Below are 51,010 nucleotides of genomic sequence, written 5' to 3'. Positions count from 1 at the left end.
TTTTAGTGGCATTATGTGATAACCAATATCAAAGAATAGTTCCTGTTCCAGCTAAAATAGGCAATGGCGATGATCTATTAAATAATTTATATTGGGGTGCGGCTTATGGAATAAAAAATTATTTTTCTAAATCTAAGCAATGGCAGTTAATAGCATCAATAAAAGATCCTAAAGCAGGAATAATTCTTGAAAGAGTTGTTTTTAAGAATATAAATAGCAATACATATTTAGTAGCAGATGCGTATAGAGGTAAAGAGATAGAAAAATGTACAGTTAATTTATTAGAATTTGCTTCAGGTAGAAGCAAAGATACACTAGAGATATTTGATAAAGATAAGAAAATACAGTTAAATATTGGAGGTCAAGCAAATTTAATTGCTTATATTGGACACAATGGATTAATGGATTTCCAAATAAAAGAATATCCAAAACAAGTAAGCCAAAATAAAAGAGATATAGTTATTTTAGCTTGTGCAAGTAAGAATTATTTTCAAAACGCTATACTAACATCAGGCGCAAATCCAATACTCTGGACAACTAATTTTATGGCACCAGAAGCTTATGTTTTAGAAGCAGCAATAAATAGTTGGTTAAATGATGAAGCTTTAGAAACACTTAGATTAAAAGCAGCCCAAGCCTATAATAAATATCAAAAATGTGGGATTAAAGGAGCTTTGCGGCTTTTTTTCTAGTAACTGAAGAGATAAAACAATACATAAAATAATCAAATAATTTTTCAAAATTTAATGTTTTTGTAGAGAAATTTGATATTTACTAAGCTCTATTGCCACTTTGACCAAGTATAAAACCAGCCCCAATTATATGAGCAACTCTTAGAGGTTCGGGTAAATGGCTATGAGTAGAAGAAAGTTTTAAGATTATAGTTGTTTCTTCAAAAGATAGACCTTTGAATTGACAAAAAAGATGACCAACTTGATGAACTTGACCAGCTTTTCTATTAATTTTAATCTTTGTTGGCTGTTTTCAAGATTAGTAAGAGCTTTTTCAATAGCAAGAAAGTCTGGCTGCTTTCTCATAACGGCAATAACTGGTAAATTAGTTTCTTGGTAAAGAACTTCAATATCAACCAAATTAAAGCCACCAAAAGTAATCCCATTAAGCAAAATACAATGAAGTTGAGGATAAAATTTTGACTGGCAAATCATAGAAATAAGCTTTTCTGTAGCATCAAAACCATCTTTATCAATATAAGTAGAAATAAGCCCTTCTAAAAAGTCGCCACCTCTAAAAACTGTGCCAAGCACCTTAACAGCCCCAAAATGATTTTTAGGAAAAGGAGCATCATCAATACCTAGAAGTTTTGGCTGGAAACGCGGATTTTTAGAAAAAAGTTTTTGAATTTGCAAGATACTTAGTGCCTTTTTATTAAGCTTTATTCTATAAATAAACTATTTAAGACGTTGAAAAATTGATGGTAATGAGCTATGAAACTCTTGTAACTCCGCTGTTATTGGATGATGAATAGCAAGATAATGGGCATGTAGTGCTAGTCGGTTTATTGGGTTATGCTGGCTGCCTGCTGCTAAATCACCTATAATCGGATGACCAATAGCCGCAAGTTGGGTGCGTATCTGACCATGCCTTCCCGTCTCAAGTGTAATCTCTAATTCTGTGTAGCGTCCTAAGCGACGGCGCGTTATGTAATGAAGAATTGCTTCCTTACGTTCACCAGGACGTTGAGCAACATAGACTTTATGTTGGCTATTTTCTGCTAGAAAATGCTTAAGTGTGTCACTCTCAAGGCGTGGTTTTCCTTCAATAATTGCAATATAACGTCGTACTGCACTACGGTTTTGGAACTGCTCTTGAAGTTTCTCTTTGGCAGCTAAATTACGGGCAAAGACCAGTAGGAAGTTTCACGATCCAGACGATGAACAATAAAAATAGACTTTTGTTTGGTCTGTTGCTCAAGCATATTGCCAAGCAATCGGTATGCAGTTTGTTCACGCTCGTTTTCTGTAGCAATAGTAAGCAATTTTGTTGGTTTATCAATTACAACCATAGCTTCATCAATATAAATAATAGGCAAAGGAGAAACAGAAGGTTGGGCTGATAAGTTACCTTGTTTGTGCCGCTCTACACGATCATTAGCTTGTAATATTAATCCTCCATTGCTTGTAGTTTTGCCGTTAACACTTATCTGGCCCAAACGCAACAATTGTTTTATGTCATTATGGGAGCTATCCGGGAATTGCATCCGCAACCATTGAGTAAGTGTTAGAGGGTTTTCCATTACTTTCATAATTGGGATGAATTTTAATACAATAGTAAAAGTTGAAACTAGCCGGTTGCGATAATAACAAAACTTATTTAAATAGTAACTTGCAGTTTTATATCAGCAATTGGAAAGTAAACTATAAGTAAGAGATATAAAGGAAATATGATAAATCTAATTTATGACTTATTTAAGCATATGAGTTGGGCAGATGCTCTTATGTGGGAATCTGTACTAAAAACTCCAACAGCAATGGAAGATAGAACAATATTTGAGCAAATACATCATATTCATCTTTGTCAACATGCTTGGTTGCTAATTTGGCAAGAAAAGGCTGTTGATCCTAATGCTGGAGCAAGCTTTGACCTGCTTGCTCTCAAACAATGGGGAGAGACTTATCATAAAGACGTTATAAAATATCTGGCAAGTGTTCAAGAATCAGATCTTGAGAGGTTGATCAATGTTCCTACTGTAGATGAAATCCTTAATCTACCTTCTCTTAGAGAAACTTTTATACAAATTACAACCCATTCTACTTATCATCGTGGACAGATTATGAAATATCTTCGCTCTATAGGCGGTGTTCCTTCACAAACGGATTTTATTAAGTGGGTTTTCTTGGGTAAGCCTATTTCTAATTGGTCTTTTGGCTAATTTTGTATTGAGATCATTAAAGAGAATAATTAAACGAATGGCTGAGATATCTATGATTTCCATAACATTAGTTTTGCTCCATTATCACAAAATTTTTTCTAGCTGGCTATTTTAAACAGATGTTAATTAGCAACGCAATGCTGCGCAATAAACTCTAACAAGTTTATTTTCTTTAAAATAGAAATTAGTATAAGTAGCATCATCATTGTTAACATAGCCAAGTTGATGCTCTCCATTTTCGTCAGACTCGTTATTAAAAGGCGTTGCAAGTCGTTCTTTTATAGCATTAAGATCCATTCCAAGTTTAACTCCGCGAGATATCTTCCATTTTGCAGATGTTACTTCAATTGAAATAACGTAAAACTCCTGTTCTTCAAATTCCTTAAATAAAACGACAATTAAGCCTTTATATTTAAAGTGCTTTTCTATAGAAGGCGAAGCACAGCCAACTTCCTTATTTTCCTTAGTTGTTACTTTTATAGGTTTTCCAAGCTTTTTATAAACTTGATTAATACTACTACCAAGTTTAATAGAGTTTACTTCTAAATCTAGCTCTTCTTTTTGTTCTTGCAAAGAAGCTGCCATTGTAAAAGTGTTACTGATAGAGCTAAAAGGGCAAAAGATAGAGCAGAAAAGCAGAGCAATGATTAAAAGTTTTTTCATAATTATAGGCAACCCTTCCATAGATAAAGCTGATTGAATAAAGCTAATTATAGTAGTTAAATTGTTTTAGGCCAGTTCTTTTATATTCTTCTAAAACTTACATTATCAAAAGCTTCTAACAACCAATGTAAATATTTTAACAGCACCATAAAGTAGGCAAATATCATTTGCTTATGGTTTAATTGGGATTTATATGTATTGGAGAGCTAACATAATAAGTTGAAACAAAATATATAAAACCAAAGAATTAATATAGTAATTAAGGAAAATTAGTTATGATAAAAAAATGTTTATTTTGGTTATTGTTGATAACAATAATAGTTTCTGAAGTTTATGGGCAACAAGAAGAATTTAGATTTGTGGCTCCTAAAGATTGGAAAAGTGAAAGAATAGATTTTCCTCTAGGCTTTGCTCCTAAAATAAATTATGAAGGATTTGAAGAATTGCGATTTGCTCCAGGGATGTTTGACCCTAAATCAGAGAGTTATTTTACTTATACATTTTTTTGGTGGATAAAAGAGCAAAATATAACACCACAACAATTAGAGAAAGATTTAGTTAACTATTTCCAAGGCTTAACTTCTGCGGTTGGTAAGTCAAAGGGACAAGACTATGATCTTTCTAAGGTAAAAGCTAAAGTAACACTAGTGGAAAATAAAACAAAGCTTCCATATAAAACTAAGAATTATCAAGCAGTTGTTGACACTTATGATGCTTTTGCAAGTAAAAACTTATTAACATTAAATATGGAAATAACAATTTTTAATTGTGAAACTGCTAAACGAACAGTGAGTTTTTTTAGCGTTTCTCCAAAACCAAGAAATGAAGCTATTTGGAAGCAAATGCAAGAAATTCGGGATTCTTTTAATTGTGATAAATAAATTTATTAAAACTTAGATTTAACTAAAGGGGTAAACTGTGAAAAAAGAAACTAGTTTTGATTACATTATTGTAGGTGCAGGTTCAGCCGGATGTGTTTTAGCCAATAGGTTAACAGAAGATCCAAATGTAAAAGTTTTGCTCCTAGAAGCAGGCAAAGCAGATGAACAAATGGAAATCCATATTCCACTAGCATTTTCAAAGTTATTTTTAAGTAACTCTGATTGGGCCTATTACACACAGTCGCAATCACAACTTAATAATAGAAAACTATATTGGCCTAGAGGAAAAGTTTTAGGTGGGTCAAGTTCTCTTAATGCAATGATTTATATTCGTGGTAATAAAGAAGATTATAACAACTGGCAAAACTTAGGAAATGATGGCTGGTCATATGAAAAACTATTACCATATTTTAGAAAAAGCGAACATCAGGAACGTGGAGAGTCAGCTTTTCATGGCGTAGGTGGGCCATTAAATATTGCTGATCTGCGTTGTGCTAATCCATTATCAGAAATATTTGTAAAAGCAACAAATGAACTAAATTTCCCTCAAAATACTGATTTTAATGCAGAACATCAAGAAGGATTTGGACTTTACCAAGTTACTCAAAAGGATGGAAAACGTTGTAGCGCGGCAGTAGCCTTTTTACATCCAATACTTTCTAGGGCTAATTTAACTGTAAAAACAGGTGCAACAGTCAAGAAATTACTCATATCAAACAAAAGAGTGACAGCCGTTAGTTTTATTGAAAACGGCAAAGAAGAAACCATTCAGGCAGATAGGGAAGTAATTTTATCTGGAGGTGCAATAAATTCTCCTCAACTGCTTATGTTATCGGGAATTGGTGCAGCAGATGAGTTAAAAAACTTAAATATAGATGTAGTAGTTGATTTGCCAGGTGTAGGAAAAAATCTACAAGATCATTTATTTATGGCCGTTAGTTATTCTTGTGTTGAGCCAATATCATTAGCAGAAGCAGAAACAGAAGAAAATGTAGGAAAATTTATTCAAGCAGGCCAAGGGCCATTAACCTCAAATGTTGGAGAAGCAGGAGGATTTATTAAAACAGATTCAAAATTAACTTCGCCAAACCTACAATATCATTTCGCTCCACTTTATTATATTAATCATGGTTTTACAGCCCCTAAAGGACATGGTTTTACAATCGGGCCAACACTACTTAAACCAAAGAGTGTAGGTTATATAAAACTTAATCCTGTAGATCCTTATCAAGCACCAATAATAGAGCCAAATTATTTAACAGAAAAAGAAGACCTAGAGACTTTGGTTTATGGAGTAAAACTAGCTCAAGAAATTGCCGCAACAAAAGCATTTGAAAATTATAAAGGCGATTTTTATGGCTCCAAATTTAGCAGTGATAAAGATATTGCTGAATTTATTCTTAACACCGTAGAAACTTTATATCATCCAGTAGGTACTTGTAAGATGGGAAAAGATGAAATGGCTGTAGTAGATTCAAGCTTAAAAGTATATGGATTAGAAAATTTGCGGGTAATAGATGGCTCAATTATGCCAGAAATTGTTGCAGGTAATACCAACGCCCCAATCATTATGATTGCAGAAAAAGCCGCAGATTTAATTAAAGAAAATTCATAAAACAATTTGATAAATAATTAAAAAAGTAGAACCAAAAATTAATCATTGGTTCTACTTTTTAGCTTAGCAGTTAGTATTTATTTAGACAACAGCTTTTTTATGAAGCATTAGCTTAAAAAGACCTTTGATTGCTAAATGAAACAGCCAATAAACAATTATTGCTACAATATATGAAAGCATTAATTGAAATACACCAAGAGAAATATTTGGCATAAGTCCATTAAAAGGAGCTACTAAAGGAGCAGAAATAGTATCTAAAAACTGCTTAAATTTATTAGCGTCTCTTGCTCCAAATAGCTCTAACATTATCTCTAAACCAATAATTCCATAAAAAATATAGAAGATATAATCTACAACTTGTGAGATACGCGATAAAGTTTTAAACCAAATAATTTTTGATTCACTTTCAGTAATTTCTTTAATAGCTTTATCTTTTAATTTATCTGCTAGATTTTGTACTTCTATAATATCGCTCGCTTTTAAGTAACTAGCATTACGACTTACTTCGGCATTAATACCATTTCGCACAATATCTTTAATGTTTACCTGTTCTGTCATTTGTTCAATATCGTTATTAATAATTCTATTGCTAGTCATAATATTAATCTCCTTCAATAATTATTATTTATATATCATCTATTTAACAAAAACTGTGCCAGAAAAAGCTATAAATATAAGTATTGATTTTACAAATATTTACAGGTAACAATAAAATTTTTCTAATATAAACTATTAATTAAATGTATGGTTTTAATACACACTGGCTAGAACTAATACAAAATAGGTTTTTACTAGAAAAATTTGTTTTGGAAAAAAGCTACTTTGCATTAAATTAACTGCATTGACTGAAAAAATTTAGGAGCTAATTAATGCGATATCCTCCCTGGTAACTATTAAACTGATTATCAACAACTACCCACCTGTTATTGTGCCGATATTGGTTTGCTTTGGCACGTTCACAGATTCCTTTTTAAAAATTTTCTTTAATTTTGCCGCTCAAAAGAAAATTTTTATCAAAAAGGAATCTTTATGGAAAAAAATACAACTTTTCTTAATTACTCTACAAAGCTTTTAACGGCTTTTATCTTTACCCTTTTATCAATTGAATTTTTTGGATGAATTAGTCTTTGGCACTCGTGAAGCTGTTTGGCCTTTGGTGCGTAGTGAGCTAAATCTTTCCTATGTGCAAATAGGAATATTACTTAGCATACCTAATTTAACAGCAAGTTTTCTTGAGCCAATCATAGGAATATTGGCTGATAGTTGGAACCGACGAACCTTAGTTTTAGCTGGTGCTATAGGCTTTACTTTATCTTTACTAGCTATTGCCTTAGCTAATAATTTTTTGTTGTTGCTACTAGCTTTTATATTAATTGCTCCAAGTTCAGGTGCTTTTGTTAGTTTGTCACAAGCTACACTTATGGATCTTGAGCCTGATAAAGTAGAGCAAAATATGTCTAAATGGGCGTTTGCTGGCTCTTTGGGAATTGTTTCAGGTACACTTTTAGTTGCTACCACAACTACATTAATAAATTGGCGTTGGTTGTTTGTTGCTATGACATCAATCAGCGTACTTTTAACTATTGTAGCTTGGCGATTTAACTTTCCAACCACAGAAACAGAAAAATCTGAAAATATTTGGATAAGTTTTAAGCTAGGCATAAGTCGGGCGATTAGTTCAGCTAAAGAACCTAAAGTTTTGCGCTGGATAGTTTTATTATTTTTTTCTGATTTTATGTTAGATATTTTACATGGATTTTTAGCACTTTATTTTGTTGATGTTGCAAAAACAACAACAGAAAAGGCTGCTTTTGCCGTGTTGGTTTGGACATTAATAGGGTTGCCAGGAGATTTTTTTCTGATTTTACTGTTAAAAAGATTTTCTGGGCTAGCTTACTTAAAAGTTAGTGCCTTAGTTGTATTAATATTATTTCCAATGTTTTTACTAATTCCAAGTGTTGCAATTAAGTTAGTTATACTTGGGTTATTAGGTATTTTTAATGCTGGTTGGTATGCAATTCTAAAAGCACAACTTTATCAAAATATGCTGGGTCAAAGTGGTACTGTGATGGCTTTTGGTAGTTTGTTATCATTAATACAGTGTTTTATTCCTCTTGCTTTAGGATTTATTGCTGAAATATTTGGACTATCAATAGCAATGTGGTTTTTGCTACTTGGCCCGCTAGCTTTGATTGTAGGACTGTACAAGGTAGAGAAATAGTTTAAACACTAGCTGATTAAAATAGGCTCTTGAAAACGATTCAAGAGCCTATTTATCTACATCAAATTTCAAGAGTGCAAAATTAACTAGAAGTTAAAAGTAAATGTATTGGAAACAATTCCATTTACAGTAACAGTTACTTGATTTGCGCCTTTCTTAATATTGAGTTTCTTTTTATTTCCTTTCAAAGTAATTTGAGTGTCACTTTGTCCAGTTACTTTATCACTAACATTTTGCTGATTAACATTTATTACTGCTCCAGATGTAGTAAATCCAGTGCCAGTAATTGTTAAATTTGGTTTACTAAATACTGCATTAGTAATATTTAAAGTTGGTGGAGGTGGCGGAGGTGGTTCAGCCATTACGCTAAGCTTAACGCTTTGACTACGTACAATTTGATTTACTGTAGCACTTACTAGAATGTTGTAATCTATTGTTGGTGTAGTGCTATTTGTAATTACAGTCATTGTTGCATTACCACTAGATAAGCTACTTGGTGAAAAATTAATTTGTATTCCGCTATTAGCTTGATCAACTGTAGCACTTAGTAGCGCGGGTTGTGCTAGGGTTCCATTAGGTAGAAGTGCAACTGTAAAATTAGAAGACATTCCGGCTCTAACTGTTTGGTTATTTGGACTAACAGTTAAAGCAAAATCAGAATTTCCAGTCATATTACTAGCTTGAGCAATAGAAAGAGAAAGGTTGCGGCTACGTCTAAATGGGCCAGCCGTACCAACTAGCTTAATACTTAAATTTGTTGATTGAATTGTTGGGCTGGTTGTGATTGTTAAAGTTGCTGTAGTTCCAGGCACAATAGTAGAGGAAGAAAAACTAGTGGTTATATTGTTATTTGGAGGTGAAATGATAGTTGATAAAGCTATTGAACCATTAAAGTTGTTAATAGCATTAGCAGTAACAGTAAATGTTACAGAGTTTCCTGCCATAACAGTTTGATTTTCAGGTGTAACATCTAAAGAAAAATCTGGAGCTATTTCTACTCGGTCAAAACGTTTTACTACACGAATAGAATTATTATCTGTGTCAGAAATGACTAAATCACCTTCTAAATTTACCGCTACACCAGTAGGTTTATTAAGTCTTGCACTTAAAGCAGGTTCACCATCCCCATCAAAGCCTCGTTTAGTTCCAGTTAAGGTTCTAATATTGTTATTACGAACACTTAATCTTCGGATCCGATGATTAAAACTATCAGCAAAGATTACATCATTATTCACATCTACGGTTAAACCTGTAGGATTAGCAAGAGCCGTGTTCAGTGCTGGCCCATCACCATTAAAGCCACGTTGACCACTACCAGCAATAGTTCTAATCATCCGACTACGTAAATCTATTTGACGGATTCGGTTATTATCTCGGTCAGCAACAAATAAAGTTCCAGTTCTATCTGTAGTCAGGCTTGAAATATTATTAAAACTAGCATTAGTAGCTAGTCCACCATCACCACTAAAACCGCGTTGCCCATTTCCTGCAACTGTATTAATGATGCCAGTTCGACTAATAGAGCGAATACGATTAGCAGTAGCTACTAAAATATCTCCATCTAAAGTTGCTGCAATGGCAGTAGGTGAATCTAAGCTAGCATTTATTGCCATCGCACCATCGCCACTAAAACCGCCTTGACCATTACCAGCAACAGTTCTAATAATGCCATTTTGCTCAACCCGTCGAATACGGTTATTAAAAGTATCTGCAATTAATAAATTGCCTAAAGTATCAAAAGCAATCGCTTTAGGACTATTTAGGCTAGCCTGAGTTGCCATGCCACCATCGCCACTAAAGCCACGTTGCCCATTACCAGCAACAGTGTTAATCATTCCTGTACGGGCATCAATGCGGCGGATACGTTGATTGCTTTGATCAATAAAGAAAATATTACTTAAGCGGTCTATTATCACACCTCCATCAACTAACAAGTCAATGTTAGCTAATAAAGCTAGACGACCATCGCCGCCAAAGTTTTGTTAACCACTACCAGCTAAAGGTTCTAATCATTCCAGTACGGTTAACAATTCTAACTTGTCCATTTTCTGAATCAGCAATAAGTAAATTGCCAGCACCATCTAAAGCAATATCTTCTGGTCGTCCAATGCTAGCACGGTTAGCCGGGCCATTATCGCCTTGATTATCTGGCATTCCATTTCCAGCGATTGTAACAATAATGCCTTGTCTTATATCAATACCACGGATTCGACGATTAAGCGTGTCAGCAATAATTATATTTCCAGTTGGGCTAACTGTAATGCTATTTGGGGAATTAAGGCTAGCTTGTGTAGGTGAACCACCATCACCGCTAAAATCTGCTCTACCATTTCCAGCAATGGTTCTAATAATGCCTGTTCTAGCATCTACCATACGGATACGATGATTATTAGTGTCTGCTATTAACAAGTTACCATTTAAATCAAGTGCAATTTTATCTGGATTATTTAAGCTAGCATTTGTAGCCGGCCCGCCATCCCCACTAAAACCAGGTTGCCCATTACCTGCAAATGTAGTGATTATTCTGGTTTGTGCATCAACACGGCGGATGCGATTATTTCTTGTGTCAGAAATAAAAATATTACCTGTACTATCAACAATGGTGTTGCTAGGTGCGGTTAAACTAGCACTAGTAGCTAACCCACCATCCCCACTAAAACCAGGTTGTCCATTACCTGCAATAGTGCTAATAATGCCTGTTTGACCATCAACACGACGGACTTTTCCATTAGCTGCTTCTGTGACAAGTAAGCTACCAGAACTATCAACCGTAACACCGCTAAAGGGGAATAAATCTAAAGCTGTTGCAATAGCCGGGCCTCCATCAGGGCCCGAACCGGATGCACCCGTTCCAGCTACGCTGGTAATTCTACCTGTACGGTCAATTTTACGGACTCTGTTATGTGCAGCATCAACAATAAAAGTGTTACCTTGACCATCTGTAGCAATACTTCTAGGAAACTTTAAGTTAGCTTGAGTCGCTTTTCCACCATCGCCTAAAAATGGAATACCGCCGGAAACCGTTGTAATTTCTCCATCATTAAGAAGCCTAAAAGGTGGTGCTAAAATGGTAAATTCTTGTTGTGTTACTCCTCCGCGAGTTTGTACGGAAATAGTTCTTTTACCAGGCGCGTTTTGCGGTGGGACAATCAAACGAATTGTTGTTGCATTATCAACAATGGCATTTCTAACTAAACTATCACCAACAACAACAATAGTTTCTGGGCCAAAGTTTTTACCTCTAATTGTTATTTCTGCTCCGCCATCAATTACATCCATATCTTGGCTGAGTCCATCTATTTGAGGTTCACCAATAGTTACAACTTTTAATGCTTCTGTTTCGCTGGCTTTATTATCTAAAACAAAAGCTTGAGTTCCTCGGACAACTACACTCATTGCTTGGCTAAAACTTACGCTAGGTTGACCCAAGGATGTCATCACATTGGTTTGCTGTGCAGTTTGTGTAATTACTTTTGCACCTGCGCTATCTACTATATAAATATTTCCAAGCTCATCAACGCTAACAGAGCGAGGAGTATTAAAAACAAACTCATCACTTTCGGCTAAAGGGCTAATATTGTTGGCTAAAAAATCACCAGGATTTGCAGCAGAACTAGAGGAAATTTTTCCTATTGTTGTAACTGTTCCATCCATTGAAACGGAGCGAATCCGGTTATTACCTGTGTCAGTAACAAATAAAACTTCGCTAGTAGATGAACCAAAAAAACTAGTGCTGCTAGATTGTATGCTTAAAGCTGTAGGACTAGAAAATCTAGCGGCTCGGCCATTATCATTAACTTTTCCACTTACTCCCGGCTCACCTGCTAAAAGACGAACTTCTTGTTTAGCAAAATCTACCATATAAATGGCATGGTTATCTGTATCAGCAACAAATAAATTTCCAGCCGAATTTACTGCAATTCCTTGTGGGCTACTAAAAGCAGCTTGGGAAAACGGGGTGACATCGGCTGTATTAATTCCTGGCGCGCCAGTACCTAAAATAGTTGTTACTTTGTTATTAAAATCAACTCTACGAACACTATGATTAAGCGTATCAGCAATATAAATACCGCCTTGGCTGCGATTGTCTACGGCTACGGCAGTTGGCCCAGCAAATAAAGATTCTAGCGCGTCTCCATCTGTTTTTCCTCGACTACCCATTTTTCCTGCAAAATTTGCAGCATCAGCATCAGCAGATTCACGCTTAAAAATAATATGATTAGTAGGGTCGCTAATGTAAATTGCCCCGCTAGAATCAACCTTAGTGTCACCTGATGCTTGTTTACCTTTTGTGCTATCAACTTTGGCGACTGTAACAAAAATTGAAATACTTTCATTCCCTCTTCGTGCTGTTACGGTTGCATAGCCTTGAACTTTACCTGACACCATGCCTTGGCTATCTATACTGGCAACATCTGGACTTCCAGATTCAAAAGTCACATCCGTTAAAGTGTTTCCGCTGCTATCTGTTGCAGTAAGTTGAATTTGATTATTTTCATTAACTACAGGATTTGCATCTTGATTAGGGCCAAATAATTGTATATTAGAGCTTTGTTGCAAAGGTTTTAGATAGCGGACTGCTAAAGGTTTTTTTGTAGATTTATATAGATTCTGATAAGTTTTCTTTTTAATTATATTAGGGTTTGGACTGTAAGCATTTAAGTAAGTAGGAGCTATTAATTGTAATGCCAAAATTATTATTAAAAATTGACTAACTTTACTAGAGCGATTGGTAAACATAGGCAGCCTCCCAGTAAAAAAAGCTTGTTTGAACCTTTTTAAGTTCTAGCAATTCTATCATATTAAGTTTTTACTACTAGACTTTTAAACTTTTGAGTTAAACAACTAGGAAAAAGCTTGAATATTTTTTCTTATCTATAACGTTATTTTGAACTTGTTGACATCAGAAGTTTTTTTATTAAGCTAGCACATCTAGATAACTATGCAACGTTACTTGTCAATGAGCATCAAAAACAGGTCTGTAAAATGTAGTAGGCAATAATTTATATACTAAAAAAATAGGGATAAATTTATGAAAAAAATAATGTTGTTGTTTGTATTATTTGTCTTTTGCATAAATGCTTATGCTGGACAAGAAGATAAAATCATCGACCGTTATAAAAAAGCTACTGGAGGAGATGCTGTTAAGAAAATAAATAATCGTAATTACTGGTAGTATAACGCAAGGTAATCTTACAGGGCAATTTTTAGCTCAAAGTGGTAGACCAGACCGAATAAGACTAGATGTTGAGATAAATAACTCTAAATTAACCGAGTGTTATAATGGCAATTCTGCTTGGCAACAAGACAATCAAAACCTACAAACCTTGATTAACACAGAAGCAAAAACACTACGACTTAAAGCTTTACTTACTAATACTTATCTACGAGATTTATCAAAATACCGTGTAATGTCAAAATATCTTGGCAAAGTTCAAGTAAATGGTGTTGAAACAGAGGCTGTAGAATTTAACTTAAATGGTGTTTATATAAAAGTAATGTTTGACCCTAAAACAGGGCTAATAGTCAAAGAAGAAAGGCAGCTTAACGAAGGGATAGAAGAAACTTTTTATCAAAACTACCAAAGTGTTAACAAAGTAACAGAGCCTTTTTTAATCAAAATCAAACGCCCTAACAGAGAATTAGAAATCAAGGTAGACAAAATAGAGCATAACACTAGTTTAGCCGAAACAGCTTTTCGCTATCCTAGTGTTGATGGTAGTAAACCAATTCCAGACGTTGAAGAGGTTATAAAAGCTTTAATGGTTAACCAAGAGAAAATAAAAGATTTAAGAGAACTTTATGCTTTTCGTTCAATGGAAACTCAAAAACAATTAGATGGTGATGGTCAAGTTAAAGAAACTATAACTAAAGTTTATGAAGTTACTCCTATTGCAGGAACTTTTGTGCAACGTCTGATAAATGTAAATGGAGTAGAGCTTTCAAAGTCTGATCAAGAGAAAGAAGATAAAAAAGTAAAAAAAGAAATAGAAAATGCTAAAAAAGAGCAAAAAAAACGTGAAAGCAAAAAGAAAAATGATGATGATGATGATAGTATCAGCATACGAACTTTCTTAAAAATTTTAGCTGTAAAAGATGCTAGAAGAGATAAATTTAGAGGGCAAGAAGTGTTAATTTTTGATTTTGAACCTCGCAAAGATTTCAAACCAAAGAATTTAGCGGAAAATATTGTTAGTAAGCTAGTAGGTTCAATTTTTATTGATGAGAATGCTAAACAAATTGCTAGGCTTGAAGCTAGGCTTTCTGATTCTGTAAAAATTGGTGGAGGTTTGCTAGCTTCGCTTTCTCCTTCATCAGCCTTTGTTTTTGAACAAGAAAAAATTCGTGATGAAGTTTGGCTTCCATCCTATGAAGAAATAAATTTTGGTGGTAAAGCCTTTTTATTTGTTAAGTTTAACCAAAACCAAATAACTCAATATAGCGATTATCAAAAATATCAAACTGATGTAGAAATTAAAGCCGACCCAGAAATAAGCACAGACACAAATTAAACTTTGTAAAATTTTTGTAGGGAACGTAAGGCGGCTTATGTTCCCGCTTGCTAAATAAATAGCTATTTACTAGCATCAAGGCTTATAACCGTTTCATTTCCTATAACTTCCGCACTATGCACCAGTCCCGCAGGTACAGGTAAAATATCACCAGCCTGCAACAAAAACTCCTGACCAGCCGTCTTAATTAAAAATTTTCCTTTTAATACTCCATCCTTTTTATCATAGCCATGTGTATGGTTAGGGAAATATGTCCCAGGAGGATAATGATAAGTGTTTACACTATAACCTTCAGACTCTAGCTTTTTTCGCATTGTTTTTTCGCTAAGTTCGCCAAAACTATTGTCCCAATGTTCTATTGCAACCATAAATAACTCCAAATAAATTACTTAGCTATTAAACTAAAATATTTACCAGACAAAATGTCTGCTAAATTGCTATTAAACTGCGAACGAGGCATTGTAAAATCGCAGCCCATTTCTTGAGCTTTACGGCGAAGTTCTACTTGAACATGGCTTAAAAATCCAACTATAGGAATTTCTTTAGAATCAGGAGAAGCTTTTAACTCTTCAATAGCTTTTAGCGGGTCAAAACGTGGGTTATTAAGGTCTAAAATAATCATTTTTATTGGAAGTGCTTTAGATTGTTCAATTAATTTATCTAAAGATTTTACAAAAGTAACATTTGCATCAACTTGACTGGCTGCACCACTAATTTTAGACGCAAAAATCATATCTGAAACTGCTGCTAGTATTTCCATTAAGTCAAACTCCTTTGATCAACTTTTATTTTTTTATAATTTTTCTAATCACGATCATAGTATTTACTAGGTTCTCTGCTATTACCATCAGCTATATCGCATAGTCGGCGGAAATTAGGTAGCATTGCTAGCCACACATCTTCATTTGTAAGTTCAATTACTTTTTGCTTAACTTTTGGTCTATCTACTAAATTTTCTTGTGTAAGTAAAAAAACTATGTCGTCAAAGTCTTTTTGCCTTCCAGCATTTAGTTTAAGAATCACTAACCATTCTGGAATCACGACTCGTAAGCCATTAGGTAGCTCAATAGCATCTTTTAAAGCTGCTCTATAATACTTTTCATAACCATCATTGCGTACAATCCAATCTACTTGAACCATATACTTACCAATTTGTATTGTATAACTACTACCGCCAAAGGTTAGTTGGTGTTCTGCTACAAGTGACAAATGTTGAGAAGCAATAACGTCTACATCTTTAGTTAGGCGAGGACTTCCATAAAGGTGCATTGCTAATCCACCAGCTAAGGCCCAGTTAATTTCTTCTTGGTTAGCTAATTTTCCTACTTGTTGTGCTGCCTCCACACCAACATCTGTTGAAATTGTTGGGTTAGCAACATTTTGTAAGACACGTTCAATAAGTTGTTGATAATTTTCTTGACTCATTGGCTTTAACTCATTTGGGATCTAATTTTTTTATTTGTGATAAATCAAGCATTACTAATGTAGGCATGTTATTAATTCCTAGAGTCACGGCCAATTAATTTTGTATTATTTTCTTTTAGTTCTAATTGATCTGCCAGGTGTAGAACGTGTGTTAGGAAGATAAATTCCTTCTTTTCTAAGATACTCATCGCTAACGGCATTTGGATCGTCGGTAAGTGTTTGGTTATTATTTGGTTGATTAGTTGGACGTGTATTAGATTTTACTCCTGGTGCTAATGAATGGGCTTCAATATCGTTATTTTCTAGAACTGCGGCTTTTTTGGTTTGTTTAGTGGTTATATCTGGTAGGAGTCCTGACACAGCTTGTTTAAATTTAGCACTCTCTGGTAAAGGAAGCGGACTAGTGGCTTTAGTTAGTTCTGGGAGTTTTTGCACCTGTGCTAGTCCAGATATTGGACAAAGCAAACATAAGGCTATTAACAAACCTCTTAGTTTCATAAAATTACCCCCTTAAAATATAGTAATCCGCAGTGCGCCACGTCAATGATTCTTACACTAACATATGAAGAAATGGCTAAATATCTCGAAGAATACACGTCTTAACCCGCAACGCACCACGTCAATGATTCTTACAACTTCATGCTGGATTAGGAATTGTACGACGTGAAAACGCTAAGATTAAAACATACGATTTCTTGCTTGTCAACGAAAATAAATGACTTATTAGCTTTGCCGAGCTTTAATTAATAAGAAAAATATTACTAGTCTTCAACAGGTGGACGACGAATTAAATTAATTGCTTGATAAGCTGTTTCTGATAATTCTGGAAATGTGCCAGTCAAAGCTGTTAGCTGGCTTAATAAGTCTGATGTACGTAAAATTAAGCGTACAATATCGCCTTCATCAGCATAAACTTCTTCAAAAAGTTCTTGCCAATCAATTTTACCTTCAGCCCATCGCCAAAGAAGTCGCCCTGCATCACCATCTAGTATAATAGGGAAATATAGACCTACACGGTCTTGTAACTGGGAAATTGTTTTAGCTAATTTTACTGCATTCTTAAAAGGTAAAAAGATATCTTCTTCACCTTCTTGATATTCTACTTCTATTTGACGGTCGCCTGCGGATAAGGCCCCAACAAGTGCGGCTAATAATCTTGGGTTAGAAGTCTTAAAATAATTGGTTTTTACAAGTTCAGCTAAGAATAAAGAATTTTCTACGTGTAATTTAGCGGCCCAAATGCCGTCTTTAGTAGGTTGCCACTCTTCATTTAAATATTCAAAGGCTTGTAGCAACCTAGCACATTCTTCAAAACGTTCCCATAAACCATGCTTTAAATCATGTAGCCTATATTTTAATTCTTCTGCTCGCTGGGTTTGCTCTTGGAGTACGCTTACGCGCTCATCACAAATATTTATTTGTGGACAATTTAAGCAGGGAAGTGATTCTAATTGGGGTAGGATTTGAGAAAGCTTATTTTCTGCTTTTGCTAGTAATGCTGGGGTGTCGGTTTCTATTTCTGCTGCTAGCTCATGTTTAATATTACGTCTTAACGTTTTGATAGATTTACGTAATTTTTGTGTTTGTTCTTCTAATAAATCAAATTCTTGCCAAGTTTTAATACGGTCTGAGCAGGGACGAGACGATTTATCTTTATTTATTTTGTCTTCTACTTTTTTAAGACGTGAGTTTAAGTCTGAAACGGTTTTTAAGCGTTGATAGTGACCAAAACTTCGTTCAAGCAATTCTCTAGCTGTTTCTGGGCTATGTTGCTGTAGTAAGTTTAATACCATTGTATAGTTAGGTGAGAATTGGCTAGTAATTGGCTCAGGATCTTTTACTAGCACATCCATAATAAGGCTAATATCTTGAAATGGGCCTGGGATAAACACAGCAAAGCCGACTTTATCCTTGCCCCGACGACCTGCGCGGCCAGTCATTTGAGCTAATTCAAAGGCTTTTATATCGCGGTGTCCTTCATCATCTCGTAGACTAGAGGCGGTAATAACTACTGATCTGGCAGGCATGTCAATCCCTGCGGCTAGGGTTGTGGTAGAAAAAACGGCTCGGAGTAAGCCTTTTGACATTAGTTTTTCTACCGCATGTTTCCAAGCTGGAAGATGTCCAGCGTGATGAGGTGCAACGCCTTTATAAATAAGGGTATGGAAAAATCTATGTTCAGAAACAAATTGCTGATCTTCTGGACTAAATTGTTTGATTATATTAAGAATGGCTTCGCGCTGTGTTTCTGCTAGGTCTGCTAATGCGTTACCTCGTATAGAGTCTGTTGCTTCATCACAACCTCGACGGCTGCTAATAAAAATAATAACAGGTAGTAGGTTATAAGTTTCTAATGTACAAACTAAATCTTGGTAACGAGGAGCAGGAAGTAAGGATTTTTGCAATATGGCTCTCCAAAAATAAATTAACGATTTCTAAACTTAAAGGCTTGTCGGCTAGGTTTACGTCTAGGTCTATCTGCTGATAAGGATTTCTTAGCGTCATAAAGTGCAACAATATCTGGGTTTAGCTGATGACCTAGGGTTGTTAAAGGAAAAAGATGTCCATCCGTATCAACAAAAGCTGTTCGCAAGGGGACGGGTCTAGTAGGATGAAATACTAGTCTACATTCTGTCCCACGCGCCCAACCTACCCAATCAGCTAATTCCTCAGCATTTCCCACTGTAGCCGACAACATCAAAGCTCTTATTGTTGGTGGAGAATAAATTATTGCTTCTTCCCAAACAACGCCCCGTTCCCGATCTGCTAAATAATGAACTTCATCAAAAATTACTAGTCCAACATTCATTATTTCTAAATAATTCATCGCATCATACAAAGAATTACGGTAAATTTCTGTAGTAGCTACAATTAATGGAGCGTCAGGATTAATCTTACGATCACCTGTAAGGATACCTACTTTGTCAGATCCAAAAAGTTTAGAAAATTCTTGGAATTTATCATTAGATAGTGCTTTTAATGGCGAGGTATACCAGGCACGATTTCCTTGAGCTAAAGCTTGTTTGATGGCTTCGGTAGCAATCCAGGTTTTTCCAGATCCAGTTGGAGCAGCTACCAAAACATCATAACCCTCTTTAGCAACAAGGTTTATAGCTTCTAATTGAAAGTCATCTGGGATGAAATCTTTTGTTTCTGGTGATCCAATACCCTCAAGCAGCTTCGCTAATTGTTTTTGCCTTGCTGAGTTGTCAATTAGCGAAGCTTTTTCTTCTGTTGGTTTAAGTTTTTGTTCTTTACGTTTATGAAATTTTTCTTTTAATGATGACATAATTTTTAGCTAGAGCTTTAATTTTGGAATTGCTTGGGTTACTTAATTAAGGATTTTATTGTGGCCTTTGCTGAAACATTTCTTGACTTGTAGCATAGCTCTTAAAATCTTTTGGTAGTTCAAAAAGTGATTCATTTACTTCTAGGCGTACATCTTGAAGCTCTACTTTATCCTTAAATTGTAAAAAGTCCAAATCTTGGCGAACAATTAAACCTTGTAAGTCTTTTGCTTTCCAGATAGTGACGGTTTTAACAAAATTAGCTTCATCAAAACTAATTTTATATTTGTCGCAAGTATAACCAGAAGTTTGCTCGCTACCAAGAGATTCTATTTTGACATTTCTAGGTGCAAGTTTAGCTGCTTGTTGAAGGTAAAAAGGATCTAAGCGTAAAAATAAAGCAGAATTACCAAGGAGTTCGCTATAACCTTGTTTGCTTGGCACCATAATATATTTTTTATCCTTATCTGGTCGGGATATAACGGCCATATCTATGCCGTTTTGTTCTGTATCAACGCGCTGCCAGTCACCTTTTTGTGAATATGTTATTGTGTTTACATAACCATTCCCTTGCGTATAAACCTGTTTGGCTGTGTAAATTACTGGCTGACTGGCTAATAATTCAGCTAATGGAGTTTTAGCTTTTGCTGTTTCTTCTTTTTTTGCATCAGTATTTTTTGCATTGTTTGTTGTTTCTTGTTGAGCAAATATTGAAATACTTAAAGTTGCTAATAGTAAAATAGAAAAAACAAGGGTTTTAGCTATTTTGTTTTTATGGCTAAACATTATAAATCGATCTCCTAAAAATTTAATGGGTTTGCTATAAATAGACTCTGCAAAAGCCAAAAGGTTGCATTTATTTTAGATTGCTTACCCATTGATTAAAAACTTGTTTTTGCACATCCGTCTTATTATCTAAGTTTTTAAGCTTATAAGTGATATTTCCTTCTCCTGTTAAAGTTATCGGGAAATTATATAGTTGGCGATTGCGAAATATTGTAACAGTAATTTTATCACCAGGCTGATAATTCATTAGGATTTCTGATAAGCTACTAGAGTTTACTTGAGTATTATTAATGGCTAATAAAGTATCACCTTTGCTTAAACCTCCTAGCATAGCAGGTGAGCCAGAAGTTACATTAAGAATAGTTGCTTGTTCTTCTGTTCCAAGTCTAATACCAAGTGCTACTGTAGGTTTAGTCTTATCGCTCTCTGATAAAAGAGTTAGCCCTACAGTTTCTAAAATTTCGCTATAGGGGAGTTCTTCACATCCAGAAATGTAGTTATCAAAGAATTTATCAAAGCTTTTTTCTGTCACTGCTTCAATAGCTTTTTGTATACCGTTTTCAGGTACTCCTTTTTTAAGTAAGGCATAGTTTTTATAAAAGATACTGCATCACATCATCTAAGGATTTTTCGTTAGCGGTTTGCTTACGGATTTGTAAGTCTAGTAGTAGACCTAATATTTCCCCTTTGTTATAAAAGGAAATTCGGCTATTTTCTCTATCGTCGGGTTGGAGCCAATCGTTAAAACTAGCATCTTCTACACTAGTAATTAAGCGTCCAGGAGTATTTTGCAATTGATTAATATTTCTTTCTATAGCAGCTAAATAAGTTCGCTCATCAATAACACCTGCTCGTTTAAGGCTTAAATCTCCATAATAACTTGTTACACCTTCAAAAAACCAAAGTAGCTTGGTATAAGCTTCCTGGCTATAGTCAGGATTAAGAAATACATTTGGCATTATTCTTTTAACATTCCATGCATGAAATAATTCATGAGCAGAAATGGAATAAAAGGTTTGACGGCTAATGTCTGTAGCAAAAGCATTTGCTGGCATTGTTATAGAAGTTGAAAAAGAGTGTTCTACACCATGCCAAAATGTATTAGGTAAAATATGATATAAAAACCAATAATGTTCAAAAGGTGCATTGCCACCAAAAAGCTTTAGTTGGCTAATTACTTCAATATCATAGTCAAGCTTACCTTGAAAAGCTAAATGATATGTAGTGTTGCCGATAATAAATTGATGAAGCAATAATGTAGGGCTAGCAATAGTAGGTGAGTCAGCAAGTTCATCATAGTTTTGAGCTAAAAAGCTATTACCATCTTTTTTTAGGGCTGTAGCTACTTGCCAATTTTCTGGAACCAGAATAGTTAAGCGACAGGCTTGATCTCGTCGGTTAACTAAGTACATAAACAAGTTAGTACCGTTAAAATAGGCTTCTTTATCATCAAGAAGGCTAGCACCTGCGTCAAGAATGTTAGCAAAATACTTGTAAAACACCTTAACACGGCTAGATTTATTGGTTTTAACCTGCCAAGTAGATTTATTAGCTTTTTCCCAATCTAATGGCTCACCTTTTTCATTACTAACACTAAATTCTTGAACATTACGAGCATAATTTTGAATTAAATAGCGTCCAGGTCGCCAATTAGGTAAAGCAAAATCTAGTTTTTCTGCTCCGTTAGTGTCAACTTGGATAACTATTTCAAAAAGGTGGGAATTAGCTTGTTGCCAAGCGATAGTGTAATCAATCATTTTTTTTTCTGTTTGAGAAGCCAATGTTAAAGAAGCAAATAATAATAGTAATACTACTTGCCCAATGGCATAAGATATTGTTTTGCCTTGCAAGACAGATATTCTCCTGTACGCTTTAGGGTATGTACTACACGAAATGGTATAGAGTGTCATAGTATTTTAGCATTAGCATTAGATTAAGTTGAGTGTATTTTGGCATTTTGACAATGGCATAAGATTTGCTGAACGGGGAGGCAATCAATCCAAGTAATAATTTAATTAAAATTACTGGTACTTAAGTAAAAATCGTAAACTAGGGATAAACCAAAAACAGTTGTGTTAACAGGGAGAAGACTCCCATTAAGGAGAGAAGCCATGACTACAAGAAAATTATTTGTTTCTTTGTTGTTAATGTTAATCGCAATATTGTCTACAACTACAATAACTTTAGCCGATGAAAAAATAGATTTTAATAAAACTCGCATTGCCCGTGTTAGCTTTGTTGAAGGCGAAGTAGGTATACAACGCCAAGGCTCAGATAAATGGGATGATAGCGAAATTAATGTTCCTGTTTTTCCTGGAGATCTAATCTATTCAACAGATGATGGACGAACAGAATTAGAACTCTATGGTGGATTTATCAGATTAAGCAAAAATACTTCTTTAGAATTAGTAGAATTTAGTCCAAAACTTTATCGCTTTGATATGTCAGTTGGTTTAGCTACTTTTTCTTTTGGGGAAAATCGTCCAGCAATAGAAATTGCAACTCATCAAGCCGCAGTAAGTCTAAAACAAGCAGGTATTTATCGTGTTAGTGTTAGTCCAGATGGAAGTACAGTAGTAATAGTGCATGAAGGCCAAGCAGAAATAGCAGGCAAAACCAAAACCTTTAAGTTAAACAAAGGGAAAAGAGCTATTTTCCCTCCTACCAGTCTTTCTAATGTAGCTATTTCTAATGTTTATGGGCTAGATGCTTGGGATAATTGGAATAGTGAAAGAGAACTTTTAGTTAGTGTAAATAGTGTTAATGGTTTTCTCAAACCTCAACCTTTTCTTTATGGCAACTCTTTACTTAATCAACATGGTCTTTGGGTACAAGTGCCTACATATGGTTTTGTTTGGAGACCTAATAATTTAGCACCTAATTGGGCACCTTATCGTATAGGCAGATGGGCCCATTACAACCGCGTTGGTTGGACTTGGATTTCCCAAGAGGCTTGGGGATGGGCTCCATATCATTATGGTTATTGGGTATTTGTTGCTAAATATGGTTGGGTATGGGTTCCAGATGGAATAAACAATTTCTGGTCGCCTGCATTGGTTAGTTGGTATTATGGATCTTGGGATGGTAGAGATTATATTTGTTGGCATCCCAATAATTGGTGGAATAATTGGCCTACAACAGGTGGTGGTAATGGTTGGGTTCCCCCTCAAGAACCTGGTGGCCCAGGAAAACCCACTAGACCACACCCAGTCTTAAAGAATGAACCTTTAGTTGCTGGTGGTTCTGCAATACCTGTAGATGGTTTTACAGGAGGACAAACAAATCCTAAAAATCACCCTTTGACAGATGGGATAAAAGTAGTTAAGCAAATTGAAACTATTAATTTACCAAAACCAACTACATCTACTTCAACTAGCAATATTCCTATTAGTAAATTGCCAAGTGACATATTAATTACTCGGCCATTAGTCAGCAAATTTGGTGTAGTTACAGATGGTGTTATTACAAGTGGCCCTCGTCGTAGCTACCAAACACCAACAACAAGTAATAATTCTGAGCCTATTGTTAGAAATTCAAACGATACAATTACTACTACAGCAGCCCCTGCAACACCAGTTAAAAACCCTAGAGTTAGAAATACAGACGACACACCTATTGTTAGAACTGATAGCCCTTCAAGAAATTCTGATTCAGGCGGTTCTAAAGGAAATAATGGTAACAATGGGAATAGTGGAAATAGTGGAAATAGTAATAGACCTAGTGCTAGTGAAAGTTTTGGCAGAACTTCACAACCAACGGTTAGCAGTCCTAGCCCTAGTCCTTCAGTTAGTAGAGATTCAAGTCCATCAATAAGCAGAGATTCAAGCCCAAGTCGTGGTGGTGGCGGTGGAAGAAATCGCAATGACTAAATTATTAGTTTAATTAGTCATCCAAAAAATTAAATAACTAAAAGAAATAGAGGCAATTGCCTCTATTTCTTTTTTCTAAATTTTGGAAAATTTAATGATTGAAAAAATAAGACCAAAAAATATAGACTGCTCAAGAGTGAGAAAAGAAATACAATACTTGCAATAAAACAGTTTCGTTAACAAAATTTTATGAAAAACCTATTACAAAAAATAATTTTTAGTTTGGTTTTGAGTTTTCAACTTTTATCAAATGCTAATGGTGGTTTAAGTGATGATGCAGAACTTTGGCAATATAAAAAGTGGACAAAAGTTAATTCTAGTCCAATGAGAATTGCTGATATTACTGCTCAACTATGCGCACCTCAATTTCCAATAGATTTATCAAAAGAAAAAAATCCTCATCAAGATAAATTTATTACTGTTTATGTCAATGATTTAGGCAAAACAGCAATGTTTTCTGTAAATAGCAAATTTCCAGTTGGCTCAATTATTGCTAAAGAAAAATTGCCTACACCAACATCTAAAGCAGAACTTTTGACAGTGATGATAAAAAGAAAAGCCGGATTTAACCCTGCTAGTGGTGATTGGGAATATTTAGTTTTAGATCCAGTAAAAACAGCTATTTTGGAGCGAGGAAAGCTAGAACGTTGTAACAGTTGCCATTTAGAGAAAAAAGATAGTGATTTTGTTTTTCGCACCTATTATTTTAGAAAGTAATAAATATTTACAATAATTTAGCAAAAATAGCTTCAAGCATTATTTGCAGACTTGCCTTAAAATCTATTTTTAAGTGAACTAAATCAGGTTGTTTTAATGCTTCTGCAACAAGGGGGCAGGGAAAAGACTTAAAATAGAGTCCAACAATTGCAGCATGAATAAATAAAAAGCTAAGAGCAATTTTTTCTGTTGAAGTAACTCCATTTTTTTCACTAATTTTATTACTTAAATAAACTAACTTTATATTCATAGATCTTTTATGTTCAATAATTCGATCAAGAGAAATATTTTTTTCTAAAATTGACTCTGCATAAGGAACAAGTAGCAGTAGGGTAGATTGGGCAGAAAATGACTCAGCCAAATATTTAGCCAAGTTATTGCTATTTATTTCTGTTTGTGAGTCTACCCAATTTTCTACCTCATCAAACCAACGTAAATATGCACGATCAAGAAGTGAAAGAAAAAGCTCCTCTTTAGTCTTAAAATATAAGTATAAAGTACCTTTAGCCAGCTTAATTGTACTAGCTACAATAGCCATAGAAATATCATCAATTAAATGCTTACTTAATAGAAATTCTGTTGCATTAAGAATTGATTCTCGACGAAGATCTTTTAATTCATCACTAACAGCGCGTTTTTTTGCTAATTTAGGAGGTTTGAATTGTTTCATTTGACAAATGACTGCCATTCAGTTATAACAAATGACTACCATTCAGTTATAACTAGTTTATTTTTATTAAGATATTGGTAAAGACTCAAATAACATAATATATATAGCAGTAAAAATAGCTCTTTACCAACAAATTAATCCTGTAATTAGTTTTACTGTACAGATATTATTTTAAGTAAGCTTTAAGAGAGGGAAATTTTATGCAATCAGCAAAAACAGTTTTTATCACAGGTAGTTCAACAGGAATAGGTCGAGAAACCGCATTATATTTTCTTAAACAAGGGTGGAAGGTTGCAGCAACAATGCGAACACCTGAAAAAAACGATTTAGGGAAGGACTCACGCTTAATTGTACCTAAGCTAGATGTTACAAATGAAGATACAATTAAATCAGCTTGGGAGCAGGCAATTGAAAAATTTGGGGTTATTGATGTAGTAGTTAATAATGCTGGGTATGGACTAACTGGCCCTTTTGAAGGAGCAAGTTCTGAGCAAATAAAGCGACAATTTGACACAAATGTTTTTGGGCTAATGTCGCTTTGTAGACATGCAATTTCGTTTTGGCGTAGCAATAAGCAGAAAGGAACTTTAGTTAATATAACATCCGTAGGTGGTAGAGTAACATTTCCATACTATAGTTTGTATCATTCAACTAAATGGGCAGTAGAAGGTTTTACAGAAAGTCTTAGTTATGAGGTTGCTCCCTTAGGTATACGTGTAAAGCTTGTGGAACCTGGAGCAATTAGAACAGATTTTAATGATCGTTCAGCAGATCGAACTGATGAAAAAGCAGCTATTGAATATCAATCTATCCTAAAAATAGCAAGAGATAATATTTCTAAAGCAGTAAAAAATTCTAGTGAACCAATTGAAGTTGCTAAAGTAATTTTTGATGCTGCCTCATCGGATTCTTCTCAACTTAGGTATAGAGCAGGCACAGATGCTAAGTTACTGCTTACTTTAAGAAGGTTAATTCCAGAAAATTTGTTTTTTTCTATTGTTCGTTCTCTAATTTTTAAAGTAGCAAACATATAAGAGTTTACTTTATTTACTTTTGCAAGAAGGTTAGTAGGTTTTTTTAGATGTTTTAATTTTCATGCTTTAGGTTTTCTCTACTACTGTGTTAGAATCGGGCAAAGTTTATTTTAATTTTATTAAAATAGTTTCGCTAATATATTTTCTTAATTACAATTTTATGACTTTTTAATTAACTTAAGGTTTGATTCTTAACAGCATTGCTTAAAGCTTAAGTAATAATGTGTATATGCTTAATGCCTCAAAAGTATATTGATATTTAGAGTTGGGAGAGATTTTAATGAGATGTCCAAAGTGTGGAAATGAAGTAGATCTAAAATCTATGGAATGTGATCGTTGTGGTTTAGCAACACCTAAAACTAAAAGTGGATCACTAAAACCTGATAGAGTAACAGGATCGCTAAAAAAGCCCCAAAAAACTTGGCTACCACCATTTTTGGCAAATCATCCATTAAATAAAATAAAAATCCCACCAGCTTTAGCTATTTTTTTAGTGCTTATCTTACCTCTTTCAGCCACTGCTTATTATTTTTACAATGAATGGGGTATATGTATAAATTGTGCTAGTATAGGTGGAACTTACACTACACAAATACTTATTGAAGATAAACAAGTAAAAGTAGATATAGTTTTTTTTCAATATGGTAATGTTATAACAGGTCAAGTAAGATTTGCTGTTCCTCCAGAAGTAGAAACAGGTGATAAAAACAAAGATATCCCCACTATTTATGTTGAAGAAATTGATAAGCTTACTATTGGTAAAACAGAAGTTTTGTTTGAAACAAAACCCTCAACTAATGCTGCTAGAACTAAATTTTTGGGACAGGTAGAAAATAATGTCTTAAAAGGCAATATCACTATTACAAAACCAGAATTAAACTGTAATAATAAATCTTTTCCTATTTCTATCAAAAAAACCTAGTAGATTTATTTAGCCAACAATCTTAGATATTAGGTAGAATAAACAGCAACTTTTCTTTTAACTAAAAGCCAAACTTGGCTATACAAAATGTTAATAGAAGTGTAATAATATCGCTGTTAACATTATTTCATTAGTCACCAAACTTTATTTAGTTAATAATCAATTTAGTTAGTATTTAATTTTTTTTATTATTGAGAATTTGTTTTCTAATATAAACTATTTTTTGTATCCAAATTAAATATATAGATTATTTGGGTAATATATAAATATTAAAAATATAATTAAGTATATTTATGTCACAAAATATTATCACTACTAGTGTGGTAGGTATCACAGATATAGGCTTAGTTCGTAGTAACAATGAAGATTGTTTATTGATATCAGATCCTTATACTGGACAATACTTAAGCGAGGATTATCAAAATAATTATCCCGTAGAATATAATCGTTTACTAGTAGCTGTTTCTGATGGAATGGGTGGGGCTGAAGGGGGCGAAATTGCTAGTAAGCTTACTACCTATATGATGCAAAGCGAACTTCCTCGTCTTCCTCGTCGGCTCTCTCCTCAAAGTCGTTTAAGTGCAGCAATTGAAGAAGCTAATACCATTGTTAGAGAAGAACGTAAAGCAGATTCGCGTTTACATGCTATGGGAGCAACCATTACAGCCGTACTTATTGAACAAGATGTGGCTTATATTGCTGAAGTGGGAGATTCTCGCGCATACATAATGCGAAACGGTCGCTTAAAACAACTTACTACAGATCAAACAATGATACAGGTAATGCTTGATTCAGGAATGATTACTCCTCAAGCTGCTGCTAATAGTGCTAATCGTAATATTTTGCTTCAATCCATTGGGGGTCAAGAATATTTACAAGTTGCTGTTAATGCTATTGAATTAAAAAGAGATGATTTGTTGCTACTATGCAGTGATGGTCTATCAGGTAAAATATCTACAGAAGATATGACAGATATTATTAATAGTGGTGAATCTCTTAATGTAGTTGCTAGGGAAATGGTAGAGTTAGCTAAAGAGCGAGGAGGAGAAGATAATATTTCTGTGATTTTGGTGCGTTTAACAGGTGAAGGATTAAAGCCTCATTCACAAGAAACATTGTCTAGGGCAATAAAAATTCTTTCTCGTTTTGATCCAGAACAAGAGGCACAACCCAAAGCAAAGTTATTGGCTCGGTCAGCTACTTTTGAAGATTGGGTTCAGGCAGCCGTAGTTGACTATTATGCTCATACTCAGGAACAAAGAGACGCTTTAGAAACACTAACAGAATTTGGTGATTATTTAGTTTGTCGTCGAGGAGATACCCTAACCGTTAGCTTAGAGCCAATGTCAGACACAATTTACTGTTTAGTTTCAGGTTGTTATCGTCTTGAAGTAGAAACTTTAGATAAACGAAAACAAACTATAGCCATAGTTATTGCTCCAACAGATAAACGAGCAGATGAAGAAATACAAATGACAATGGGTATAGAAAAAGGTTTAGGGGTTCTTTGGGTAAAAAGACAATTCTTTATTGGTAGTGTTGGGTTTTTTGGTGAAAATATTACTACTGCTACACTTTGGTGTGAAGATGAAGAAAATGTTTTGCTCCAAGTTCCTCAAAGAATTTATTTAGCTATGGGAAACACTTTAGGAGATAGGTTTTTAACCGCAATTCGTTATAGTTAAACGGTTTTTAACGCAGCAAATAACAGCCACTCAAATAACTACACGCTAACCCACTACCTAATAAACCTACATTAATACAAAAATCAAGTATTGGTTGACCTGTTAAAGCACGATCATCAAGTATTCTTTGTATTGCTAATAGTGAACAAATCAAGCCTGTTAAAAAGATGGTTCCTATTAAACCTACTATATTAGATACAAATACTATAGATAAAAGTCCAGCAACAATTTGAGTTGTTCTAGTTCTACCAAAAGAGAAAAATAAATTGTTTTCTCTTTCTTCAAGCTCTAAGTTTAGTCTTAGTTGTTCAATGGAAGTTTTAATATCTTGACAGCGTAAACAAACATTGTTTATTGGATCAAGGCAATCTGCTTGATGGCAAATGTCACAACGCTGCGGGGTACTTTCACTTTTTATCTTTAACTTCATAGATAGCTATTTTGTCTTAATTTTTTATAATCTTGCAAGTAATAATTTTTTATTTTACCAGAAGAAAAGCTAAACAATTCTATCTTTAATTAACAGAAAGTAAATAGGCAGAAGAACAAACATCATTTTATAAAACTATAAAGAATAAAGAAAATATAATAGAACCATAATAAAACTGATGATATAGTGATAGAATTAAGTATATTTTTTAAAATGAAAAAATAAATAATATTGTAAATCTATATAACTAACTCTATGGTAAGTAAACAATTAGAAGCAGTACTTCAACCAATGAATTATGATGATTTAGAAGCTTGTTGGGCATTGGATCAAAGATGTTTTATTGCTGGAGAGGCTTTTGATCAAGATATGATTGCCTATCTTTTACTTCATGAAAATAAAGTATGTTATAAACTCATTAACGTTTCAGAAGGGTTAATAGGTTTTATCATAGGTGTAATAAAAGAAGAAGGCACAGGGCATATAATTACCTTGGCTATTGCTCCAGAAATGCGCGGACGGGGTTATGGACGTTGGCTTATGGAACGGATCGAAAGCGGTTTTAGACTCCGTAATGTAACTACGCTACATTTAGAAGTGCGAACTACAAATAAGCAAGCCCAACATCTTTATACAAAACTGGGATATTTTATTGTAGAACGAATAAAAGCTTATTATTCTGATGGCGGTGATGCTTTTATGATGGTTAAGTCTATTTTAGATCTTAGCCCAGAGGAATAAAGAAAATAACTTAAGAAAAGAGTTTTGCTTGTGATTAAGAAAAAAACTTTTATATTAGTCAATATTTTTTGGATCTCTTTGCTCACGCTGGCTTTAGCTAATCCATTAGATAGCTTAAGCCCAAAAGAGGCCCGCAAAGTTATTTCTAGCATTGCTGGTTTTGAATTTGATCCAGAACTAGTAAGAATACAATCTATTGACCCACCAAAAAATGTTGGACGTGGTGGAGCAGTAGTTGAAGCACTCTTTACCGCAGCCTTTAGAGTAGAAAAAAAGAGCGTTGGCAAGCATCTGAAATCCGCTTAGGCAATGGACAATGGGAAGATATAGAATTAATCACTACAGCAGTAAAAAATGAAAAAATCAAGCGTACAAAAGAAAAATTAGCACTACTTGACCAAGCGATTAAGGATTATTACCAAAAACAAGGCTATTATCCCCGTGTTCGTGACATAGTAGAGTTGACAGACTTGCTTGTCCCTGCTTATATCAATAGCTCAATTCGTACCGACCTTTGGAATACTTATCTGGTTTATAACTCAGATGGAAAAACTTATGAGTTGAAATCTTTAGGGCCAGATAAAAAACCTTCTAGCGGTGATGAAATTGAGTCAAAGAATTAAAATATATTTGGATTTTATTTGATGAAAAGATTAACCCCTGCACGTGCAGTTACTTTGTTAGAGCAGTTTAAGCAGTGTCCAATTTTAGTTATAGGCGATTTAATGTTAGATGAGTTTTTATGGGGTCGCGCCCGTCGGATTGCTCCAGAAGCCCCAGTGCCAGTAGTAGAAATTGAAAAAGAAACCTTACACATTGGAGGAGCAGGAAACGTTGCTGCTAATCTAGCCGCCCTAGGTGCTAAACCAATGGTTGTTGGTGTTCAAGGCAATGATAGCAATGGCACTAGATTATGTACAGAATTTGAAAATATAGGTATTGATCCTAGTACAATTGTGATTGATTCCTCTCGTCCAACTACAGTAAAAACCCGGATAATTGCCCATTCTCAATATGTTGTCCGAGCAGATCGAGAAAATAAAACGCCTGTAAATGATGAGATTGAAAGCCAATTAATTGATAATTTTTTAAGTTTACTACCTACTGTAAAAGCAGTAATAGTTTCAGATTATGAAAAAGGGGTAATCACTCCTGGATTACTAGGAAAAATACTCCCGCTAGCTATGGAGCAAAATATCCCTGTTTGCATTGATCCAAAACTAAAAAATTTTGAATATTACCATCCAGCAACAGTTGTGACACCAAACCATAATGAAGCAGAATCAGCAGCTAGAATGACTATTAACTCAGAAGAAACATTAAAGTTAGCTGGTCAAGAACTGCGTAGAAAATTACCTAATACTAGCATTTTAATTACTCGTGGAGAAGAAGGAATATCCTTATTTCTTAATGATAATGAAGTAGTGCATGTTCCTACAATTGCACGGGAAGTTTATGATGTTACTGGAGCAGGTGACACGGTTATAGCAACCCTAGCTTTGGGGTTAGCTAGTGGTGCAACAATGCTAGAATCCGCTATTTTGGCTAACTATGCTGCTGGTGTTGTAGTTGGCAAAGTTGGTACTGCAACCGCTTCACCTGAAGAAGTTTTAGCAGAAATAGAGCATTTTTTTAGCACAATAAAACTTTAACCAAAATGGTCGTATCCGCGAGATTCAAGAGGAGTTTGACCATTTTGAGCAATTAACCATTTTGTTAAATCACTAGTAATTACTCCAATTTTAGTTATAGTTAAATTAGGAAAAAGTACTCTTAACTCTTTGATTTGACTAGCTTTTTCGGCTGGCACAGTAAATAATAATTCGTAATCCTCCCCACCATTTAGAGCTTGATCCATTCTTGCACTATCAAAAAGAGGTAAAAGCGCAGAATCAATTATTGCTCCAACCCGACTTTCCTTACAAATATGTCCAAGGTCTGAAGATAGACCATCAGAAATATCAATCATTGCTGTAATTAATTGATTTTTAACTAGTTGGCTAGCTAAGTCTAGTCTTGGCTCTGCTTTAAGTTGTGCTAGTAAAGCTGACTTTTCTATTTCTGTTAAACTCTTGTCTGTAAGACGTTTTCCTTTTGAAGTAATTCTAGTCCTAACGCTGCTCCGCCTAATTTTCCTGATATATAAATTTCATCCCCTGGTTTTGCTCCACTTCGCATAACTGCTTGATTAACAAGAGACTCTCCAAGGATTGTTAAATTAAGGAAAAGCTTGTTTACTGATCCACTAGTATCACCACCTATTAAACTTACCTTATATTTTTTAGCTAGCTCAAACATTCCCGAAAGTAAATCTATTAGAAATTCGTCTGATAAAGTTTTGGGCCGCGCAATACTAAGCAAAAAATACTTAGCCTCACCTCCCATTGCAGCTATATCGCTTAAGTTAACAGCTAAAGCTTTATAGCCTAATAAATTGGCTGGAGTATATTCTAATTTAAAGTGAATATCTTCTATTAATAAGTCTGTACTAATTAAATTTTGATAATTCTTAGGAGTTGTAAAGATTGCAGCATCATCCCCAATTCCAGCTATTAAATCTGCTGGCTTATCAGATATTTGATTGCGCAAGTAGTCAATAAATTCAAATTCCTTTTTCACGCAAATTTTCTTAAAGCTTCTAGTCCAGCAGCAATTGTTTCTACTGAAACAGAATAGGAAAAGCGCAAATGTCCCTCACCGTCAGGGCCAAAAACATTTCCCGGTACAGTAGCAATTTTAGCTTCTGAAAGTAGCATTGCCGCTACTTCACGACTACTTTTACCAAATCTTTTAATGCTAGGAAAAGCATAAAAAGCCCCGCCAGGCATTGCACAATCAAAACCTAGCTCATTTAGACCATTTACTAACAGATCACGTCTTTGGCGATAAATTGCTAAATTTTCTTCTATAAAGCCTGATACTTGCGTGATTGCTGCTAGACCTGCCCATTGTGTTGGGGTGCTAACACCATTGGTTGAGTAAAGTACAGACTGCTTCATTGCAGTAATAAAAGGCTCTGGAGCAACTGTATAACCTAATCTCCAACCTGTCATTGCATAGGACTTTGAAAAGGTAAAACAAGAAAGAGTTCGTCTATACATTTCTGGAAAAGAAGCTATAGAAATATGTTCTTGGTCATAAACAATATCTTCATAAGCTTCATCAGAAATAACTAATAAATTATGTGTTTGAACAAAGTTAGCAATTTCTTGCATTTGCTCTTTATTAAAAACAATACCTGTTGGATTTTGGGGAGAGGATAAGCAAAGCAAACGAGTTTTACTAGTTAAATGGGCTTTAAGCGTTGCGCTAATACCTTCTTTAATAGCTTTTAAGGTGTTGACTAAAACTGTTTTACCACCAGTCATTGAGATTAAATCTTTTGTAGGTGTCCAATAAGGAGAAAAAAGCAAAACTTCATCCTCAGGGTCAAGAACTGCTTGGAATGCTGCAAATAGTCCATGCATCCACCTGCAACCACAATTACATGACTAGATTCTGCTGGGATCTTATTTTTTTTATTTAATTTAGCAGTTAATGCTGCTAAAAGTTCAGGAATACCACTAGAAGGAGCATAGCGGGTTTTATTGTCTGCTAGAGCTTGTGAACAGGCATCTTTAATAATTTGCGGGGTATTAGGGAAAGGTTCACCACCTTCAAATTGAAATATTTGATGACCTTCTCGTTTCATTGCTAAAATTTTGTTACGAATAATAACAATTTCAGAAAATCCAACATCGCTAAATCGCTCTGCAATAGAAAATGAAGTAACAGCAGACACTAAAGCCTCCTATGTAACACAACAAAATTTAATATTTTTTACAAAAGACCAATTATAGGAAAAGATAATTTAGCTGTAAATTATGTCTGACTTTTTCCTAGATTTAATAAATATAAAGTCTTTCTCCAAAATAGGTTGATTTGATAAAGGATTAAAGGCAAAATTAGCGTTTTCCTCGCACTAGCGAACCAACATTATTTAATTACCAGTTTTAATTTTAAGTTTGTAAGGAGGCAGTACCAATTAGAAAACCAAAATCTTGGTAGGTACTGAATGAAGGCGGATGAACCCAACTATAGATGCACTAGAAAAAAAAGGTATGCGCACTGTGCCAAGCTTTGGCCCTGGGGATACTATTAGAGTACATGTAAGAATTAAAGAAGGTGATAAAGAACGCCTTCAAGTTTATGAAGGTGTAGTAATAGCCCGTAAACATGGTGGTATTAGAGAAACTGTAACTGTACGTAAAATTAGCTTTGGCGTTGGTGTAGAAAGAATCTTCCCACTACATGCAACTATCATTGATCATATTGATGTTATTAGACTTGGTAAAGTACGCCGTGCTAAATTATACTACTTGCGCGAGTTACGAGGTAAAGCTGCTCGTATTCGTGAACTTGATACCCGCACAGAAAAAGGTGCTAGAGCCGCTAAAGCTGCTAAATCATCCTAGTGTTAAACACTTGGGTGTAAAACCGAGATCTAAAAGACTAGACATAAAAAATTGTTTTTAGTAAGCAGTTTTTTGTGTCTGTCTCTTTTATGCTTAGTTAATTGCTTCTAAATCTCTTTCCTAGTATTTCTTACTCTACCTCCTGGACAAATCACGCTAAGAAGAACTTACAGCAAATTATAGCTGTGTTATGCTTATAATTTGGCTTAAGTAGTAAATTTTTAACCTATCAACCTTTCAGTAAAAGAAGTATTTAGTAATGAGTAGCAAAATAGATAATTTATCAGAATGGATTTTAGTAAAACGTTCCAGAGTACATAATCTTAAAAATGTTTCTGTAGATATTAAATTAAACAAACTAACTGTTGTAACAGGGGTTTCAGGCTCAGGAAAGACTTCTTTAGCCTTTGATACTATTTATGCCGAAGGTCAACGCCGTTACGTAGAATCACTATCAGCTTATGCTCGTCAATTTTTAGAAAGAATGGATAAACCAGATGTTGATGAGGTAATAGGTATTTGTCCAGCCATAGCTATTAGTCAAAAAAATAGTTCTCGTAACCCTAGATCAACCGTTGCTACTCAAACGGAAATTTTTGATTATTTAAGGTTACTTTTTGCCAGAATAGGTAAATCTTATTGTCATTTATGTGGTCAGTTAGTTAAACGTGATACTCCAGAAAGTATTGCTGATGAAATACTTAGCTTGCCTGAAGGTACACGCTTTTTTATAGGTTTTCCTGCTGTAAGTGAAACAGAAACTAGTAAATCTACTAAGAAAAAAGATCAAGCTAGACACCTGCAAGCCCAACTAATGAGCTTAATGCAGCAAGGCTTTACACGTCTTTATCATCAAGGCCAAATTATTGAGCTTCAAACACCTGATAGCTTTACAGGCGATAGTTTAACAGATGTTTGTGTTTTAGTTGATCGCCTTGCTATAAAGGCTGACATTAGACAACGGCTAATTGATTCTATAGAAACTTGTTACCAATCTGGTAATGGTCAAACAAAAATTTATACTTTAGCAAATCAAAACTTGCCAGAAAAAGAGTTTTACTTTAGTGAAAAATATGCCTGCAAAACTTGTAATGTAATTTACCCTGTACCTGAACCTAGGTTATTTTCATTTAATAACCATTATGGTGCTTGTTCTACTTGTCAGGGTTTTGGTAATACTATAGGAATAGATTTAGATTTAATAATTCCTAATCGTCAGCTTAGTTTATTGGCTGGAGCCATTGATCCTTGGACTAAAGCTCAATTTGATTGGGCTTTAGATGAAATGAAAGAATACTGTGAAAAAGCACAAATTCCACAAAATATTGCTTTTCAAGACCTAAGCCCTCAACACCAGCAATTAATTATCCAAGGTGATAGCAAAGCAAAATGGATGGGTGTTAAAGGTTTTTTTGATTGGTTAGAGACTAAAAAATATAAATTACATATCCGGGTGCTTTTAAGCAAGTATCGTGGTTATACTACTTGTTATGATTGTGGAGGCGGACGACTACGCCAGGAAGCGCGCAATATCAAAATAGCTGACTATAGCTTGTCTCAAGTGCTAGCTTTTAATGTTAGCCAGGCTGCTAAATTTTTTGACACACTTTTTTTAACAGAAACAGAATTAGCTATTGCAGATCGCTTGTTACTTGAAATAAAACGTCGTTTGCATTTTCTCTTGGATGTTGGACTAGATTATTTAACATTAGATAGATTAGCTAGTACATTATCAGGTGGAGAATCTCAAAGAATCCAGCTAGCTACTAATTTAGGAGCTAGTTTAGTTGGCGCACTTTATGTTTTAGATGAACCTAGTATTGGGTTACATCCACGCGACAATCAACGCTTAATCAATATCTTAAAAAATCTTCGTGATATTGGTAATACGGTTTTAGTTGTAGAACATGAAACAGCAATGATTAAATCGGCTGATTATGTGGTAGATGTTGGACTTGGAGCAGGGGAATTTGGAGGCGAAATTGTTTTTCAAGGCACTTTTAATCAGCTACTAAAACAAGAAAATTCATTAACTGCTAAATATCTACGTTCAGAGCTAGAAGTTAAAACTCCAAAGCTACGTCGTCCAATAGGTGAAAAATACTTACATATTTTTGGAGCTAAAGAACATAACTTAAAAAATATTGATGTAAAAATTCCTCTTGGTGTAATGACTTGTATTACTGGAGTTTCTGGATCTGGTAAATCTACGCTAGTGCATGATGTAATTTATGCAAATCTAAAAAAACAACGTGGTGAATGGCAAGAAAAAGTTGGTAATTGTCGTCAAATAGATGGTAGTAAACATTTAGCAGAAATTATTTTAGTTGATCAATCTCCAATTGGTCGGACTCCAAGGTCAAATCCTGTTACTTATATTAAGGTTTATGATGTAATCCGAGAAGTTTTTGCTAGCACTAAAGAAGCTAAATCACGTGGTTATGATGCTAGCCATTTTAGTTTTAATGTTCCTGGTGGACGCTGCGAAACTTGCCAAGGAGATGGGACAATTACGGTAGAAATGCAGTTTTTAGCTGATGTTGAACTTGTTTGCGAAGAATGCAAAGGAACTCGTTTTAAGGCTAGTTTATTAGAGGTTAAATACCGTAACCGTAATATTCATGAGGTTTTACGCTTAACGGTTAGGGAAGCAATGAGCTTTTTTGCTAGTGTCCCAAGAATTACTAACCGATTAAAAGTATTAGATGATGTTGGACTAGGTTATCTACGATTAGGACAATCTGCTACTACATTATCAGGTGGTGAAGCACAGAGAGTAAAACTAGCTTCATATCTAGCCAAACGGACAAGTGAGCGAACTTTATTTATTTTTGATGAGCCGACTACAGGACTACATTTTGATGATATTAATAAGTTGTTGATGTCTTTTCGTCGCTTGATAGATGCTGGGGCTACAATTGTAATTATTGAGCATAATTTAGATGTTATAAAAACGGCTGATTGGGTAATTGATCTAGGCCCTGAAGGTGGGGATGAAGGAGGCTATGTGGTTGCTACTGGCCGACCAGAAGAAATTATTGAAAGTGTCAATTCTTACACAGGCAAATTTCTGCATGAGCATTTATCAGGAGTTTTGCAAGAAGCTTAAAACGTCAGGTTGATTAGATTTGCCAGCTAAAAAAAATTTTTCTAGTAAAGAACTGTAGCCCGCAAAGTTTCACTTAAAGAAAGTTGTGGGCGGAAGTGAAAGTCTTTTTGAAAACGTGTTCCATCAATAATACAAGGATACATTAAATATTCGACTTGGGGAGCAGGTAGCGGCCCAATTCCTAATGACCACAAGGCTTGCAAGGCTGAATAACCTACAACATGAAGCACTGGTATTGGCATGCCTCCAACAATATTAATAAGTTCTGTTAAGGGAAGTTCACCTGGGCCAACTATATTATAAATTCCACTATGGTTATATCTTAAACAAGCATTTATTGCCCTTGCCATATCAATTTCATGAATTACTTGCATCATTGGATCAAAACCTAATGGAATAGGTATATACTTTAAGCGTAAGTAGCTAGTAAGATTATTATGTACATGCGAGCCAATAATATGACATGGGCGAAGTATAATTGTTGAAATTTGGGGGTTTTTATACATCCAGGAACGGCAATAAGAATCAAATTCTACTTTATCGCTAATTTCTGAATAACGTTGGGTAACTTTCAATGGGAAATCTTCCGTTATATAAACTGGATTGTTGGGATCTGCTCCATAGACTGTAGCACTAGAAAGCAGAACAACCTTTTTAACCTCATAACGTTCACAATCTTCTAGTAATTTCATTGTACCAACAACATTTATATGATGGCGTTGTTTGATAGGTAGGCGAGGATTGTCATTAACTGCCATATGAATAACGCAATCAACTTGACGGCGGCGAAAAATATCTTCTAGTTTGTTTTTAGTAATGTCTAGGCGATGAAATTCTATTTGTCGGCCTTTAACCGGACGTAAATCTCTAAGTCCTACGCCAACAATATCCCAATTTTTAGGAATCATTTCAGCAACTTGATTAGCTAAACCGCCAGAAATACCAGTAATTAAAACCTTTTTACGCAGCATAAAAATTTTTTGCCCTCATAAAAATATTACCAAAAAATGTGTTTACGTTTGGATAAACCATAGGAAATATTTTCTAAAATCTTAGCTTTTACTATATCAACTTTCTTTTGTACAACAGAGTCAGTTTCATTTCCATCACCTTCAAAATAAAGAGGGTCGCCAAAATAAATGCGGTATTTGGTTGGAAATGGCACAAATCCAAGCAGTCCTAGCCAAGGAAAAGTAGGTGTAATAGGAAAATAAGGTAGTCCTAAAAGTTTTGCTAGAGGTTTAGCGTCATAAAAAGATGGCATCTGCTCTTCGCCTCCAATGATGCTTATAGGGACTATTGGAGTATTAGTTTTTAGTGCTATTCGCATAAAACCTAAGCCAAAATCTACTAAAGTATAACGATCATACCAAAGCTTTCCAGAACCTTTAGCCCCTTCAGGAAATACCAGTACACATTCATCATTTTCTAGTAATTTAACACAGTTTTGAGGGTCGCCTAAAATTTGACCATGACGGGCCACAAAAGTGCTAACCAAAGGCATAGTTCCAAACCAACGTTCAATCATTGTTCTAACAAGTCTTGGAGGATCAGCATCCATAAGCATTGCAGCAGCAATATTTAGGCCATCCATTGGCATTTGTCCGCTATGATTACCAATTAATAAAACCCGTCCTGAAGGAACTTTGTCAATACCAAAAACTTCTGTACGCCAATAATAGCGGTAAAGCCAAACACAAAGTTGTAAGCCATATTGAGCCATTTCTGGATGAAAGCCCCAAGCATCATAATTGTATTCATTTAATGGTGTGGGTACACGTTTTAATCTGCGTTTAATCTCTTTATCTACACTAGCATCAAGTTGAGAACCTATAAGACGCAATGCCATATTAAGCATAGTGGTTTCTCCATATTTTAACTTGGTTTTAACTTGGTAATAATTTGCTAGGCTACTATCAAACATACTTTATAAGCAATAGGATTTAGGAAAAATTTTCTATTAATTTAATAAAATAAATTTTAAGTGATCTTAAGCGTTTTTCTTGCAGGCAAATCTTTAAGAGATTAAGCTAAAATAATATAGATAAAGGTTTTTTAAGGAGCAATATTTATGTCTAATATATCTAATCAAGGATCACGAGAAGAAAAACGTGCAAAATTAAAAGTTATTGGTGATGTTTTAGCTAAATATACTCATGAAGGCGAACTTTATGAGCAACTAGCTGATAATAAAGTATTTTGTTACTCCTGTGGTCATCGTTGCCGTATTGCAGATGGTTTAGCAGGTGTTTGCAAGGTACGTTTTAATGAAGGTGGCAAATTATATGTTCCCTGGGGATATGTTGCAGGGCTTCAATGTGATCCAACAGAAAAAAACCTTTTTTTTCATGCTATGCCCGCTACAGATGCCTTAAGCTTTGGTATGCTGGGATGTGACCTACATTGTGATTACTGTCAAAATTGGATTACATCACAAGTCCTACGTGACCCTAATGCTGTAGCTCCTGCTAAAACAATTTCTGCTGAACAAATGCTAGATATGGCTGAAAGGGAAGGCGTTTCTACTGTGACTTCTACTTATAATGAGCCTTTAATTACTAGTGAATGGGCAGTCTCTATTTTTAAGCAAGCTAAAGAAAGAGGTTTTTTGACAGCATATGTTTCTAATGGAAATGGTACGCCAGAAGTTTTAGATTATTTACAACCTTGGGTAGACCTTTACAAAGTAGACTTAAAAAGCTTTCGGGATAAAAATTATAGGGAACTAGGAGGATTACTAGTTAATGTGCTAGAAACTATTCAAGGCTTAAAGGCTAGAGGGTTTTGGCTAGAAATTGTTACTTTAGTAATACCTGACTTTAATGACTCTCAAGAAGAGCTACAAGAAATGGCAGAATTCCTAGTTTCTGTAGATCCTTTTATTCCTGGCATTTAACAGCTTTTCATAGCGATTACAAAATGCTTGACAAGGAAAATACTAATATAAAAACACTAATTAAAGCAGCAGAAACAGGAAGAAAAGTTGGGCTAAAATATGTTTATATTGGTAATGTTGCGGGTCGTGTCGGAGGATGGGAAAATACTTGGTGTCATAATTGTAATGAACTACTGATTGAACGATATGCTTATCATATTAAGCAATTTTCTTTACAAAATGGTAAATGTCCAAAGTGTCAGACCATCATTCCTGGGCGGTTGTCATCCCCACGGTTTCCGCTAGATTATAAAATTAGCAAAACTAATGGTTGGGTAAGAGCTTTAAGATTTTAACTGCTCTATTTTTAATTAGTTATTCTTAAGTTGGATATATGGGCTTTCAACCCTACGTATAATTAATTTAGATAAAGAGTTTCTTCTTCCAAAGCAGTAGCAATGATTTCTTGGCCTTAGTGCGTGTTACACCTGAAGCTAAAGATCGTTCAACAATTTGTTGAATTGTTAAAGTTGTTCGGGCTTCAATTAAAACTAGGTAATCTAACCTGTCAATATCAACTAAAGAAACTCCGTTAGCAGCAGGTAAACAAAGCAAGTAAACTTTCTTTTTTGCTCAACTTTAGGTAAATTTTCTAGTCGTGGAGCATCATCACACAAAACCATTGCAGGCATTAAACTTACTTCAAAAAGATATTTTTCTACTGCTTGAATTGTTTCTACTGTATTTGCTTGAAATGCACCTACATCAGCACCAGGAATTAAACGGACACGTAAGTTTTCATTTAATTTTTCTGGAAGTGCTGGTATACGAATTTTATTAGTTAACTCTCGTCTGCAACGAGCCATTAATGTTTCTAGTCTTAAAACATCATTTAGTTGTGGTGTAGTTAATTCACCTTTAGCAAAAGCATTTGACAGATATTCAGCGAAAGCTAAAGCCATTGATTTACGGTCTTGGATAAATTGATGAAATATTTTGCTAGAAAAAAAGTTTTCTAAAAAAGATAGTCGCCTCGTTTCTGATAAAACTAATGTGGCAGAAACCTTAAATTCTTCTACTAGTGTGCGCATTGTCCTAAGTCTTCGCAGCGGGTCATGGTTCCAAGCTCTAGGATCAATGGCTAGTAGTTGTTTTTTTTCTTGCTCGCTTAAATTTAGGTCAGCTAAAGCTTGTTCAGGGTTTTGATAAACAGAGTTAACAAAAGCTGGATCAAAAAGCATTCTTACTACTAGGTGTTGTAATGTATGATAACTCATTATTTTGCTATTAGTTGGAAAAGATCCTTTCTTTGAATAGGAAATAATTGATTAAGTTTAGCAAAATTATCTGAGCACTCTTCAGCTTTGTTATGTTCACATTCATAAACAATTGCTTTTAGGTTTGGAGCGCGGGAAACAACATGCTCTAAGATTTCCCAGGTTGCTTGGATAGGCTCAGGGCTATGATCATCATTTATATATGAATAACCGCTAGTTTCTGTAAATGTTCCGCCTGCTAAGATGGAGTTCAATTACTCGTTCAAATGGGTAGTTGTCAAAGCCTGTTAATGGGCTAAGACCTCGGCTATGTTGGAAAATTGCTAAATGAGCGCAATCTAGCAGTAGTCCACAGTCAGCACGCTCGGCCATTTCAGCAAAATATTCTAAAATGTGCATTTCTGCCTAAGTAGACAACCGCAGGTGGATTTTCTGGCAAGCAACAAAGCTGTGATTGATTTTGAATTTTTGGATGTTATCAACTGACTCTAAGACTGAGTCCATACATAAAATCGGGGGCATTAGCATTTGATGTCCGCGCTCACGTGAGCCAAAATGCCAGCGTCCAGCATCTCCACAAAGCCAAACAGCATTTATTTCTTTAGCCATTTCTATTGTAGAAACTAGCCAATTCTCGGTTAAATCAGCTTTTTCTTCAATATTAATATCTAAGAAATGATAAGTTGTTGGTAATGCTAAATTTACCCAACGTCGGACATGTTCATCTAATCCACGATCTAAGTCGCCACCATATTCAAAAAATGTATTAAGGTAGGGTAATTTTCCTGTAACCAACAAGCATCAATTCCTTTTGTTGCAGAAGCAAACTCTCCAGAAATACCAACACCTAGACGAGGAATTTTAGCTATTTTATCAAAGAATTTACTCATAAAAATTTCCAAACATAAAACGTGATTTTCTTGGACAGCTATTTTTTTATTAAAAGTCGTGTTAATTTCCTGGCAGATAATTTTAAGGAGCAAGCCAAAAGACAAATGCGACGCTTATTATTGTTTCTGCCAATTATGATATTTGCTGTTATGTTAAATACAAGTAATTTTAGTTGTTATATGGCTTCTAAAAAAGCAGAACCTACTGAAACGAATATTATAGATGTACACGCTCATATAGGTGAATTTAAGGGGTATGACTTAAGTTTAGTAACTTTACTAAAAGAAATAAAAGAAAACAAAATCCAGTATGCTTTTATTTCTAATATTGATGGTGCTTCAATTAGCGGTGTAACTGCTGATTCAGACGAAGTAACAGCAAATGAAGCATCTTTTCAGGCTGCTAAAGCTAATCCAAAGTTAAAACCATTATTTTGGGCAAAACCTGGGGCTAAAATGTCTAGTGCAGAGACAGCAGAAAAGTTTTTAAGAGATAAAAATTTTTGTGGAATAAAATTTCACCCAGATTTTAATAATTTTTCTGCTAATGCTCCTGAAATAATGCCCTATTTAGCTTTATGTGAAAAATATAAAGTGCCAGCACTTTTTCATTGTGGAGGGTCAAGCCGTTCTAATGCTAGTGTAATTTATGAGGCTGCAAAAAAATTTCCTACTGTGCCTGTTGTCCTCTATCATATGGGCTTTAATACTTCACATCAGGAAGCAATTGTAGTAGCGGAGCAAGCTAAAAACAAAAAAGATGCGCTAATTTATTTAGAAACTTCTCATGTTTCACCTGAAACAGTTCTTAGAGCTATAAAAACGGTTGGTGCAGATCGTGTAGTGTTTGGAACAGATGCAACTTATTATGGAGAAGGACACTATCAACAATACTTAGATACTTTACAAACAATAAAAAAAGAGTGTTTCAAGCGAAGAATTTCAACAATTTATACATAATAATGCTGTAAGTATTTTTAATATTACAGAAGATAAAACAAATCAAGGAAACAAAAATGAGCCAGCCAAACCCAAAGATAGCAACACCAAACCCAACTAAAGCTAAGCCAAAACCAGAAAGAGTTGAAACCTTAAGACTTAGTAGCAAATTAACAGTTAATGTTGTTTATGAAGACCGTTATATAATGGCAATAAATAAACCTGCAAATTATTTAATTGCTCCTGTTAGTTGGGAACAAACTAGCCGCAATCTAATGTTAATGCTTAGAGAAGGCATAGAAATGGGCGCACCTTGGGCGCGTCGGCGTGTATTAAAATTTATTACTAATATACATCGTTTAGATGCTGATACTAGTGGAGTACTGCTTTTAGCCAAAAATCGCTTAGCTTTAAGCAAAATGACAGATCTATTTGAAAGACGACAAATTAGCAAAACCTATCTAGCACTTGTAAAAGGTGTTGCTCCAAGTAAAGAGTTTTCCTCAACAGAATCAATTGCAGAGCATCCAAAAATAGCTGGTCTTATGATTGTAGATAAAAGAAATGGTCGGGAGTCTGTAACAAACTTTAGTGTAGTTACCCAGTTTGAAAAGTATGCTCTACTTAAGGCTATGCCAATTACAGGACGGACTCACCAAATACGACTACATTTAGCTTCTCTTGGCTTGCCAGTAGTAAACGACTCTATTTATAGCAATTTAGATACAGCTAACAATAAGTTAAGCTTGCCAACAGAGCCTTTAATATCATCATTACCAATAGAAAGACTAGCGTTAAGATGTTTATGAATTAAGATTTAAGCATCCTCTTTACAGAAAAAGTGTTTATTCAAGCACCACTACCTAGGGATTTTGAACAGACAATAAAAATTTTGCAAAAAGCTTCTATTAATATTTAGGAAAAAATTAAAATTTTGTAGCAATAAACATAATTAAATAGTTTAAGAAATAATAAGTATTTTTTAGCAGTTGGTACTAGACAACAAAAGGAAAACTATCTTACCATCAAAAAAATAGTAATATTTAGGTGTAAAAAAATGGCAAGAAAAAAAGTATTCCAAAAACCTAAGTCATCAACTCAAACAGATATTAAATCCCAACCAGAAACAGACTTTTTAATAAAATCTGATGATAGTTTATCTCCAGAAAGATTTGATGAAATTGTTGCAGGAGTATTTTCATCTAAGCGGCACACAGGACAATTTAGCGATAGACTTAAAACAGCGGAAATAGAGCTACTTCAAAGACCTAATTTTGAGGAAGATAAATCTTTATTGCAGAACTTGAAAAACACCAACTACAGATGAGCCAAATAAAATAGATGAAACGAATGAATTAGATGAAGTAAATAAAGTAAGTAAAACAAATAAAGTAGATAAAACAAATAAAGTAGATAAAGTAGAAGACAATAAATGGGCAGATTGTTTAGTACAAGATATTGATGCTGATTTTGATACATCAGATGATATTATGCAATGGCCCCTAGATTATGACGAGAAGAACGAGAATTTCTAAGTTATTGTCTTTCTCATTTATTAAAAATAAACAAGTTTGTTTCTGACTATAATGCCAGAATATTTACTTAAGGGTTATTTATGTCTGATTCTCTTATATCGGCTTTACTAGCAAGACTAGGATTTTTAGTAGTAGAGTATTTAGCAGAAGATAGCTTTCAATTAATAGGTAATAGTCCAGGTTGGTATCAAGAATTTTGTGGAAAAGTTTTTCTTGTTCCCAAGAATTTCACCTTACACAAACCTTTTCCATTTATTGAAGTTTTCCTTTTGATGCTCAAGAATTTTGGGAGCAAAAAAGTAATGATAAGTTAAACTCTGGCCCCTGGACAGAAACAGACCTAAATGCTAAAGAATACCACCTCCAAGCCACTGCACTTTTAGTTAATAATAAAAAAATTATCTTAATAGAAAACATTAGCTATACCTATCAAGAAAACAAGCCTTACTCCAACAACTAAGAGAAAATAGCCTAAATCATGACCAAATAGTTAAAAAATACGTGCTGAATTTGCTACCAGTAATAGCTTAGAGCAAAATACTGCTTTAATTGGAGGCAAATTAAAATGATCGCTACCAAATAGAGTTAATTTTAGGAAAAGGAGGTCTTGGAATAGTTTACCTAGCAAATTGATTTAGAAACTAATACAAATGTAGCAGTAAAAATGCTATTAGAAGATGCCGAAGACATTTCTCATACACAAAAATGTTTGAACGAGAAATGAAAGTTCTAAAACGAGTAAAACATCCTAATGTAGTAGGAATTTTAGATTCAGGTCTTACAGCAAATAGGGAGACCTTTTTTTATAATGGATTATGTTAAGGGTAAATCCCTTAGTGATTTAATAGAAGAAGAGCGTATTTGGTCAGTTGAACGAATTTTTAATTTATTAAAATATGTTTGCCCTGCCTTAAATGCGATTCACCAAGAGGGCATTATCCATCGAGACTTAAAACCAGCAAATATAATGATTAAAGAAGAAAATGGAGAGGAAATAGCTGTTATCTTAGACCTAGGTATTGCTAAAATTGTTGCTGGGGTCCTAAAGATAGTGCTATGACGCAACTTACTAAAACTGGGATGATTGTTGGCACTATCCAGTATCTTGCCCTGAACAATGCTTAGGTAAGTTACTAGATTTACGCACGGATATTTGTGCCCTAGGAATTATGGTTTATGAATTGTTAACAGGAATGTTACCTTACGAGTCGGATAATGTTCAAGGATGGTTATTTGAACATTTGCGGACTATACCAGAGCCTTTAAGTTTTTATAATCCAATGATTTCGTCTGAAGTTGATAAAGTTGTATTGTGGGCATTAGAAAAAAGGCCAGAAGATCGCCCACAAACAACTTTTTGAGTTTTTAGATAGATTTGCCCAAGCAGTGGGAAAATAAATAATTAGGCATAAATACCACGTAGTCTAATTTCGTGCTACTCTGTCAATTGCTCGCATATAGGCTGCTGTGCGAGTATCAACCTTATGATTTTCTGAAAAACTTAGCATTTCTTGAAAAACTCTTTAACATTTTATGTTTAATGTTGTCCAAAAATTTCTTCTTTCTTCCAAAAAAATCCCATACGATTTTGTACCCATTCTAAATGGCGTGCAATTGCTCCACCAGCATTAGCTAATAGGTCAGGAATAACAAATGTTCCTTTTTCATAAAGTATTGATCCGCTTGGGATGTAGTCGAACCATCCGCCGCTTCACATAAAATCTTACATTTTACATTGATAGCATTTTGGCTAGTGATTTGTTCATGCAATGCAGTAGGAATTAATACATCACAATCAATTGTAAGTAGTTCATTAGTTGTAATTTGTTCTGCTAATTCATAGGTCTTAAAGGTTTTATGTTGTGCAAAATGCTCTAAAACTTCAGGAATATTTAACCCTTCAGCTTTATAAATGCCACCATCAACATCAGAAATGGCTACTATTTTATAACCTGCCTCATATAGTAATTGTGCTGTGCTACTGCCACGCCGACCGGGCCTCTTGAATAGCAATTTTGGTTTCTGTTGGTGCAAGGTTAAATTCTTTAATGCCTCTTCAATTAAAAATAATACTCCATAACCTGTAGCGGTATTACCTGCAGGTGATCCCCCATTTCAACAGGCTTACCTGTAACTATTGCTGTAACATTATGACGAGCGTGCATTGAATAAGTATCCATTATCCAAGCCATTATTTGCTCATTAGTGTTGATGTCCGGAGTAATAATATCTCCTTCTGGGCCTAAAACATCCAACATATCAGCCGTATAACGCCTAGTAATTCTTTCGATTTCAAGGGTTGTAAATATTTTGATTACATACAACTCCGCCCTGTGAACCGCCAAAAGGAATATCTACTAAAGCGCATTTATAGGTACTCCAGGGTGCTCCAGCACGCATTTCATCTAGGTAATATTTGGGCCAAAGCGCAGTCCACCTGGAGCGTTCCACGAGCTAAATTATATTGGACACGATAGGCGGCAAATATTTCTGTGTCACCATTGATGCGCTGGATTGGCAAATAGACGCAGACTTCCTGGCTAGGAGTACGTAGAATTTTATATAAATTAGGCTCTAGGTTAAGTAATTCTGCGGCACGGTCAAAGCGTGCCATTGTTGATCCGGAAAGGGCTATATTCGTCATAAGTTTGGGGTAAATAGGACATTAGCAAGTCTCCAAAATTTTGATAATGCAGAAAATATAACATTTTATTGAAAAAGAAAGTGTTAAAGTAAAATTTTAGTAATAAAACTCACCAAAGAAAACTCTTAGATGGAAAGAATAATATGTGTAGAATGCTTATCAAGCAAGACAAAGAAAAGCGGGCATCTAAATAAAATCTTCTGCCTTTAAAAAATAAATTAAAACTAGATAAAATACGGCGGGTTAAATACGGGATGTTATTTTAGGTAAATTAGAAATAATGACATTTTTCTAATACTTTAGGTGCTTAGAAAACCCACCTAACTATTTACAAGCTTGAGGTGGGTTTTCTATTAATCCTTTAGAATCTATGTTTTATAACATTAGTTCTTTTCTTTAGTTGTTGAACCACTTTCCATATTTTTAAGTATTATCTCAGCATAGACTTCATCTGTCCCAATATCTTCATTAAGAAGTCCCATTGGTACTTGCCTAGTGAAAGCAATTGGTTCTATGGCAGATGGTGTAGCATCTGGGAAAAAACAGAACTATAGGAAAAAGAAAATCATCTGGATTTAACCACCAACCAAGGTCTTCACCCCATACTTTACAATCAACTTTATAACGTAGACCTTTTTCCATTAAGAACTTTTCTAAAGGTGTAAAACGTATTTCACCCGTTACATCTACTTTTGCATTGTTGCTGTGTAGGTTTAATTGCATTGTAAGTCTTGCATTAGTTATGGTAGCCATAATTTTCTCCTTTCAAAAACCAATAACAGACTTAGGGTATAACTAAAAACAATTATACCTTTTACTTAAAACTACTACTACTTGCGAAATTTTTACGTCAAAATCCTACTAGACTGTGAAATATTAACCATTTAGTAGCTGTAAAAGTACTAAAGTTAAAAGAACAAGTAGATAGCATTAAGACTAGCAAGCTATACCCATTTAACTTGTTATTGTTATCGTTGCCGGTAAGTTAGAAGATTCTAGAGAAATAAAATATAGAAGATGTAAAACTGCTAAATTATCAATTTCTTATTCCATTTATAAGTTATTTTTAGATACTTTATGTGTTCGAAAATTTCTAGTTACCTAAAATTGTTTTTCTATCTATTTTTAGCAGTCCATTGCTAGTAGCAAAGTAAACATTTTTTCATTGCTAACAATAGCAGGACATTGTTAGAGGGTAAAGCTGAGAAAATTTGTGCCAAATTTTACTTTTTTAGATTCAATAAAAAATCCCATCTCCTAAACTGCCTCACGTATAAATATTGGCTATCTGCATACATAGCATTAGGGTTAACATCAAATTTACTCATTTCAGGAGAAAATTAATTAGCTCTCCTTGCAGGAGTAAGCGCATCTACTTCCACCGCCATTTGTTCCAATATAAAGAGTTCCATTGACTGCTAGCAATGCGTTAATCCAGTTATGAGAAAGTTTAGAATTATTAATTGTTAAACTTCTAATTACTTCGTAATCCCTCCATTTCAATAAGTCCGCCTAAACTACCAACAAATAAACGATTATTAACAAACGCACTAGTGTAAAGATAATTATTTGGTAAAGAAATAGGCTACGAGCAATATTTCCTTGTAGTAGAAGTTAATCCCCTACCAGTGGCAAGGCAGTTGAAGGAGGCTCGTTATTGGGTCATTGTCTGAGCTAGAAACCGTTAAGACGAGCACTCATATTAGAGTTAATACCAGTACGCTCATCTAAGGTTTTATATTGTAATTGATTGTCAAAAACGGAAGTCCTGTGGAAGTGGCAACTAACATTTTTGATGTAAGTGATTCAGGGAAACAAAATTAATTTCTCTTGATGGTGCTATTCTTGTAAATGTGATTGGCTGCATTTGTTTCTAGGTCAAAAATATCAATTCCTTGGTCAAAGTAACCAATCCATAACCTTCCACCTCATCGCAAGCCATTGTGCTTATATGGTCGGCTGTTAATGGCGAGAGTGTAATTGTGCCGAATCGGTCAAATTCTAAACGAGTCTTCGAAAGTTAATGCCTGCCTCGTAAAAATACCACCTCTCGCTTGTTGTAAAAAAAGGCTTTGATCCCCGCCATTTGACCTCGTGCCATTGTATTTGTAAATTTGTTTTATCACTATCATTTATACTATCGGAAGCTTTATTAATAGGGATAAACAGAAAAAACTGATTTATCAAAAATTTCTACTACATCACCAGTAAAAGACCTCCTCCAAAGCTTTTCTCCTATTTGGCTAAAGAAATAATATTAGGAATAGAGTTAATTTTTTTCAATTTCTCCTTGGATCAATTCTCTTAGCACTACACTTAAAATCTGTTGCAATAATAACCCCACGTTTGTCTTCACTTAATGCAGTAATTCCGTTTGACGGCAAGCTCTTGCTTAGTAATTTGTTGCCAACGGCTTTCTTGCCATAGATAAAGACCTGACGCATAAGTTCCAATATAAAGTCGGTTTCCATTTTGTAGTAGTGAAGTAATTTGTGGAATAGGCTTTATTTCTTGGTCTGACGTTAAATTTCAACCCATCAAAAGCCAACAGCCCACAACAAAGTCCCAACTAAAAGTCTTTCCTCTGTTGCTAGTAAACTACTAATTTGTCGAATCACAGGTTTTTGGATCTTATGATGGATAAAATCTTACCATTAAAAATAACTAATCCGTTGTCAGATGTACCAATACAAAGTTGTGGAGCGAAAACTACTGTGCCAGTTAAGTCTATGCTTGGTAATCCATCTAAATTTGTATAGTGTTTAACTAACGGTTTTCTAATCAAAGACCAATAGCCCACCGTGAAGTAGCAATAGTAGTAATTATCATTATATTTATACACATTGCTCTAGTTTGAAATGTTGATAAAAATAATTGCAAACCAGTAGATGATAAAGGGGTAGCTATAACAATAGTGCTATCAATTTTGCTTAAAGAGG

General features: G+C 34.6%; 55 protein-coding genes and 3 pseudogenes. 24 read left to right on the top strand and 34 right to left on the bottom strand.

Features of this window, described 5'->3' with window-relative positions:
- The coding region (locus IPK14_17080; GenBank protein MBK7995029.1) for a hypothetical protein at nt 1–692 on the top strand (692 nt) is incomplete at its 5' end.
- A gap of 186 nt (nt 693–878) precedes the next feature.
- Here the strand turns inward: IPK14_17080 and IPK14_17075 are convergent.
- From IPK14_17075 to IPK14_17065, 3 genes are read right to left on the bottom strand one after another with little or no spacing between them, the layout of a single operon-like run.
- Nucleotides 879–1,367 carry a DUF99 family protein gene (locus IPK14_17075; GenBank protein MBK7995028.1) on the bottom strand — a complete coding sequence of 163 codons (489 nt, stop codon included), beginning with the start codon at nt 1,365–1,367 and terminating at the stop codon, nt 879–881.
- A gap of 42 nt (nt 1,368–1,409) precedes the next feature.
- Nucleotides 1,410–1,868, bottom strand: a complete 459-nt coding sequence (locus IPK14_17070; GenBank protein MBK7995027.1) for an RNA pseudouridine synthase — start codon at nt 1,866–1,868, stop codon at nt 1,410–1,412.
- Nucleotides 1,847–2,254, bottom strand: a complete 408-nt coding sequence (locus IPK14_17065; GenBank protein MBK7995026.1) for a hypothetical protein — start codon at nt 2,252–2,254, stop codon at nt 1,847–1,849. The genes IPK14_17070 and IPK14_17065 overlap by 22 nt, the downstream gene beginning before the upstream one ends.
- A 147-nt stretch (nt 2,255–2,401) precedes the next feature.
- Here IPK14_17065 and IPK14_17060 point away from each other — a divergent pair, with 147 nt between their 5' ends.
- A complete protein-coding gene (locus IPK14_17060) occupies nt 2,402–2,890 on the top strand; it encodes a DinB family protein (protein ID MBK7995025.1) in 489 nt (162 codons plus the stop codon).
- Nucleotides 2,891–3,016: 126 nt separating this feature from the next.
- Here the strand turns inward: IPK14_17060 and IPK14_17055 are convergent, their stop codons facing one another.
- On the bottom strand, nt 3,017–3,553 hold the full coding sequence (locus IPK14_17055; GenBank protein MBK7995024.1) for a hypothetical protein: 537 nt from the start codon (nt 3,551–3,553) through the stop codon (nt 3,017–3,019).
- A 275-nt stretch (nt 3,554–3,828) separates the two neighbouring features.
- On the opposite strand from IPK14_17055, the gene IPK14_17050 reads away from it, so the two are divergent.
- The gene (locus IPK14_17050; GenBank protein ID MBK7995023.1) at nt 3,829–4,434 is read left to right on the top strand and encodes a hypothetical protein; all 606 of its coding nucleotides are present in this window, start codon (nt 3,829–3,831) and stop codon (nt 4,432–4,434) included.
- Between the two features lie 37 nt (nt 4,435–4,471).
- Nucleotides 4,472–6,049, top strand: a complete 1,578-nt coding sequence (locus tag IPK14_17045; protein MBK7995022.1) for a choline dehydrogenase — start codon at nt 4,472–4,474, stop codon at nt 6,047–6,049.
- Between the two features lie 81 nt (nt 6,050–6,130).
- Here the strand turns inward: IPK14_17045 and IPK14_17040 are convergent, their stop codons facing one another.
- Nucleotides 6,131–6,646: a YggT family protein gene (locus tag IPK14_17040; GenBank protein ID MBK7995021.1), complete on the bottom strand. Its 516-nt coding sequence runs from the start codon at nt 6,644–6,646 to the stop codon at nt 6,131–6,133.
- 559 nt (nt 6,647–7,205) lie between these two features.
- Between IPK14_17040 and IPK14_17035 the strand changes: the two genes are divergently transcribed.
- On the top strand, nt 7,206–8,270 hold the full coding sequence (locus IPK14_17035; GenBank protein ID MBK7995020.1) for an MFS transporter: 1,065 nt from the start codon (nt 7,206–7,208) through the stop codon (nt 8,268–8,270).
- Between the two features lie 86 nt (nt 8,271–8,356).
- Here the strand turns inward: IPK14_17035 and IPK14_17030 are convergent, their stop codons facing one another.
- Together IPK14_17030 and IPK14_17025 are read right to left on the bottom strand one after the other, a co-directional pair.
- The gene (locus IPK14_17030; GenBank protein MBK7995019.1) at nt 8,357–10,186 is read right to left on the bottom strand and encodes a hypothetical protein; all 1,830 of its coding nucleotides are present in this window, start codon (nt 10,184–10,186) and stop codon (nt 8,357–8,359) included.
- A 73-nt stretch (nt 10,187–10,259) separates the two neighbouring features.
- Nucleotides 10,260–13,010, bottom strand: a complete 2,751-nt coding sequence (locus IPK14_17025) for an IPT/TIG domain-containing protein (GenBank protein ID MBK7995018.1) — start codon at nt 13,008–13,010, stop codon at nt 10,260–10,262.
- A gap of 587 nt (nt 13,011–13,597) precedes the next feature.
- Between IPK14_17025 and IPK14_17020 the strand changes: the two genes are divergently transcribed.
- On the top strand, nt 13,598–14,782 hold the full coding sequence (locus IPK14_17020; GenBank protein MBK7995017.1) for a hypothetical protein: 1,185 nt from the start codon (nt 13,598–13,600) through the stop codon (nt 14,780–14,782).
- Nucleotides 14,783–14,844: 62 nt separating this feature from the next.
- Here the strand turns inward: IPK14_17020 and IPK14_17015 are convergent, their stop codons facing one another.
- From IPK14_17015 to IPK14_16975, 9 genes are all read right to left on the bottom strand, one after another.
- Nucleotides 14,845–15,150: a cupin domain-containing protein gene (locus tag IPK14_17015; GenBank protein MBK7995016.1), complete on the bottom strand. Its 306-nt coding sequence runs from the start codon at nt 15,148–15,150 to the stop codon at nt 14,845–14,847.
- A 17-nt stretch (nt 15,151–15,167) separates the two neighbouring features.
- Complete coding sequence (locus tag IPK14_17010; protein ID MBK7995015.1) at nt 15,168–15,542, bottom strand: response regulator; 375 nt, start codon at nt 15,540–15,542, stop codon at nt 15,168–15,170.
- A gap of 44 nt (nt 15,543–15,586) precedes the next feature.
- Nucleotides 15,587–16,207 (bottom strand): hypothetical protein, encoded by a 621-nt coding sequence (locus tag IPK14_17005; protein MBK7995014.1) that lies wholly within the window; start codon nt 16,205–16,207, stop codon nt 15,587–15,589.
- A 105-nt stretch (nt 16,208–16,312) separates the two neighbouring features.
- Nucleotides 16,313–16,705 carry a hypothetical protein gene (locus IPK14_17000; GenBank protein MBK7995013.1) on the bottom strand — a complete coding sequence of 131 codons (393 nt, stop codon included), beginning with the start codon at nt 16,703–16,705 and terminating at the stop codon, nt 16,313–16,315.
- Between the two features lie 263 nt (nt 16,706–16,968).
- Entirely contained in the window at nt 16,969–18,612 is a 1,644-nt protein-coding gene (locus IPK14_16995) for a hypothetical protein (GenBank protein ID MBK7995012.1), read from the bottom strand.
- Nucleotides 18,613–18,632: 20 nt separating this feature from the next.
- Nucleotides 18,633–19,496: a DEAD/DEAH box helicase gene (locus IPK14_16990; protein ID MBK7995011.1), complete on the bottom strand. Its 864-nt coding sequence runs from the start codon at nt 19,494–19,496 to the stop codon at nt 18,633–18,635.
- A 55-nt stretch (nt 19,497–19,551) separates the two neighbouring features.
- Nucleotides 19,552–20,280: a DUF4412 domain-containing protein gene (locus IPK14_16985; protein MBK7995010.1), complete on the bottom strand. Its 729-nt coding sequence runs from the start codon at nt 20,278–20,280 to the stop codon at nt 19,552–19,554.
- Between the two features lie 70 nt (nt 20,281–20,350).
- Nucleotides 20,351–20,812, bottom strand: coding sequence for a PDZ domain-containing protein (locus IPK14_16980; GenBank protein ID MBK7995009.1), 462 nt, complete (start codon nt 20,810–20,812; stop codon nt 20,351–20,353).
- 61 nt (nt 20,813–20,873) lie between these two features.
- Nucleotides 20,874–22,130 carry a M61 family metallopeptidase gene (locus tag IPK14_16975; protein MBK7995008.1) on the bottom strand — a complete coding sequence of 419 codons (1,257 nt, stop codon included), beginning with the start codon at nt 22,128–22,130 and terminating at the stop codon, nt 20,874–20,876.
- A 261-nt stretch (nt 22,131–22,391) separates the two neighbouring features.
- Here IPK14_16975 and IPK14_16970 point away from each other — a divergent pair, with 261 nt between their 5' ends.
- Together IPK14_16970 and IPK14_16965 are read left to right on the top strand one after the other, a co-directional pair.
- The gene (locus tag IPK14_16970) at nt 22,392–24,149 is read left to right on the top strand and encodes a hypothetical protein (GenBank protein ID MBK7995007.1); all 1,758 of its coding nucleotides are present in this window, start codon (nt 22,392–22,394) and stop codon (nt 24,147–24,149) included.
- Between the two features lie 189 nt (nt 24,150–24,338).
- Nucleotides 24,339–24,866 (top strand): cytochrome P460 family protein, encoded by a 528-nt coding sequence (locus tag IPK14_16965; protein ID MBK7995006.1) that lies wholly within the window; start codon nt 24,339–24,341, stop codon nt 24,864–24,866.
- Between the two features lie 7 nt (nt 24,867–24,873).
- On the opposite strand, the gene IPK14_16960 is transcribed toward IPK14_16965, so the two are convergent.
- The gene (locus IPK14_16960; protein ID MBK7995005.1) at nt 24,874–25,536 is read right to left on the bottom strand and encodes a TetR family transcriptional regulator; all 663 of its coding nucleotides are present in this window, start codon (nt 25,534–25,536) and stop codon (nt 24,874–24,876) included.
- Between the two features lie 200 nt (nt 25,537–25,736).
- On the opposite strand from IPK14_16960, the gene IPK14_16955 reads away from it, so the two are divergent.
- The 3 genes from IPK14_16955 (at nt 25,737) to IPK14_16945 (ending at nt 29,177) form a co-directional block, all read left to right on the top strand.
- Nucleotides 25,737–26,570 carry an SDR family oxidoreductase gene (locus tag IPK14_16955; protein MBK7995004.1) on the top strand — a complete coding sequence of 278 codons (834 nt, stop codon included), beginning with the start codon at nt 25,737–25,739 and terminating at the stop codon, nt 26,568–26,570.
- Between the two features lie 280 nt (nt 26,571–26,850).
- The gene (locus tag IPK14_16950; GenBank protein ID MBK7995003.1) at nt 26,851–27,492 is read left to right on the top strand and encodes a hypothetical protein; all 642 of its coding nucleotides are present in this window, start codon (nt 26,851–26,853) and stop codon (nt 27,490–27,492) included.
- A 293-nt stretch (nt 27,493–27,785) separates the two neighbouring features.
- On the top strand, nt 27,786–29,177 hold the full coding sequence (locus IPK14_16945) for a serine/threonine-protein phosphatase (protein ID MBK7995002.1): 1,392 nt from the start codon (nt 27,786–27,788) through the stop codon (nt 29,175–29,177).
- A gap of 7 nt (nt 29,178–29,184) precedes the next feature.
- On the opposite strand, the gene IPK14_16940 is transcribed toward IPK14_16945, so the two are convergent.
- Nucleotides 29,185–29,607: a hypothetical protein gene (locus IPK14_16940; protein ID MBK7995001.1), complete on the bottom strand. Its 423-nt coding sequence runs from the start codon at nt 29,605–29,607 to the stop codon at nt 29,185–29,187.
- Nucleotides 29,608–29,862: 255 nt separating this feature from the next.
- On the opposite strand from IPK14_16940, the gene rimI reads away from it, so the two are divergent.
- Genes rimI through rfaE1 form a run of 4 tightly spaced genes read left to right on the top strand, consistent with a single transcriptional unit; the run spans nt 29,863 to nt 32,000 of the window.
- Entirely contained in the window at nt 29,863–30,348 is a 486-nt protein-coding gene (gene rimI, locus IPK14_16935) for a ribosomal protein S18-alanine N-acetyltransferase (GenBank protein ID MBK7995000.1), read from the top strand.
- 30 nt (nt 30,349–30,378) lie between these two features.
- The gene (locus tag IPK14_16930; GenBank protein ID MBK7994999.1) at nt 30,379–30,654 is read left to right on the top strand and encodes a hypothetical protein; all 276 of its coding nucleotides are present in this window, start codon (nt 30,379–30,381) and stop codon (nt 30,652–30,654) included.
- A complete protein-coding gene (locus tag IPK14_16925) occupies nt 30,645–30,971 on the top strand; it encodes a type II secretion system protein GspG (GenBank protein MBK7994998.1) in 327 nt (108 codons plus the stop codon). Before IPK14_16930 ends, IPK14_16925 begins: the two co-directional genes overlap by 10 nt.
- Before the next feature lie 21 nt (nt 30,972–30,992).
- Nucleotides 30,993–32,000 (top strand): D-glycero-beta-D-manno-heptose-7-phosphate kinase, encoded by a 1,008-nt coding sequence (gene rfaE1 / locus IPK14_16920; GenBank protein MBK7994997.1) that lies wholly within the window; start codon nt 30,993–30,995, stop codon nt 31,998–32,000.
- Here the strand turns inward: rfaE1 and IPK14_16915 are convergent.
- The 3 genes and pseudogenes from IPK14_16915 to IPK14_16905 all read right to left on the bottom strand — a co-directional run bounded on the left by IPK14_16915 (nt 31,997) and on the right by IPK14_16905 (nt 34,129).
- Entirely contained in the window at nt 31,997–32,488 is a 492-nt protein-coding gene (locus IPK14_16915; protein MBK7994996.1) for a hypothetical protein, read from the bottom strand. The two genes, rfaE1 and IPK14_16915, sit on opposite strands and share 4 nt — an antisense overlap.
- Nucleotides 32,413–32,967, bottom strand: coding sequence for a thiamine-phosphate kinase (gene thiL / locus IPK14_16910; protein ID MBK7994995.1), 555 nt, complete (start codon nt 32,965–32,967; stop codon nt 32,413–32,415). Before thiL ends, IPK14_16915 begins: the two co-directional genes overlap by 76 nt.
- Nucleotides 32,964–34,129 (bottom strand): annotated as a pseudogene (locus IPK14_16905) (pyridoxal phosphate-dependent aminotransferase). The gene thiL and the pseudogene IPK14_16905 overlap by 4 nt, the downstream one beginning before the upstream one ends.
- A gap of 283 nt (nt 34,130–34,412) precedes the next feature.
- On the opposite strand from IPK14_16905, the gene rplS reads away from it, so the two are divergent.
- Together rplS and uvrA are read left to right on the top strand one after the other, a co-directional pair.
- On the top strand, nt 34,413–34,802 hold the full coding sequence (gene rplS / locus IPK14_16900; protein ID MBK7994994.1) for a 50S ribosomal protein L19: 390 nt from the start codon (nt 34,413–34,415) through the stop codon (nt 34,800–34,802).
- A 259-nt stretch (nt 34,803–35,061) separates the two neighbouring features.
- The gene (uvrA, locus tag IPK14_16895; GenBank protein ID MBK7994993.1) at nt 35,062–37,911 is read left to right on the top strand and encodes an excinuclease ABC subunit UvrA; all 2,850 of its coding nucleotides are present in this window, start codon (nt 35,062–35,064) and stop codon (nt 37,909–37,911) included.
- A 41-nt stretch (nt 37,912–37,952) separates the two neighbouring features.
- On the opposite strand, the gene IPK14_16890 is transcribed toward uvrA, so the two are convergent.
- Complete coding sequence (locus IPK14_16890) at nt 37,953–38,882, bottom strand: SDR family oxidoreductase (GenBank protein MBK7994992.1); 930 nt, start codon at nt 38,880–38,882, stop codon at nt 37,953–37,955.
- A gap of 26 nt (nt 38,883–38,908) precedes the next feature.
- Nucleotides 38,909–39,760, bottom strand: a complete 852-nt coding sequence (locus IPK14_16885; GenBank protein MBK7994991.1) for an acyltransferase family protein — start codon at nt 39,758–39,760, stop codon at nt 38,909–38,911.
- A gap of 222 nt (nt 39,761–39,982) precedes the next feature.
- Between IPK14_16885 and amrS the strand changes: the two are divergent.
- A pseudogene (amrS, locus tag IPK14_16880) lies at nt 39,983–41,142 on the top strand (AmmeMemoRadiSam system radical SAM enzyme).
- 222 nt (nt 41,143–41,364) lie between these two features.
- Here amrS and IPK14_16875 read toward each other — a convergent pair.
- Genes IPK14_16875 through IPK14_16855 form a run of 5 tightly spaced genes read right to left on the bottom strand, consistent with a single transcriptional unit; the run spans nt 41,365 to nt 42,953 of the window.
- Nucleotides 41,365–42,063 carry a hypothetical protein gene (locus IPK14_16875; GenBank protein MBK7994990.1) on the bottom strand — a complete coding sequence of 233 codons (699 nt, stop codon included), beginning with the start codon at nt 42,061–42,063 and terminating at the stop codon, nt 41,365–41,367.
- Nucleotides 42,063–42,317: a hypothetical protein gene (locus tag IPK14_16870; protein MBK7994989.1), complete on the bottom strand. Its 255-nt coding sequence runs from the start codon at nt 42,315–42,317 to the stop codon at nt 42,063–42,065. Before IPK14_16870 ends, IPK14_16875 begins: the two co-directional genes overlap by 1 nt.
- Entirely contained in the window at nt 42,277–42,462 is a 186-nt protein-coding gene (locus IPK14_16865) for a DUF692 family protein (GenBank protein ID MBK7994988.1), read from the bottom strand. Before IPK14_16865 ends, IPK14_16870 begins: the two co-directional genes overlap by 41 nt.
- Before the next feature lie 6 nt (nt 42,463–42,468).
- Nucleotides 42,469–42,858: a hypothetical protein gene (locus IPK14_16860; GenBank protein ID MBK7994987.1), complete on the bottom strand. Its 390-nt coding sequence runs from the start codon at nt 42,856–42,858 to the stop codon at nt 42,469–42,471.
- On the bottom strand, nt 42,801–42,953 hold the full coding sequence (locus IPK14_16855) for a hypothetical protein (protein ID MBK7994986.1): 153 nt from the start codon (nt 42,951–42,953) through the stop codon (nt 42,801–42,803). The genes IPK14_16860 and IPK14_16855 overlap by 58 nt, the downstream gene beginning before the upstream one ends.
- A 105-nt stretch (nt 42,954–43,058) precedes the next feature.
- Between IPK14_16855 and IPK14_16850 the strand changes: the two genes are divergently transcribed.
- From IPK14_16850 to IPK14_16825, 6 genes are all read left to right on the top strand, one after another.
- Complete coding sequence (locus IPK14_16850) at nt 43,059–43,913, top strand: amidohydrolase family protein (GenBank protein MBK7994985.1); 855 nt, start codon at nt 43,059–43,061, stop codon at nt 43,911–43,913.
- Between the two features lie 56 nt (nt 43,914–43,969).
- Nucleotides 43,970–44,701, top strand: a complete 732-nt coding sequence (locus tag IPK14_16845; protein MBK7994984.1) for an RNA pseudouridine synthase — start codon at nt 43,970–43,972, stop codon at nt 44,699–44,701.
- A gap of 248 nt (nt 44,702–44,949) precedes the next feature.
- Entirely contained in the window at nt 44,950–45,219 is a 270-nt protein-coding gene (locus IPK14_16840) for a hypothetical protein (GenBank protein MBK7994983.1), read from the top strand.
- 288 nt (nt 45,220–45,507) lie between these two features.
- The gene (locus IPK14_16835; GenBank protein ID MBK7994982.1) at nt 45,508–45,741 is read left to right on the top strand and encodes a hypothetical protein; all 234 of its coding nucleotides are present in this window, start codon (nt 45,508–45,510) and stop codon (nt 45,739–45,741) included.
- Between the two features lie 494 nt (nt 45,742–46,235).
- Complete coding sequence (locus tag IPK14_16830; GenBank protein MBK7994981.1) at nt 46,236–46,487, top strand: protein kinase; 252 nt, start codon at nt 46,236–46,238, stop codon at nt 46,485–46,487.
- Between the two features lie 109 nt (nt 46,488–46,596).
- Nucleotides 46,597–46,788 carry a hypothetical protein gene (locus IPK14_16825; GenBank protein ID MBK7994980.1) on the top strand — a complete coding sequence of 64 codons (192 nt, stop codon included), beginning with the start codon at nt 46,597–46,599 and terminating at the stop codon, nt 46,786–46,788.
- 176 nt (nt 46,789–46,964) lie between these two features.
- Here IPK14_16825 and IPK14_16820 read toward each other — a convergent pair whose 3' ends face one another.
- The 6 genes and pseudogenes from IPK14_16820 to IPK14_16795 form a co-directional block, all read right to left on the bottom strand.
- Nucleotides 46,965–47,117: a hypothetical protein gene (locus IPK14_16820; GenBank protein ID MBK7994979.1), complete on the bottom strand. Its 153-nt coding sequence runs from the start codon at nt 47,115–47,117 to the stop codon at nt 46,965–46,967.
- Nucleotides 47,060–47,539: pseudogene (locus IPK14_16815) on the bottom strand (Glu/Leu/Phe/Val dehydrogenase). Before IPK14_16815 ends, IPK14_16820 begins: the two are co-directional and overlap by 58 nt.
- Nucleotides 47,488–47,751, bottom strand: coding sequence for a hypothetical protein (locus IPK14_16810; GenBank protein MBK7994978.1), 264 nt, complete (start codon nt 47,749–47,751; stop codon nt 47,488–47,490). The pseudogene IPK14_16815 and the gene IPK14_16810 overlap by 52 nt, the downstream one beginning before the upstream one ends.
- Nucleotides 47,720–47,827: a hypothetical protein gene (locus IPK14_16805; protein ID MBK7994977.1), complete on the bottom strand. Its 108-nt coding sequence runs from the start codon at nt 47,825–47,827 to the stop codon at nt 47,720–47,722. The genes IPK14_16810 and IPK14_16805 overlap by 32 nt, the downstream gene beginning before the upstream one ends.
- 1 nt (nt 47,828) lies before the next feature.
- Entirely contained in the window at nt 47,829–48,041 is a 213-nt protein-coding gene (locus IPK14_16800; protein MBK7994976.1) for a hypothetical protein, read from the bottom strand.
- A gap of 522 nt (nt 48,042–48,563) precedes the next feature.
- Nucleotides 48,564–48,824, bottom strand: a complete 261-nt coding sequence (locus tag IPK14_16795; protein MBK7994975.1) for a hypothetical protein — start codon at nt 48,822–48,824, stop codon at nt 48,564–48,566.
- Nucleotides 48,825–51,010 lie beyond the last annotated feature (2,186 nt).

The organism is Blastocatellia bacterium (genome assembly GCA_016713405.1).
Taxonomy (GTDB): domain Bacteria; phylum Acidobacteriota; class Blastocatellia; order Chloracidobacteriales; family JADJPF01; genus JADJPF01.
The sequence above is the reverse complement of the archived record's forward strand: the minus strand, read 5'-3'. Positions and strand labels throughout refer to the sequence as shown.

Bases quoted from the DNA above. Each gene is read 5' to 3' on its own strand.
- rplS (MBK7994994.1), top strand. From the start codon at position 34,413: ATGAACCCAACTATAGATGCACTAGAAAAAAAAGGTATGCGCACTGTG.
- IPK14_17005 (MBK7995014.1), bottom strand. From the start codon at position 16,207: ATGAGTCAAGAAAATTATCAACAACTTATTGAACGTGTCTTACAAAAT.
- IPK14_16965 (MBK7995006.1), top strand. From the start codon at position 24,339: ATGAAAAACCTATTACAAAAAATAATTTTTAGTTTGGTTTTGAGTTTT.
- IPK14_16960 (MBK7995005.1), bottom strand. From the start codon at position 25,536: ATGAAACAATTCAAACCTCCTAAATTAGCAAAAAAACGCGCTGTTAGT.
- IPK14_16985 (MBK7995010.1), bottom strand. From the start codon at position 20,280: ATGTTTAGCCATAAAAACAAAATAGCTAAAACCCTTGTTTTTTCTATT.
- IPK14_16855 (MBK7994986.1), bottom strand. From the start codon at position 42,953: ATGAGTAAATTCTTTGATAAAATAGCTAAAATTCCTCGTCTAGGTGTT.
- IPK14_16940 (MBK7995001.1), bottom strand. From the start codon at position 29,607: ATGAAGTTAAAGATAAAAAGTGAAAGTACCCCGCAGCGTTGTGACATT.
- IPK14_17025 (MBK7995018.1), bottom strand. From the start codon at position 13,010: ATGTTTACCAATCGCTCTAGTAAAGTTAGTCAATTTTTAATAATAATT.
- IPK14_16800 (MBK7994976.1), bottom strand. From the start codon at position 48,041: ATGGCACGCTTTGACCGTGCCGCAGAATTACTTAACCTAGAGCCTAAT.
- IPK14_16875 (MBK7994990.1), bottom strand. From the start codon at position 42,063: ATGAGTTATCATACATTACAACACCTAGTAGTAAGAATGCTTTTTGAT.
- IPK14_16890 (MBK7994992.1), bottom strand. From the start codon at position 38,882: ATGCTGCGTAAAAAGGTTTTAATTACTGGTATTTCTGGCGGTTTAGCT.
- IPK14_16840 (MBK7994983.1), top strand. From the start codon at position 44,950: ATGGCAAGAAAAAAAGTATTCCAAAAACCTAAGTCATCAACTCAAACA.
- rimI (MBK7995000.1), top strand. From the start codon at position 29,863: ATGGTAAGTAAACAATTAGAAGCAGTACTTCAACCAATGAATTATGAT.
- IPK14_17015 (MBK7995016.1), bottom strand. From the start codon at position 15,150: ATGGTTGCAATAGAACATTGGGACAATAGTTTTGGCGAACTTAGCGAA.
- rfaE1 (MBK7994997.1), top strand. From the start codon at position 30,993: ATGAAAAGATTAACCCCTGCACGTGCAGTTACTTTGTTAGAGCAGTTT.
- IPK14_16950 (MBK7995003.1), top strand. From the start codon at position 26,851: ATGAGATGTCCAAAGTGTGGAAATGAAGTAGATCTAAAATCTATGGAA.
- IPK14_16970 (MBK7995007.1), top strand. From the start codon at position 22,392: ATGACTACAAGAAAATTATTTGTTTCTTTGTTGTTAATGTTAATCGCA.
- IPK14_17060 (MBK7995025.1), top strand. From the start codon at position 2,402: ATGATAAATCTAATTTATGACTTATTTAAGCATATGAGTTGGGCAGAT.
- IPK14_17040 (MBK7995021.1), bottom strand. From the start codon at position 6,646: ATGACTAGCAATAGAATTATTAATAACGATATTGAACAAATGACAGAA.
- IPK14_16955 (MBK7995004.1), top strand. From the start codon at position 25,737: ATGCAATCAGCAAAAACAGTTTTTATCACAGGTAGTTCAACAGGAATA.
- IPK14_16830 (MBK7994981.1), top strand. From the start codon at position 46,236: ATGGATTATGTTAAGGGTAAATCCCTTAGTGATTTAATAGAAGAAGAG.
- IPK14_17055 (MBK7995024.1), bottom strand. From the start codon at position 3,553: ATGAAAAAACTTTTAATCATTGCTCTGCTTTTCTGCTCTATCTTTTGC.
- IPK14_17050 (MBK7995023.1), top strand. From the start codon at position 3,829: ATGATAAAAAAATGTTTATTTTGGTTATTGTTGATAACAATAATAGTT.
- IPK14_16825 (MBK7994980.1), top strand. From the start codon at position 46,597: ATGGTTTATGAATTGTTAACAGGAATGTTACCTTACGAGTCGGATAAT.
- IPK14_16850 (MBK7994985.1), top strand. From the start codon at position 43,059: ATGCGACGCTTATTATTGTTTCTGCCAATTATGATATTTGCTGTTATG.
- IPK14_16845 (MBK7994984.1), top strand. From the start codon at position 43,970: ATGAGCCAGCCAAACCCAAAGATAGCAACACCAAACCCAACTAAAGCT.
- IPK14_17010 (MBK7995015.1), bottom strand. From the start codon at position 15,542: ATGGAAATACTAGCAGCAGTTTCAGATATGATTTTTGCGTCTAAAATT.
- IPK14_16835 (MBK7994982.1), top strand. From the start codon at position 45,508: ATGTCTGATTCTCTTATATCGGCTTTACTAGCAAGACTAGGATTTTTA.
- IPK14_16865 (MBK7994988.1), bottom strand. From the start codon at position 42,462: ATGCACATTTTAGAATATTTTGCTGAAATGGCCGAGCGTGCTGACTGT.
- IPK14_16945 (MBK7995002.1), top strand. From the start codon at position 27,786: ATGTCACAAAATATTATCACTACTAGTGTGGTAGGTATCACAGATATA.
- IPK14_16805 (MBK7994977.1), bottom strand. From the start codon at position 47,827: ATGCGTGCTGGAGCACCCTGGAGTACCTATAAATGCGCTTTAGTAGAT.
- IPK14_17065 (MBK7995026.1), bottom strand. From the start codon at position 2,254: ATGGAAAACCCTCTAACACTTACTCAATGGTTGCGGATGCAATTCCCG.
- IPK14_16795 (MBK7994975.1), bottom strand. From the start codon at position 48,824: ATGGCTACCATAACTAATGCAAGACTTACAATGCAATTAAACCTACAC.
- uvrA (MBK7994993.1), top strand. From the start codon at position 35,062: ATGAGTAGCAAAATAGATAATTTATCAGAATGGATTTTAGTAAAACGT.
- IPK14_16885 (MBK7994991.1), bottom strand. From the start codon at position 39,760: ATGGCATTGCGTCTTATAGGTTCTCAACTTGATGCTAGTGTAGATAAA.
- IPK14_17000 (MBK7995013.1), bottom strand. From the start codon at position 16,705: ATGAAACTAAGAGGTTTGTTAATAGCCTTATGTTTGCTTTGTCCAATA.
- IPK14_16990 (MBK7995011.1), bottom strand. From the start codon at position 19,496: ATGTCATCATTAAAAGAAAAATTTCATAAACGTAAAGAACAAAAACTT.